The 54,802-nt window shown below is 67.3% G+C and carries 59 protein-coding genes and 1 pseudogene (2 of these 60 only partly in view); 33 read left to right on the top strand and 27 right to left on the bottom strand.

All coding sequences use genetic code 11. The features are described from left to right. The 7 genes from cydC to EV656_RS11510 all read left to right on the top strand — a co-directional run. Positions 1-244, top strand: the 3' portion of a protein-coding gene (cydC, locus tag EV656_RS11540; RefSeq protein ID WP_132604031.1) for a thiol reductant ABC exporter subunit CydC. 1,421 nt of this gene lie to the left of the window's left edge; 244 of the gene's 1,665 nt are visible here — the last part of the coding sequence; the start codon falls outside the window, past its left edge; the stop codon is at positions 242-244. Positions 245-400: 156 nt separating this feature from the next. After that, positions 401-2,005 carry a cytochrome ubiquinol oxidase subunit I gene (locus tag EV656_RS11535; protein WP_132604028.1) on the top strand — a complete coding sequence of 535 codons (1,605 nt, stop codon included), beginning with the start codon at positions 401-403 and terminating at the stop codon, positions 2,003-2,005. A 5-nt stretch (positions 2,006-2,010) separates the two neighbouring features. After that, entirely contained in the window at positions 2,011-3,162 is a 1,152-nt protein-coding gene (gene cydB, locus EV656_RS11530; RefSeq protein ID WP_132604024.1) for a cytochrome d ubiquinol oxidase subunit II, read from the top strand. 15 nt (positions 3,163-3,177) lie between these two features. Then, positions 3,178-3,294, top strand: a complete 117-nt coding sequence (gene cydX, locus EV656_RS11525) for a cytochrome bd-I oxidase subunit CydX (protein ID WP_132604021.1) — start codon at positions 3,178-3,180, stop codon at positions 3,292-3,294. 214 nt (positions 3,295-3,508) lie between these two features. After that, complete coding sequence (locus tag EV656_RS11520) at positions 3,509-4,828, top strand: NAD(P)/FAD-dependent oxidoreductase (RefSeq protein ID WP_132604018.1); 1,320 nt, start codon at positions 3,509-3,511, stop codon at positions 4,826-4,828. 23 nt (positions 4,829-4,851) lie between these two features. Then, positions 4,852-5,208, top strand: a complete 357-nt coding sequence (locus EV656_RS11515) for a DUF5368 domain-containing protein (RefSeq protein WP_132604015.1) — start codon at positions 4,852-4,854, stop codon at positions 5,206-5,208. A 24-nt stretch (positions 5,209-5,232) separates the two neighbouring features. Continuing rightward, a complete protein-coding gene (locus tag EV656_RS11510) occupies positions 5,233-6,243 on the top strand; it encodes an SLAC1 anion channel family protein (RefSeq protein ID WP_132604012.1) in 1,011 nt (336 codons plus the stop codon). Positions 6,244-6,323: 80 nt separating this feature from the next. On the opposite strand, the gene EV656_RS11505 is transcribed toward EV656_RS11510, so the two are convergent. Then, the gene (locus EV656_RS11505; protein WP_132604009.1) at positions 6,324-7,142 is read right to left on the bottom strand and encodes a sulfotransferase family protein; all 819 of its coding nucleotides are present in this window, start codon (positions 7,140-7,142) and stop codon (positions 6,324-6,326) included. Positions 7,143-7,270: 128 nt separating this feature from the next. Here EV656_RS11505 and EV656_RS11500 point away from each other — a divergent pair, with 128 nt between their 5' ends. Both EV656_RS11500 and EV656_RS11495 read left to right on the top strand, forming a co-directional pair. Beyond that, positions 7,271-8,848, top strand: a complete 1,578-nt coding sequence (locus tag EV656_RS11500; RefSeq protein ID WP_132604006.1) for a DUF5928 domain-containing protein — start codon at positions 7,271-7,273, stop codon at positions 8,846-8,848. A gap of 8 nt (positions 8,849-8,856) precedes the next feature. Continuing rightward, a complete protein-coding gene (locus EV656_RS11495; RefSeq protein WP_132604003.1) occupies positions 8,857-9,240 on the top strand; it encodes an HIT domain-containing protein in 384 nt (127 codons plus the stop codon). 16 nt (positions 9,241-9,256) lie between these two features. Here the strand turns inward: EV656_RS11495 and EV656_RS11490 are convergent, their stop codons facing one another. From EV656_RS11490 to EV656_RS11480, 3 genes are read right to left on the bottom strand one after another with little or no spacing between them, the layout of a single operon-like run. Next, positions 9,257-10,042 (bottom strand): metal ABC transporter permease, encoded by a 786-nt coding sequence (locus EV656_RS11490; RefSeq protein WP_132604000.1) that lies wholly within the window; start codon positions 10,040-10,042, stop codon positions 9,257-9,259. After that, complete coding sequence (locus EV656_RS11485) at positions 10,032-10,793, bottom strand: ATP-binding cassette domain-containing protein (RefSeq protein WP_132603997.1); 762 nt, start codon at positions 10,791-10,793, stop codon at positions 10,032-10,034. The genes EV656_RS11490 and EV656_RS11485 overlap by 11 nt, the downstream gene beginning before the upstream one ends. Continuing rightward, positions 10,790-11,278, bottom strand: coding sequence for a helix-turn-helix domain-containing protein (locus tag EV656_RS11480; protein WP_132603994.1), 489 nt, complete (start codon positions 11,276-11,278; stop codon positions 10,790-10,792). The genes EV656_RS11485 and EV656_RS11480 overlap by 4 nt, the downstream gene beginning before the upstream one ends. A gap of 79 nt (positions 11,279-11,357) precedes the next feature. Here EV656_RS11480 and EV656_RS11475 point away from each other — a divergent pair, with 79 nt between their 5' ends. After that, entirely contained in the window at positions 11,358-12,422 is a 1,065-nt protein-coding gene (locus EV656_RS11475; protein WP_132603991.1) for a zinc ABC transporter substrate-binding protein, read from the top strand. After that, a complete protein-coding gene (locus tag EV656_RS11470) occupies positions 12,419-13,180 on the top strand; it encodes a 2-dehydro-3-deoxygalactonokinase (RefSeq protein ID WP_132603988.1) in 762 nt (253 codons plus the stop codon). Before EV656_RS11475 ends, EV656_RS11470 begins: the two co-directional genes overlap by 4 nt. Before the next feature lie 16 nt (positions 13,181-13,196). Here the strand turns inward: EV656_RS11470 and bhcA are convergent, their stop codons facing one another. The 4 genes from bhcA to EV656_RS11450 all read right to left on the bottom strand — a co-directional run bounded on the left by bhcA (position 13,197) and on the right by EV656_RS11450 (position 16,788). After that, positions 13,197-14,360, bottom strand: coding sequence for an L-aspartate--glyoxylate aminotransferase BhcA (gene bhcA, locus EV656_RS11465; RefSeq protein ID WP_132603985.1), 1,164 nt, complete (start codon positions 14,358-14,360; stop codon positions 13,197-13,199). 96 nt (positions 14,361-14,456) lie between these two features. Further along, on the bottom strand, positions 14,457-15,215 hold the full coding sequence (locus EV656_RS11460) for a lysophospholipid acyltransferase family protein (RefSeq protein ID WP_132603982.1): 759 nt from the start codon (positions 15,213-15,215) through the stop codon (positions 14,457-14,459). Beyond that, a complete protein-coding gene (locus EV656_RS11455) occupies positions 15,215-16,114 on the bottom strand; it encodes a cell division protein FtsX (protein ID WP_243695703.1) in 900 nt (299 codons plus the stop codon). The genes EV656_RS11460 and EV656_RS11455 overlap by 1 nt, the downstream gene beginning before the upstream one ends. After that, positions 16,111-16,788, bottom strand: coding sequence for a cell division ATP-binding protein FtsE (locus tag EV656_RS11450; protein ID WP_132604119.1), 678 nt, complete (start codon positions 16,786-16,788; stop codon positions 16,111-16,113). Before EV656_RS11450 ends, EV656_RS11455 begins: the two co-directional genes overlap by 4 nt. A gap of 158 nt (positions 16,789-16,946) precedes the next feature. On the opposite strand from EV656_RS11450, the gene EV656_RS11445 reads away from it, so the two are divergent. After that, positions 16,947-17,708, top strand: a complete 762-nt coding sequence (locus EV656_RS11445; RefSeq protein WP_207899546.1) for a zinc-ribbon domain-containing protein — start codon at positions 16,947-16,949, stop codon at positions 17,706-17,708. 12 nt (positions 17,709-17,720) lie between these two features. Here EV656_RS11445 and EV656_RS11440 read toward each other — a convergent pair whose 3' ends face one another. The 6 genes from EV656_RS11440 to argH form a co-directional block, all read right to left on the bottom strand. After that, on the bottom strand, positions 17,721-20,303 hold the full coding sequence (locus EV656_RS11440; RefSeq protein ID WP_132603976.1) for a TIGR02302 family protein: 2,583 nt from the start codon (positions 20,301-20,303) through the stop codon (positions 17,721-17,723). A 36-nt stretch (positions 20,304-20,339) separates the two neighbouring features. After that, positions 20,340-21,608 (bottom strand): diaminopimelate decarboxylase, encoded by a 1,269-nt coding sequence (gene lysA, locus EV656_RS11435; protein ID WP_132603973.1) that lies wholly within the window; start codon positions 21,606-21,608, stop codon positions 20,340-20,342. 50 nt (positions 21,609-21,658) lie between these two features. Next, complete coding sequence (locus EV656_RS11430) at positions 21,659-22,837, bottom strand: sugar-transfer associated ATP-grasp domain-containing protein (protein WP_132603970.1); 1,179 nt, start codon at positions 22,835-22,837, stop codon at positions 21,659-21,661. 81 nt (positions 22,838-22,918) lie between these two features. Beyond that, positions 22,919-23,236, bottom strand: a complete 318-nt coding sequence (locus EV656_RS11425; protein WP_132603967.1) for a DUF2834 domain-containing protein — start codon at positions 23,234-23,236, stop codon at positions 22,919-22,921. Continuing rightward, the gene (locus EV656_RS16575; protein WP_165919000.1) at positions 23,236-23,373 is read right to left on the bottom strand and encodes a hypothetical protein; all 138 of its coding nucleotides are present in this window, start codon (positions 23,371-23,373) and stop codon (positions 23,236-23,238) included. Before EV656_RS16575 ends, EV656_RS11425 begins: the two co-directional genes overlap by 1 nt. After that, the gene (gene argH, locus EV656_RS11420; RefSeq protein WP_132603964.1) at positions 23,370-24,761 is read right to left on the bottom strand and encodes an argininosuccinate lyase; all 1,392 of its coding nucleotides are present in this window, start codon (positions 24,759-24,761) and stop codon (positions 23,370-23,372) included. Before argH ends, EV656_RS16575 begins: the two co-directional genes overlap by 4 nt. A 26-nt stretch (positions 24,762-24,787) precedes the next feature. Here argH and EV656_RS11415 point away from each other — a divergent pair, with 26 nt between their 5' ends. The 6 genes from EV656_RS11415 to yddG all read left to right on the top strand — a co-directional run bounded on the left by EV656_RS11415 (position 24,788) and on the right by yddG (position 30,015). Continuing rightward, positions 24,788-25,348, top strand: coding sequence for a TlpA family protein disulfide reductase (locus EV656_RS11415; RefSeq protein ID WP_132603961.1), 561 nt, complete (start codon positions 24,788-24,790; stop codon positions 25,346-25,348). 44 nt (positions 25,349-25,392) lie between these two features. Continuing rightward, positions 25,393-25,878, top strand: a complete 486-nt coding sequence (locus tag EV656_RS11410; protein ID WP_242469038.1) for a CIA30 family protein — start codon at positions 25,393-25,395, stop codon at positions 25,876-25,878. Between the two features lie 89 nt (positions 25,879-25,967). Then, the gene (locus EV656_RS11405) at positions 25,968-26,807 is read left to right on the top strand and encodes an EAL domain-containing protein (protein ID WP_132603955.1); all 840 of its coding nucleotides are present in this window, start codon (positions 25,968-25,970) and stop codon (positions 26,805-26,807) included. Positions 26,808-26,941: 134 nt separating this feature from the next. Beyond that, positions 26,942-28,117, top strand: coding sequence for an acetyl-CoA C-acetyltransferase (locus tag EV656_RS11400; protein WP_132603952.1), 1,176 nt, complete (start codon positions 26,942-26,944; stop codon positions 28,115-28,117). A gap of 89 nt (positions 28,118-28,206) precedes the next feature. Then, positions 28,207-28,929, top strand: coding sequence for an acetoacetyl-CoA reductase (gene phbB, locus EV656_RS11395; RefSeq protein WP_132603948.1), 723 nt, complete (start codon positions 28,207-28,209; stop codon positions 28,927-28,929). Positions 28,930-29,139: 210 nt separating this feature from the next. Then, a complete protein-coding gene (gene yddG, locus EV656_RS11390; protein ID WP_132603945.1) occupies positions 29,140-30,015 on the top strand; it encodes an aromatic amino acid exporter YddG in 876 nt (291 codons plus the stop codon). On the opposite strand, the gene EV656_RS11385 is transcribed toward yddG, so the two are convergent. The 3 genes from EV656_RS11385 to EV656_RS11375 all read right to left on the bottom strand — a co-directional run bounded on the left by EV656_RS11385 (position 30,006) and on the right by EV656_RS11375 (position 31,254). Further along, the gene (locus tag EV656_RS11385; protein WP_132604116.1) at positions 30,006-30,173 is read right to left on the bottom strand and encodes a YdcH family protein; all 168 of its coding nucleotides are present in this window, start codon (positions 30,171-30,173) and stop codon (positions 30,006-30,008) included. The genes yddG and EV656_RS11385 overlap by 10 nt on opposite strands. Before the next feature lie 104 nt (positions 30,174-30,277). Then, a complete protein-coding gene (locus EV656_RS11380) occupies positions 30,278-31,030 on the bottom strand; it encodes a tRNA1(Val) (adenine(37)-N6)-methyltransferase (protein ID WP_132603942.1) in 753 nt (250 codons plus the stop codon). 2 nt (positions 31,031-31,032) lie between these two features. Further along, entirely contained in the window at positions 31,033-31,254 is a 222-nt protein-coding gene (locus EV656_RS11375) for a putative signal transducing protein (protein WP_132603939.1), read from the bottom strand. Positions 31,255-31,309: 55 nt separating this feature from the next. Between EV656_RS11375 and EV656_RS11370 the strand changes: the two genes are divergently transcribed. The 7 genes and pseudogenes from EV656_RS11370 to EV656_RS11340 all read left to right on the top strand — a co-directional run bounded on the left by EV656_RS11370 (position 31,310) and on the right by EV656_RS11340 (position 38,387). Beyond that, positions 31,310-32,311, top strand: a complete 1,002-nt coding sequence (locus EV656_RS11370; protein ID WP_132604113.1) for a polyprenyl synthetase family protein — start codon at positions 31,310-31,312, stop codon at positions 32,309-32,311. Positions 32,312-32,637: 326 nt separating this feature from the next. After that, complete coding sequence (locus EV656_RS11365; protein ID WP_132603936.1) at positions 32,638-33,903, top strand: imelysin family protein; 1,266 nt, start codon at positions 32,638-32,640, stop codon at positions 33,901-33,903. A gap of 61 nt (positions 33,904-33,964) precedes the next feature. Further along, positions 33,965-34,189: pseudogene (locus EV656_RS11360) on the top strand ((2Fe-2S)-binding protein); the annotation flags it as partial. A gap of 17 nt (positions 34,190-34,206) precedes the next feature. Then, on the top strand, positions 34,207-34,695 hold the full coding sequence (gene bfr / locus EV656_RS11355; RefSeq protein ID WP_132603930.1) for a bacterioferritin: 489 nt from the start codon (positions 34,207-34,209) through the stop codon (positions 34,693-34,695). Positions 34,696-34,746: 51 nt separating this feature from the next. Then, positions 34,747-36,300 carry a di-heme oxidoreductase family protein gene (locus EV656_RS11350; RefSeq protein ID WP_132603927.1) on the top strand — a complete coding sequence of 518 codons (1,554 nt, stop codon included), beginning with the start codon at positions 34,747-34,749 and terminating at the stop codon, positions 36,298-36,300. Further along, a complete protein-coding gene (locus tag EV656_RS11345) occupies positions 36,297-37,298 on the top strand; it encodes an imelysin family protein (RefSeq protein WP_132603924.1) in 1,002 nt (333 codons plus the stop codon). Before EV656_RS11350 ends, EV656_RS11345 begins: the two co-directional genes overlap by 4 nt. Before the next feature lie 3 nt (positions 37,299-37,301). After that, a complete protein-coding gene (locus tag EV656_RS11340; protein ID WP_132603921.1) occupies positions 37,302-38,387 on the top strand; it encodes a DUF1513 domain-containing protein in 1,086 nt (361 codons plus the stop codon). Here EV656_RS11340 and EV656_RS11335 read toward each other — a convergent pair. Beyond that, positions 38,384-39,337, bottom strand: coding sequence for an L-threonylcarbamoyladenylate synthase (locus EV656_RS11335; protein ID WP_132603918.1), 954 nt, complete (start codon positions 39,335-39,337; stop codon positions 38,384-38,386). The genes EV656_RS11340 and EV656_RS11335 overlap by 4 nt on opposite strands. 130 nt (positions 39,338-39,467) lie before the next feature. On the opposite strand from EV656_RS11335, the gene EV656_RS11330 reads away from it, so the two are divergent. The 3 genes from EV656_RS11330 (at position 39,468) to EV656_RS11320 (ending at position 43,021) form a co-directional block, all read left to right on the top strand. Continuing rightward, positions 39,468-41,183: an acyl-CoA dehydrogenase gene (locus EV656_RS11330; RefSeq protein ID WP_132603915.1), complete on the top strand. Its 1,716-nt coding sequence runs from the start codon at positions 39,468-39,470 to the stop codon at positions 41,181-41,183. After that, complete coding sequence (locus tag EV656_RS11325) at positions 41,183-42,265, top strand: MBL fold metallo-hydrolase (RefSeq protein WP_132604110.1); 1,083 nt, start codon at positions 41,183-41,185, stop codon at positions 42,263-42,265. The genes EV656_RS11330 and EV656_RS11325 overlap by 1 nt, the downstream gene beginning before the upstream one ends. Before the next feature lie 120 nt (positions 42,266-42,385). Continuing rightward, positions 42,386-43,021: a hypothetical protein gene (locus tag EV656_RS11320; protein ID WP_132603912.1), complete on the top strand. Its 636-nt coding sequence runs from the start codon at positions 42,386-42,388 to the stop codon at positions 43,019-43,021. On the opposite strand, the gene EV656_RS11315 is transcribed toward EV656_RS11320, so the two are convergent. Then, positions 43,018-43,347, bottom strand: a complete 330-nt coding sequence (locus EV656_RS11315) for an AzlD domain-containing protein (RefSeq protein WP_132603909.1) — start codon at positions 43,345-43,347, stop codon at positions 43,018-43,020. The two genes, EV656_RS11320 and EV656_RS11315, sit on opposite strands and share 4 nt — an antisense overlap. Beyond that, entirely contained in the window at positions 43,344-44,051 is a 708-nt protein-coding gene (locus EV656_RS11310; RefSeq protein ID WP_132603906.1) for an AzlC family ABC transporter permease, read from the bottom strand. The genes EV656_RS11315 and EV656_RS11310 overlap by 4 nt, the downstream gene beginning before the upstream one ends. 79 nt (positions 44,052-44,130) lie before the next feature. Between EV656_RS11310 and mobA the strand changes: the two genes are divergently transcribed. Both mobA and EV656_RS11300 read left to right on the top strand, forming a co-directional pair. Continuing rightward, positions 44,131-44,715 carry a molybdenum cofactor guanylyltransferase MobA gene (mobA, locus tag EV656_RS11305; protein ID WP_132603903.1) on the top strand — a complete coding sequence of 195 codons (585 nt, stop codon included), beginning with the start codon at positions 44,131-44,133 and terminating at the stop codon, positions 44,713-44,715. Next, positions 44,712-45,605, top strand: a complete 894-nt coding sequence (locus tag EV656_RS11300; RefSeq protein WP_132603900.1) for a molybdopterin guanine dinucleotide synthesis — start codon at positions 44,712-44,714, stop codon at positions 45,603-45,605. The genes mobA and EV656_RS11300 overlap by 4 nt, the downstream gene beginning before the upstream one ends. Here the strand turns inward: EV656_RS11300 and EV656_RS11295 are convergent. Both EV656_RS11295 and greA read right to left on the bottom strand, forming a co-directional pair. Then, a complete protein-coding gene (locus EV656_RS11295; protein ID WP_306666781.1) occupies positions 45,568-46,587 on the bottom strand; it encodes a hypothetical protein in 1,020 nt (339 codons plus the stop codon). The two genes, EV656_RS11300 and EV656_RS11295, sit on opposite strands and share 38 nt — an antisense overlap. 25 nt (positions 46,588-46,612) lie before the next feature. After that, positions 46,613-47,083, bottom strand: a complete 471-nt coding sequence (greA, locus tag EV656_RS11290; RefSeq protein ID WP_132603897.1) for a transcription elongation factor GreA — start codon at positions 47,081-47,083, stop codon at positions 46,613-46,615. 236 nt (positions 47,084-47,319) lie between these two features. Here greA and EV656_RS11285 point away from each other — a divergent pair, with 236 nt between their 5' ends. The 3 genes from EV656_RS11285 (at position 47,320) to EV656_RS11275 (ending at position 51,620) form a co-directional block, all read left to right on the top strand. Continuing rightward, entirely contained in the window at positions 47,320-48,972 is a 1,653-nt protein-coding gene (locus EV656_RS11285) for an electron transfer flavoprotein-ubiquinone oxidoreductase (RefSeq protein WP_132603894.1), read from the top strand. Between the two features lie 103 nt (positions 48,973-49,075). Beyond that, positions 49,076-50,785: a tetratricopeptide repeat protein gene (locus EV656_RS11280; RefSeq protein ID WP_306666780.1), complete on the top strand. Its 1,710-nt coding sequence runs from the start codon at positions 49,076-49,078 to the stop codon at positions 50,783-50,785. Continuing rightward, positions 50,775-51,620 carry a 4-(cytidine 5'-diphospho)-2-C-methyl-D-erythritol kinase gene (locus EV656_RS11275; RefSeq protein ID WP_132603891.1) on the top strand — a complete coding sequence of 282 codons (846 nt, stop codon included), beginning with the start codon at positions 50,775-50,777 and terminating at the stop codon, positions 51,618-51,620. The genes EV656_RS11280 and EV656_RS11275 overlap by 11 nt, the downstream gene beginning before the upstream one ends. Here EV656_RS11275 and EV656_RS11270 read toward each other — a convergent pair. The 5 genes in view from EV656_RS11270 to EV656_RS11250 are tightly spaced (at most 55 nt apart) and all read right to left on the bottom strand, a layout consistent with a single transcriptional unit that may run on beyond the window. Next, positions 51,605-52,732 carry an FAD:protein FMN transferase gene (locus EV656_RS11270; protein ID WP_132603888.1) on the bottom strand — a complete coding sequence of 376 codons (1,128 nt, stop codon included), beginning with the start codon at positions 52,730-52,732 and terminating at the stop codon, positions 51,605-51,607. The two genes, EV656_RS11275 and EV656_RS11270, sit on opposite strands and share 16 nt — an antisense overlap. Then, positions 52,729-53,271, bottom strand: coding sequence for a SoxR reducing system RseC family protein (locus tag EV656_RS11265; protein ID WP_243695702.1), 543 nt, complete (start codon positions 53,269-53,271; stop codon positions 52,729-52,731). Before EV656_RS11265 ends, EV656_RS11270 begins: the two co-directional genes overlap by 4 nt. After that, positions 53,223-53,420, bottom strand: a complete 198-nt coding sequence (locus EV656_RS11260; protein WP_132603885.1) for a 4Fe-4S binding protein — start codon at positions 53,418-53,420, stop codon at positions 53,223-53,225. Before EV656_RS11260 ends, EV656_RS11265 begins: the two co-directional genes overlap by 49 nt. Before the next feature lie 55 nt (positions 53,421-53,475). After that, positions 53,476-53,763, bottom strand: coding sequence for a 2Fe-2S iron-sulfur cluster-binding protein (locus tag EV656_RS11255; protein WP_132603882.1), 288 nt, complete (start codon positions 53,761-53,763; stop codon positions 53,476-53,478). A gap of 24 nt (positions 53,764-53,787) precedes the next feature. Then, positions 53,788-54,802, bottom strand: the 3' portion of a protein-coding gene (locus EV656_RS11250) for an FprA family A-type flavoprotein (protein WP_481883010.1). It continues 287 nt past the right edge of the window; 1,015 of the gene's 1,302 nt are visible here — the last part of the coding sequence; its start codon lies beyond the right edge, outside the window — the gene reads right to left on this strand; the stop codon is at positions 53,788-53,790.

The raw sequence follows: 54,802 nt of genomic DNA, 5'->3' as shown, positions 1-54,802 counted from the left end.
CCCCCTGTCAGAGAATGGCGCCGGCCTGTCGGGGGGCGAACAGCGCCGCCTGGCCGTGGCCCGCGCGCTGGTGCGTCGCCCCCGCGTTCTGCTGCTGGACGAACCGACCGAAGGGCTAGATCGGCCTACCGCGCAACGTGTGCTGGCAGGGATTCGCGAGACACTGCCAAAGGCCGCCATCCTGACCGCATCCCACCGTAAGGCAGAGCAGGATTGGGCCGATCGGCTGATCCGAATGCGCTAGGATCGATTCGGCGGATTAAAATATGCATCTCGGAGATGTGATATTGATCTAGGTCAAAGTCCGCACACGAATGTATACCTAGAAAAACTCTAATATGCGCATTTTGTCGCATATCGAAGGGAAATAGTACGGTATCGGCCTTAGGAGGTCCGCCCAATGGAACTCGACGTAGTCGAGCTGTCACGGCTCCAATTTGCCATGACAGCTATGTATCACTTCCTCTTCGTGCCGCTCACGCTTGGTCTGTCGATCATCGTGGCGATCATGGAGACGGTCTATGTGATGACCAACCGCCCGATCTGGCGCCAGATGACGAAATTCTGGGCCACGCTCTTCGGCATCAACTTTGTGCTGGGGGTCGCGACGGGCATCACCATGGAATTCCAGTTCGGCATGAACTGGAGTTACTACAGCCACTATGTCGGGGACATTTTCGGCGCGCCGCTGGCCATCGAGGGCCTGATGGCCTTCTTCCTTGAGGCGACCTTCGTCGGGCTGATGTTCTTTGGCTGGGACAAGATGTCGAAGGTCACCCACGCTGTGGTGACCTGGCTGGTCGCCATTGGGTCCAACTTCTCGGCGCTGTGGATCCTGATCGCCAACGGCTGGATGCAGAACCCGGTCGGGGCCGAATTCAACCCGGTGTCCATGCGGATGGAGATGACCTCGTTCTTCGAGGTGATGTTCAACGAGGTGGCGCAGGCGAAATTCGTGCACACCGTGTCCGCCGGTTACGTGACCGCCTCGGTCTTCGTCCTCGGCGTGTCGGCCTGGTACCTGCTGAAGGGCCGCCATACCGAGCTTGCCCGCCGCTCCATCGCGGTGGCTGCCAGCTTCGGCCTGGCCTCGGCGCTGTCGGTGGTCATCCTGGGTGACGAATCCGGCTACTCGGCCACGCACACCCAAAAGATGAAACTGGCCGCGATCGAGGGCATGTGGGAAACCGAAGAGGCCCCCGCGCATTTCAACCTGATCGGCGCCCCGAACATGGAAGAGCGTGAAACCCAGTTCGCGCTGAAGATCCCTGTCGTGATGGGCCTGATCGGCACCCGCTCGCTGACCGAGGAAATGCCGGGCATCAACGACCTGGTGGACGAGGCCGAGGACCGCATCCGCGACGGCATCATCGCCTATGACGCGCTGATGGACATCCGCGCCGCCAAGGCCGACGCCACGCCGGAAATGACCGCGCGCTTTGAAGAGCATAGCGACGATCTGGGCTTTGCCTTCCTGCTGAAGCGCTATGTCGAGGATCCGCGTGACGCGACCGAGGAACAGATCGCGCAGGCCGCGTTCGACACCGTGCCGGGCGTGCCGCAGCTGTTCTGGGCGTTCCGCATCATGGTGGCGCTTGGCTTCGCCTTCGTGGCGGTGCTGGCCTACTTCTTCGTCCGGGCGTCGTTCTACAACATGCGTTTCCCGCGCTGGTCGCTGTGGATGGCCGTTATCGCCATTCCGACCCCGTGGATCGCCGCCGAAATGGGCTGGTTCGTGGCAGAGTTCGGGCGTCAGCCCTGGACGGTGGACGGTGTCCTGCCGACCGCGTTGTCCGTGTCCAACCTCAGCGTGACCCAGGTTGCCCTGACGCTTGCGGGTTTTGTCACCTTCTACTCGATCCTCTTCATCATCGAGATGAGCCTGATGGTGAAATACATCCGCAAGGGCCCGTACATGGATGTCGCCGAAACCGACGCCTGGACCCAAAAGCACAACGACCGGCTGTCCGGCCGGGGTGACAGCAGCGTCCAACCCGCGGAGTAAATGCAATGATCCTTCATGAATTCATGGATTTCGAAGTCCTGCGGGTCATCTGGTGGCTGCTGCTGGGCGTGCTGCTGATCGGCTTTGCGCTGACTGACGGCTTCGACCTTGGCGTGGGGGCGCTTCTGCCCTTCGTCGCGAAAACCGACGTTGAGCGCCGCGTGGCGATCAACACCGTGGGCCCCGTCTGGGAAGGGAACCAAGTCTGGTTCATCCTGGGCGGCGGCGCCATCTTCGCCGCTTGGCCGCCGCTTTATGCGGTCAGCTTTTCGGGCTTCTACCTTGCGATGTTCCTGATCCTGGCGGCGCTGATCCTGCGCCCGGTGGGGTTCAAGTATCGCTCCAAGCGTGAATCCGAAACCTGGCGGTCGGCCTGGGACTGGGCGCTGTTCGTCGGCGGCTTCGTGCCTGCGCTGATCTTCGGTGTGGCGGTCGGCAACGTGCTGCAGGGCGTGCCCTTCTACCTGACCGAGGATCTGATGCCGATGTACGAGGGCAACCTCTTCGGTCTGCTGAACCCCTACGCGCTGCTGGCCGGTCTGGTCTCGGTCGCGATGCTGGTGATGCACGGCGCCGCCTGGCTGGTGCTGAAGACCGAGGGCATCGTCGCCCACCGTGCCCGCATCTTCGGCACCTACGCGGCGCTTGTGACCATCGCGCTGTATGTGCTGGCGGGCCTGTGGCTGGCCGCCGGGGTCGATGCCTACGCCTTTACCGGCGAGGTGGTGACCGACGGGCACTCCAACCCGCTGCTGAGCGAGGTGGAAAAAGGCGGGTCGTGGATGGCAGCCTATGCCAGCCGTCCCTGGATCGCGATCGCGCCCATCCTGGGCATCGCGGGCGCGGCGCTGGCCTTCCTGGGCTTCAAGGCCGGGAAAGAGGGCTGGACCATGATCGCCTCGAAACTGTCGATCACGGGCATCATCTCCAGCGTGGGGCTGACCATGTTCCCGTTCATCCTGCCCTCCAGCATCGAGCCGAACTCGTCGCTGACGGTCTGGGACAGCTCGTCCTCGCACCTGACGCTGTTCGTGATGCTGGTCTCGGCGGTGATCTTCGTGCCGATCATCCTTGCCTACACCGCCTGGGTCTACAAGGTGCTGTGGGGCAAGGTGACCGCCGAGGATGTCCTCGACAACTCCGACAGCGTTTACTGAGAAAGGAGCAGCTAGATGTGGTATTTCGCCTGGATTCTCGGCCTTCCGCTCGCCGCACTCTTCGCCGTGGTGAACGCAATGTGGCTGGAAATGCACTCCGACAGCGAAGTCATGGATAACGGCGACAAGTAACGCCGTTTCCCTTCGGGCGGCCCCTTTCCGGGGGCCACCCGCCTGCGCCGGCCTGCATTGCGCGGGCCGGTTTTTTTCTGGCCCGCGGACAGCCAGGCGCGGCGCGAAAAAAGTCCTTTCACCTGAAACATGAATCTTTGACAGGCCTTCGGAATCGCGTATACACACGCATACACATGCACGCATATGAATGTTTCTCGGAGGAGACCCACGCATGAAAGACCTCGACCAACTTACCGCTTCGCGCCGGGCCTTCCTGGGGATGGCTGCGGGCAGCCTGGCGCTGGCGGGCGCTGCGGGCCCCGCGCGCGCCGAAAAGGTCAAGACCAAGGCCAACATCGTGATCCTGGGCGCCGGTGCCGCGGGCACCGCCATGGCCAACCGCCTGGTCGAACGTCTGGACGGCGCCAAGATCACCATCATCGACGCGCGCAAGCGGCACCTGTACCAGCCCGGTTTCACCCTGGTCGCCGCCGGCCTGAAATCGGCCGATTACCCGGTCAGCCGCACAACCGACTGGCTGCCGCGCGGCGTGGACCTGATCGAAGAGGGCGCCGCCGAGATCGACCCCGAGGGTAACAAGGTCGTCACCACCGGCGGCAAGACCGTCGCCTATGACTTTCTGATCCTGGCCACCGGCCTGAAACTGGACTGGGATGCCGTCGAAGGGTTCGACATGAACATGGTCGGCACCAACGGCATCGGCGCCGTCTATGCCGGCCCCGAAAAGGCCGCCGACACCTGGGCCGCGATGGATCGCTTCACCGACGAGGGCGGCAAGGCCGTCTTCTTCCGCCCGGCCACGGAAATGAAATGCGCCGGCGCGCCGCTGAAATACACCTTCCTGACCGATGACTATGCCCGCAAGAAGGGCAGCCGCGGCCGGGTGGACATCAACTACTTCGCCCATGGCGGCAGCCTGTTCTCGGTCCCGATCGTGAACGAGAAGGTCCGCATGCTGTATGACGACCGCGGGGTGAAAACCGAATACAACCACGTGATGAAGGCCATCGACCCGGGCAAGAAGATCATCACCTTCTCTACCCCCGAGGGCGATGTCGAAACCGATTACGACTTTACCAACGTCATTCCGCCGATGGTGGCGCCCGATGCGGTGCGCAACTCTCCGTTGCCGTGGCAGTCGGGCAAATGGGTGGACCAGGGCTGGGCCGAGGTTGACAAGGAAACCCTGCGCCATGTCCGCTATCGCAACGTCTTTGCCGTGGGCGACATCGCGGGCGTGCCGAAGGGCAAGACCGCCGCGTCGGTCAAGTGGCAGGTGCCGGTGGCCGAGGATCACCTTGTCGCCGATATCGAGGGCAAGCTCAGCCCCTCGACCTACAACGGCTACACCTCGTGCCCGCTGATTACCCGCGTGGGTCGGGCGATGCTGGTGGAATTTGACTACAAGAACAACCTGACGCCCTCCTTCCCCGGCGTGATCGCGCCGCTGGAAGAACTGTGGATTTCCTGGCTGATGAAGGAAGTGGCGCTGAAGGCAACCTATAACGCGATGCTGCGCGGCAAGGCGTAAGCCCGCGCGAGGAGGACCAAGACATGAAAGAACTCACTCTCGAAACTTTGATCGCTGTTTTTCAAGAGATTTTTGGCAGCGCGCTGTTCTGGGCGATGGTGGTCGTGGCCATAATGATTACTCTTGCATTCATCTTTGTTCTGATTCGCGACCGCAGCATCGAAGGACGCTATCTGGCGCGGGCCGAATTGTCGGCCCCGATTGGCGGGATCGCCGCGATCCTGTTCGTGCAATACATGACGAATTCGGGATTCTCCGACATCGGGGGGCCGATCGACCTAATCGTATTGCTGATGACCGGGGTAGCGGGGGCCGGCGGCCTGACCTTCCTGGCCTATGTGGTCCAGGCCTTCACGCGGCGGCGCGGCGAGGAACGCTAACGTCTTCAAGGAGTCTCTCAAGAGATGACCGCATCCGCAGAAAACCACGCAGGCGCAGGCGGCGAAAGCCGCCTGGCCCATTACCCGATCACCTTTTTCGCAACCGTCATGGGCATGGGCGGGCTGACCCTGGCGCTGCACGCCGGGGAAAAGGCGTTCTGGCCCGCCGCCGCCGGTGAGCCGCACACCCACCACCTGTATTCCCATGTCGCGTTCTATTTCTCGGCCGCGCTGCTGGCGGTCGTCGCCCTCGGCTATCTGCTGAAGGTTCTGTTCCACTTCAAGATGGCGGCCTGGGAATGGCACCACCCGGTGCGGCTGGCCTTCTTCCCGACGATTTCGATCTCGCTGATCCTGATGTCGATCATCACGATGAACCAGTATCCGCCGCTGGCCGAGCCGCTGTGGATCGTGGGCACCACGCTACAGGGTCTCTTGTCGCTGCTGGTCATCTCTGACTGGATCGGTCACCGTGATTTCAAACCCGGGCACCTGAACGCGGCGTGGTTCATCCCCCCGGTGGGCAACATCCTGGTCCCGATTGCCGGGGCGCAGCTGGGCTATACCGATATTTCCTGGCTGTTCTTCTCGGGCGGGCTGCTGTTCTGGGTGGTGCTGCTGGCGCTGGTGATGAACCGCCTGACCTTCCACGACCCGCTTCCGGGCCGGTTGCAGCCGACGCTGGTGATCCTCATCGCGCCGCCTGCCATCGGCTTTATCGCCTGGATGAAGATCAACGGCGAGCTGGACAATTTCGCCATGTTCCTGATCAACGCGGCCTATGTGTTCGCCCTGATCGTGGCAACGCAACTGCCCAAGATCCTGAAGCTGCCCTTTGCCCTGTCGTTCTGGGCGCTGTCCTTCCCGCTGGCCGCGCTGACCATCGCGACCTTCCTTTACGCGGGGCAGACTGGCTCCATGGTGCATACCTACCTGGGCGGTGGGCTGCTGGGCCTGTTGGTGGTCATCATCGCCTTGCTGCTGGGCCGCACGGCCGTCGCCATCGCCCGGCACGAAATCTGCCAGCCTGAATAAGCGGGCTGGGAAACGAACAAGGGGCGGTGCCGGTGGCGCCGCCCCTTTGCGTTAGACCGTAGCCCCCGTGCCGTGCCGCCCTACTCGCCCAGCTTGGCGTGCACCTCGTCCAGGTCGACCTCGCCGATGGGCATCTTGTTCCCCGGATTCTCGAAATCGTATTTGAACAGCTCGAAGTCGCGCTTGTAGATCTCATAGACTAGGTGCATCGACAGGTCGTCGAAATAGGCCTCTACCGGGTGGGCGCGTTTCGGACCGTGCCCCGAGGATTCATTGAACCGCGGCACCGCGCCCAGATCTACCGCGTGCTGCGTTTCCACCGCGTCCAGCACGCCCTGCATCCCCTCGTTGAACTTCTCGGTAAAGAAGATGTGGTCGTAGCGCCCGCCATTGACGATGAAGGTCGAGATATGCCCCGACATCGCCGACCAATGGATGTCCGGGTCCATTGGGCGGCGCCAGCGGATCGTGTCGCGGGCAAACAGCAGGAAACGCCGGAAACTGGCGATCTGGTCGAACTCCTGCTTGCCGTCCTCGCCGCCGACCTCGATGCCGTATTTCTGGATCAACAGCGGCACCAGCTTGCCCCGATAGCGGTTGCCGTTGCGCTGGATGCCGCAGATCTTGTCAAAGAAGGACGACAGGATGCGCGTGTAGGGGTTGCGCACACAGGTAAAGGCAAACGCCTCGTGCCCGCGCACCACGCGCTCAATCGGGGCGTGGCTGTCCTCGATCGCCCATTTGTGCAGGCCGGACGTGGCATCGTGGATGTCGCCGTCAAAAAATTCCCCGTGGTCCGAGAAATACATGATCTGCCCGATGGTCGAGCAGGCGCATTTCGGCACCACCCGGTAGACCATGCTTTCGCTGTCCGTCATCCATGTGCCGGGAAACCCCATGCGCACCTCCTGTCGGCGGCACCCTGCGCGCCGCGCCCTTGGGACTAGAAAACAAAACTGACATTTTTTTTCAACGGCCCTGACGATATCTGGTAAGGCCAGAGCGAGGCAAAGATAAGAATGGGCAGATGTCGAGGATTGCCTACATCCTGTTGTGCCACAAGGACCCGGACGCGATCATCCGGCAGGCCGAACGCCTGACCGCGACCGGCGATTTCATGTCGATCCATTTCGACGCCCGCGCCCCGCGCGAAGACTATGAAAAGATCCGTGCCGCGCTGGACGGCAATCCGGCCATCACCTTTGCCCGCAAGCGGATCAAGTGCGGCTGGGGGGAATGGTCCCTGGTGCAGGCCACGCTGCACGCGGTCGAGGCCGCGGTAGAGGATTTTCCCCGCGCCACCCATTTCTACATGCTGTCGGGCGACTGCATGCCGATCAAGACCGCGGAATTCGCCCATGATTTCCTGGACGCCACCGATGCCGACTATATCGAAAGCTTCGATTTCTTTGAATCGGACTGGATCAAGACGGGCCTGAAAGGCGAACGGCTGATCTATCGCCACTTCTTCAACGAGCGGAACAGCAAGTGGCTGTTCTACACCAGCTATGAGTGGCAAAAACGCTTGGGCCTGACGCGGGCGATCCCCGAAGACCTGCAAATCATGATCGGCAGCCAGTGGTGGTGCCTGCGCCGCCGCACCATAGAGCAGGTGCTGGATTTCTGCCGCGCCCGCCCCGACGTGATGCGCTTCTTCCGCACGACATGGATTCCGGACGAAACCTTTTTCCAGACGCTTGTGCGCCACCTGGTGCCGCGACAGGAAATCCGCACCCGAACGCTGACCTTCCTGATGTTCTCGGATTACGGGATGCCGGTGACGTTCTACAACGATCACTACGACCTGTTGCTGTCCCAGGACTTCCTGTTTGCGCGCAAGATCTCGCCCGAGGCGCAGGAACTGAAACGCCGGCTGGGGGCGCTGTATTCGGCCACTGGCGTATCGTTCCAGCTGTCGAACGAGGGGCGCAGCCTGTACAAGTTCCTGACCGGCCGGGGCCGGATCGGCCAGCGCTTTGCCCCCCGTTTCTGGGAAAAAGAGGCCACGCTGGGCCGCGACCGCGAGCTGATGATCGTGACCTGCAAGAAATGGCATGTCGCCAAGCGGCTGCTGCACGAGGTCCGCCAGCGCACCAACCTGCCCGCGATCGAATACCTGTTCCACGAACAAAGCACCCCGCTGCCGGACCTGGGCGGCATCCAGGCCACCCTGGAAAAGCGCACGCGCCACCGCCGGGCGCTGATGCGGATGCTGTTCGACTATTACCAGACCGACCGGCTGATCATCTGCCTGGACCCGGCCGATCTGGACCTGATGCACGATTTCTATGGCGACCGGTCGCGCACGCGCATGCTGGAAATCCAGTGCCAGTTTTCCGATGAATACCTGCTGGGCCACGCTCACCGGGTGGGGCTGGCCGGCGAACACACCCCGCCCGAGGTCGAGGCCCGCCTGCTGCCGACGATCCGCAACGACGTTATCTTTGAGAGCGACCGCATCCGCGACGCAGAGTTTCCCCATCTCTATCGCATGCGCGAAACCAACAGTCCCGAACAGAATGCCGTTCCGCTGGCGGCCTTCCTGTCGATCCCGCACGACCAGGCGCGCGAGATCGCACAAACCCCCTATCTCTTCTCCGATTGAGGATACCCATGCCCTACGCCTATGACGACCAGAACATCTTTGCCCGCATCCTGCGCGGCGAGATCCCGAACGACACCGTGCTGGAGACCGAGCATTCGCTGGCCTTCAACGACATCGCGCCCCAGGCGCCGGTGCATGTTCTGGTGATCCCCAAGGGCCCCTATGTCTGCTACGACCACTTCGCGCTGGCGGCCAGCGACGCCGAGATCGCGGATTTCACCCGCACCATCGGCCGCGTCTGCCAGATGACCGGGGTGCAGCCCGGCGATGATGGCGCAGGCTTTCGCCTGATTTCCAACGCCGGGGAAAACGGCGTGCAAGAGGTGCCGCACCTGCACGTTCACATCCTGGGCGGCCGCCCGTTGGGCCGGATGCTGCAACAGGCGGGCTAATTGCCTAAGTGCCGGTTCAGCCCTGCCGCGGCAGCAGCAGGCTGAACCCGAACAGCACGGTCGCGGCCACCACGATGGACGGCCCCGCGGGCGTGTCGAACTGCATTGATCCCCACAGCCCGCCCATCGCTGCCAGCGCACCGATGCCCGACGCCGCCAGCGCCATCCCCTCGGGCGAGCGCGCCAGGGGCCGCGCGGCGGCGGCGGGCACGATCAGCAGCGCCACGATCAGCAGCGCGCCCACGACCTGCAACGCCACCGCCACCACCAGCGCCAGCGCCAGCGTCAGCACCAGCCGCTCGCGCGCCGGGTCCAGCCCGGCGGCGGTGGCCAGGTCGTCGCTGACCGTCACCGTCAGCAGCGCATTCCAGCGCCACAGCAACAGCGCCACAACCGCCAGCGCACCGGCCCAGATCACCGCCAGTTCGCCCCGGTTCACCGCCAGGATATCCCCGAACAGATAGGCCGTCAGGTCCACCCGCACCCCGTGCAGGAAGGACACCGCCACCAGCCCGAAGGCCAGCGCGCCATGGGCCAGCACACCCAACGCTGTATCCACCGCCATGCCGCGCCCCGACAGGTGCAGCACCGCCAGCGCCATCGCCAGTGCCGTGGCCAGCGTACCGGCAAAAATCGAAATCTCGAACCCCAGGGCCAGCGCAACGCCCAGCACCGCGGCATGCGCCGTCGCCTCGCCGAAATAGGCCATGCGACGCCACACGACAAAGGCCCCCAGCGGCCCCGCCGCGACCGCGACGGCCAGCCCCGCCAGCGCCGCGCGCAGCAGGAAATCATCCAACATCGGCAGCCTCTTTTTCGGGGGCAGCATGATCGCAGGCGTCGTGGGCGTGGTCATGCTTGTGCCGGTACAGCGCCATCGTGCCATGCGTCCCCAGCCCGAACAGCGCCCGGTATTCCGGCGCGGCCGTCACGACATGCGGTTGGCCCTGGCAGCAGACATGCCCGTTCAGGCAAACCACGCGGTCAGATGCGCTCATCACAACGTGCAGGTCGTGGCTGACCATCAGGATCGCGGCGCCGGTGTCGCGGCGGACCTCGGCGATCAATTCGTAAAAGGCCGCCGTTCCGGGCTGATCCAGCCCCTGCGTCGCCTCGTCCAGGATCAGCAGGTGCGGATCCGCCAACAGCGCGCGCGCCAGCAGAACCCGCTGAAACTGCCCCCCCGACAGGCCGGTCATCTGCCGCCGTTCCAGCCCCGCCACGCCGACGCGCGCCAGCATCGCCGCGATTTCGTCACCGCGCTGCGGGACCGGCAACGACAGGAACCGCGCCACCGTCAGCGGCATCCGCGCATCCACGGCCAGTTTCTGCGGGACATAGCCGACCCGCAGCCCCGGCCGCCGCGTCACGCGGCCCGCGCTTGGCTGCACCACGCCCAGCAAGGCCCGCACCAGCGTAGATTTGCCCGACCCGTTGGGGCCGATCAGCGTGACGATCTCGCCCGGGGCAACGCTGAAATCCACATTATGCAGGGCAGGCGTCGCCCCATAGGAAACCGCCAGCCCCTCGGCCGCGATCAGCGCATCGGTCATCCGGCGGCCTCCTGGCAGGCGGGGCACAGGCCGGTGGCCTCGATGCTCATCCGGTCAATGGCAAAGCCCACCGCGCCTGCCGCCTGGTGCATAGCCTCGGCCACGGCGGTGCCCGGGGCCTCTGCCAGGGTGTGGCACCGGTCGCAGATCAGGAAGGCGGGCATATGCGGTTCGCCGGGATGCAGACAGGCGGCAAAGGCATTCAGCCGCCGGATACGATGGGCCAGCCCGTTTTCCACCAGAAAGTCCAGCGCGCGATAGGCCACCGGGGGCTGCCGGGCGAACCCGTCCTCCACCAGCCTGTCCAGCACCTCATAGGCGCCCAGGGCCTTGTGCGCCTCCAGCAGGATTTCCAGCGTGCGCCGCCGCACCGGGGTCAGGCGCAGGTTCCGCGCGCGGGCCACTTCCTCGGCCCGGGCCAGCGTCGCCGCACGGCAGGCCGCGTGGTCATGGGCGGAAAACGCAAGCGTCGTGTCCTGATCCATTACTTCGCCTCTTGACTTGTTATTACATAACATATTCATTCCCCCCTCAACAACGCAACCTCTTTCGATGGAGTGCCCGATGTCCCCCTTGCGCCCCCTTCTGCCGCTGGCCCTGATCGCCACGCCCGCCCTTGCCGAACCGCCCAGCGTCATGACCGATATTCCGCCGGTCCATGCGCTGGCAAGCTCTGTCATGGGTGACCTGGCTGCGCCGGGCATCCTGCTGGATCAGGGATCCGACCCGCACCATTTCCAACTGCGCCCCTCGCAGGCCCGCGCCCTGTCAGACGCCGATCTGGTGTTCTGGGTGGGGCCGCGCATGACCCCCTGGCTGGGCCGCGCGATCGAGGGCGTTGGCCTGCAAGGCGAAGCGATCGCCCTGATCGACCTGCCCGAAACCCACCGCCAGAATTTCGGCGAGGCCGCGGCGCACGATCACGATCACGATGACCACGACGCGGAAGAGCATGCACACGAAGACGTCGGCCATGACGACCACACGGACGAGCATGCGCACGAAGAAACCGGCCATGACGACCACGCAGACGAGCATGCGCACGAAGAAGCCGGCCATGACGATCACGCGGAACATGCCGAAGACGATCACGGCCACAGCCATTCCGGCTTGGACCCCCACGCCTGGCTGGACCCGGCAAACGCCCGCGCCTGGACCCGTGCCATCGCCGCACGGCTGAGCGCCGCCGATCCCGAAAACGCCGCCATCTATGCCGCCAACGCGGATGCCACCCTGGCCGCCATCGACGCGGCCGAGGCCGAGGTGCGCGAAATCCTTGCCCCTGTGGGCGACGCGCCGGTCATGGTGTTCCACGATGCCTATGGCTATTACGCCGCCCATTTCGGGGTGAACGTGGCCGGCAGCATTGCCCTGGGCGATGCCGCCAACCCCGGCGCGGCGCGGCTGTCGGCCCTGCGCGACCACCTGCGCGAGGATGACATCGCCTGCATCTTCCCCGAGGCGCAGCATGACCCCGCCTATGTCGCCGCCATCGTCGAGGGCACCGGCACCCGCGTCGGCGCTGCCCTTGATCCTTCGGGCAGCACGCTGGAATATGGCCCAGCGCTGTACGGCACGCTGCTGACCGGGCTGGCGCGCGACATTGCGGAGTGTGTGGGACAGGAATGACCCAAACGAACTGGATCGCCGCAGCGCCCGCCCCCACGGGCTGGGCGCTGCGGGCCATGACAACGGATGGCGGCGTGCTGCGCGAGGGGCACGCCGCCGCACTATCTGCCCAGGCCCTGGACAGCTTTGCCGGGGCATCGGTGCCCGTGGTCGCCGCCGGGGCCGGGGCTGCGCCGCGCGCCCTGCCCTGCGCACCGCTGGGCGACACCATCGCGCTGGACGATTTGGACGGCGTGGCCCGGCTGGCGGCGATCCCGCCGCTGGCCCAGCAATCCCCCGGCGCGCGCACGGCGGGCGAGGAAACCGCCATCGCCGGGTTTCTGTCGTTGAACAAAGACTTTGACGGGGTGCTGTGCCTGCCCTGCCCGGTGCAAACCCTCTGGGCGCATATCAGCGCGGAAGAGGTGGTCAGCATGCAGCCCTTTGCCACCCCGCGCCTGGCCGCCGCCCTGGGCACGGATGCGCCCCTGGCCGATTTCGACGCGGCGCTGTCCGACACGCTGTCGCGGCCCGAACGGCTGGCCGCGCATCTGGCCGACCCGGCGCGCGGCTGTCCCTGGGGCCATCTGATCGGCGCGGAACTGGCCGCCGCCCGCCCCTGGTGGCTGGGCCAGCAGGTCGCGGTGATCGGCACCGGCACGGTGGCTGCGCATTACACCCGCGCCATCGGCACGCAGGGTCTGGCACCGGTTCAGGCCGACGGCACGGCAATGCTGCTGAAAGGCCTGGCCGAGGCGAAACGGCGCGCGGGGCTGTAACCCCGCGCCCGCCGGATCAGCCCGCGCGGGTTTCCCGATACCACGCCTGCGCCGCGGCCACACCGCTGCCCGGCGTCACGTCCATGCCGAAATCGGCCATGGCCATTTCCGCCGTCGCGATGCCGGCCAGCGCCATCACATCGGTCATCATGCCCAGGTGCCCGATGCGGAACACCTTGCCCGCAACCGCGCCCAGCCCCGCGCCGAACGCCACCCCATAGGCGCTGGCCGCATGGGCCACCAGCGCGTTGCCGTCCACGCCCTCGGGCACGACAATGGCCGTCACCGTGTCGGAGTAAAGCTCGGGCGATTGCGCGCAGGGGCTCAGCCCCCAGGCAGCCACGGCACGGCGCACACCCTCGGCGATACGGTTGTGGCGCGCGGCGACCGCCGCCATCCCCTCGGCCAGCAGCATGTCGGTGGACGCGGCCAGCCCGTTGATCAGGGCCACCGGCGGCGTATAGGGGTAGATGCCCGACAGCATGTCGCGAATGTCGAAGAAACAGCGCGGCAGCCCGGCATCCTGCATCGCGGCCAGGGCCTTGGCACTCAGCCCCACGATTGCCAGGCCGGGCGGCAGCATGAACCCCTTTTGCGACCCGGACACGGCAACATCCACGCCCCAGGCCGCCATCTCGAACGGGATGGAGGCGATGGAACTGACCCCGTCCACCATCAGCAGCGCCGGGTGCCCGGCCCCGTCCAGCGCCGCGCGCACCGCCCCCACGTCAGAGGTGACGCCGGTTGCCGTTTCGTTATGGGTGACCAGCACCGCCTTGATCGCGTGGCCCGTATCGGCGGCCAGCGCCTGTGCAAAGGCATCGACCGGCACGCCGGCGCCCCAGGGCGCCTCGACCACCTGCACATCCAGCCCGTGGCGCTGGCACAGATCGATCCATTTCTGGGAAAACATGCCATGGCGGGCGGCCAGCACCTTGTCCCCGGGCGCCAGGGTGTTGGTGACTGCCGCCTCCCATCCCCCGGTGCCGGTGGCGGGGAACAGAACGACCTCGCCCCCTACGCCCATGTTCAGAACCCGCGCAACGCCCGCGCGCGCCTTGTCATAGATCGGCGGGAACGCGGCCGAGCGATGATCCATCGTCGGAATATCGCAGGCCTTGCGGATCGTCTCGGGGATATTGGTCGGGCCGGGGATGAAAACAGGGTTCTGATCGGACATGGGGCGCGCCCTCCTGGATCTGTGATCGCCAAGGGATAGCGCGGCCGCTGCCCCGTGCGCAATCTTTTTGGTAAGGAAATATATCCGGTTTCGTGCTTACACCGCGTTTTGTGCCGCCCGCGCCGCGGGCGCGTCGAACCCGGCCTCTGCCATCAGCCGGTCCGAGGCCCCCTCGACCGTCGCTTCCAGCTCTTCCATGAAGGTGTCTACCGGCTTGCCCCCGGGAATGGTGGGCAGGAATTCCAACACCGCCAGACCCGGCTTGCGATAGATGCCGGTCCGGGGCCAGAACACGCCCACATTGGTCGCCGCCGGCACGCAGTCATGGCCGAACTGGTCATACAGAACCCCGGTGCCGATCTTGTAGGGGCGCGTGGCGTCGGGGGCGACGCGGGTGCCCTGGGGGTAGATGATAAGCTGGCCGGGCGCCTGCCGCCCCTCTGCCACGCGTTTCACCATGTCCTGGATCGCCTGCCCGCGCTTGCCCCGATCCACCGGAATGCACCCGATGCGCATCGCGTACCACCCCAGGATCGGCGCCCATTTCAGCGACTTTTTCATGATGAAGCGCGGCCGCGGCACCACGCTGACCAGCATGATGATGTCAAAGAACGACTGGTGCTTGGACGCGATCAGAACCTCGCCCGAGGGCGGCGTACCCCGGATTTCGGACCGCAGCCCGATCATCCAGCGCGCCGTCCAGCGCACGTAATGGCAATAATGGTGCACCGCGTGGAACGCCCAGTCGCGCGACAGCATCGCGGGGATCGTATAGACCAGCGCAAAGATCGGCATCGCCAGGTACATCTGCCCGACGAAAAGCAGCGAGCGCAGATATTGCAGCGCGTATCGCATCAGGTAATCCCTTTCAGAACCCGGAACGCGGCAAAGCGCGTCGCCCAGAATGCCACCAGGCCCGCCAGCGGCGGCAGCGCCAGCGGCCACAGCCAGTCCAGCCCGCGAAAGCCCAACCCGGTCAGAAATCCGGTGCCGTCCCCGCCCGGCATCAGCGCGACCGCGACCATGCCCGCTGCGGTGCCCAGGGCCGCCCCCTCTAGCGCGCGGCGGGTAAAGCGGCGCACGAAGGCCCGCGCGATGAACGCATCGCGCGCGCCCACCAGGCGCAAGACCTCGATCACCTGCGCATTCGCGGCCAGCGCGGAATTGGCCGCCAGTGTGATCATCGCGCCCATCGCCGCCCCGATCAGCCCGATCGACAGCCAGCCCAGCCCCCGCAGCCGGTCGGCGGCGCGCACCAGCGGGCGGCGCCAGCGGGTGTGATCGTCCAGCACCGCGCCCGGCGCCTCGCCGGCCAGGCGCAGGCGCAACGCATCCGCATCGAACCCGGTCTGGGTTTCCGTCACCTCGACCATGCGGGGCAACGGCAGGGTTTCCACAGGCAGGTCGGGGCCGAACCACGGCTCCAGCAGGGCGCGCTGTTCGGGTTCCGTCATCGGACGGGCGGTGGCCACGCCGGGGGTGGTGCGCAACACCTCCATCACGGCGGCCAGCTGGGTGTCCATCTGTCCCGCAGGCGCCGACAGCCGCACCGTGGCGGTGCGGGCCAACGCGTCGCCCCAGCGGTCGGCCAGGTGACCCGCCGACAGCGCCAGCGCCAGCGCGAACACCGCCAGGAACGCCATCGCGGCCGCCGTGAACACCGTCAGCCGCGCGGTAAAGCCCGAGGGCGGCACCACGCTGCCCGCGCGCGGATCGCCACGCAGCAGCCGCAGGGCGTCGGCCGCGCCGCTCACAGGTCCGCCCCCGCCAGGTTTAGCTGCCGGTCCTTGATCCGCAGCACGCGGGCGGCGACCTGCGCCTTGGCCGCGCGGATCAGGTTCAGGTCATGGGTGGCGATCAGGATCGTCTTGCCCATGCGGTTCAGTTCCACCAGCAATTGCAGGATGCGCAGGGACATTTCCCAGTCGATATTGCCGGTCGGTTCATCGGCCAGGATCACGTCCGGCGCCATGATGACCGCCCGCGCCAGGGCGGCACGCTGACGCTCGCCCCCAGACAGTTCGGGCGGCAGGGCATCGGCACGCGCGCGCAAGCCGACCCAGCCCAGCAATTCGTCGATATTGTTCCGTTCGTCATCGGGATCCTGGCCAGCGGTCAGCAGGGGCAGCGCGATGTTGTCGATCACCGGCAGATGGTCCAGGAACCGGCAATCCTGGTGCACCACCCCGATCCGGCGACGGGTGCGGGCGATCTGGTCGCGATCCATCCCCCGCACATCCGCCCCGAACAGGCGCACCGCACCGGCGGTCGGCACCAGTTCGGCGTAACAAATCTTCAGAAACGTCGTCTTGCCCGCGCCCGACGGGCCGGTCAGGAAATGGAAGGCCCCCGGCGCCAAGGTCAGCGAGATGTTCGACAAAAGCTCGCCGCCGCCATAGCTGTGGGACACGTTGTCCAGTTCGATCACGCCACGCTCCGCCATCTGGGCCGGCCCCTGTAATGCCCGAGCGGGGCGCCCGTTTCAATCGAATGCGGTCGCAAAGGCTTTGAAATCCCGGCAGGGCTGTTACAACATGCGGCAATAGACGGGCCGGGATGCGGGCCCGCCAAGACCCTGCGGGGGAAATGATGCGACTGACCTGCCCGAACTGCGACGCCCAGTACGAAGTGGACGATGCCGTGATCCCGCCCGAAGGGCGCGATGTGCAGTGTTCCAACTGCGGCCAGACCTGGTTCGTCCGCGGCGCAGAACGGCCGCCACAGGCAGAAACCGCCCCCCTGCCCGATGACGATGACATGAACGCCCCCGAGCCGGAGACCGCGCAGCCAGAGCCGCAGCCCGCGCCGCAACGGCGCCAGCTGGACCCCGCCATCGCTGGCGTGCTGCGCGAAGAGGCAGAGCGCGAGCAGCGGGTGCGCGCCGCCGTCGCGCCGCCGGAACCGGACGAGAGCGGCTTTGGCCCGGAGGCAGTGACCCAGCAGGACCGCGTTGCGCGCCTGCGCGGGATGTCCCCCGACAGCGGGGAAACGGCGGCGGCGGACGGCCAGTCCGGCTCTCGCCGCGACATGCTGCCCGATATCGACGACATCAACGCCACGCTTGACCCCGCCGCCGGGCGCGAACCCGCCGCCAGCACCGCCCCCGCCCCGGAACACGAGGCCCGCAGCAAGGGGTTTCGGCGCGGTTTCGCACTGGTGCTGGTCCTGACCGCGCTGGCCATGGGCGCCTATACCTATGCCCCGGCCATTGGCCGCCTGCATCCCGCTCTGGGCGACGCGATGGATGGCTATGCCGGGATGATCGACGGGTGGCGCATCTGGGCGAACACCACGATCCCGCAGGTCCTGCAGGGCCTGACCGACAAGCTGAACGCTATCAGCGGCTAGGCGGGGCGGACCTCAGAACCTGTCCAGCAGGCGGCGCAGATAGTCCAGCTCCAGGTCCGGGCGGTCCTGCTCGCCAGAGCGGCGGCGGATTTCGTCCAGCAGGTCGCGCGCCCGGCGGTAGACATCTTCGCCCTGCAACAGCTGATCGTCGGTTCCCAGACGGCCGACATTGCCCCGCTCGCGGCCCAGCGGATCGCGGCGCTCGCCACCGCCCTCTGCCCGGCCCATCGATTGGCCCTGCTGGCGCTGCTGCTGGTTCTGGGCCAATGCCTCGCCCAGGTTGCGCAGGCCCTCGCGCAGGGCCTCCATCGCCTCGGCCTGATCGTCCAGCGCGCCCGCCAGGTCGTTCTCGCGCAGGGATTGCTCGGCCTCGTCCATGGCGCGCCCGGCGCGGTCCAGCGCCTCGCGCGCGGCCTGGCCCTCGGGCGCGGCGCCCAATCCCGGCAGGCCCTCTTGCTGGCGCTCCAGTTCGCGGCGCAGGGCGCGCTGACGGTCGGCCAGATCCCGGCCCAGATCGCCGGGGCGCCCACCTGCGCCGGGCTGTTGCCCTTCGCCCTGTCCCTGGCCCTGCTGCTGCCCGAACTGCTGGCCCTGACCTTCGCCCTGCTGGCCTTGCTGGCCCTGCCCCTGTTGGCCCTGTTCGCCCTGCTGGCCGGGGTTGAACTGGTCCTGCAATCCGCGAAAGGCCTCGTCGCTCAGGCCCTGCTGGTCGCGCAGCGTTTCGGCCAGACCCTCCATCGCCTGCTGGCCGGGGCTTGGCTCGCCACCTTGGCCCTGCGTGACCTGCATATTTTCCATCATCTGTTGCAGCATCTGCAGCAATTGCTGCGCCTCGGCCATCCGGCCCTCTTCCATCAGCTGCTGCAGCCGGTCCATCATCTGCTGCAACTGGTCGCCGGTGATTTCCTGCATCTCGCCGTTCTGCGCCTGCTGCTGGCCGTCCTGGTTCTGCTGCTGGGCCAGTTGGCGCATATAGTCCTGCATCGCCTCGCGCAATTCCTGCATCAACTCGGCGATTTCCTCTTGCGTGGCGCCGTTGCGCATCGCCTCGGACAGGCGTTCCTGCGCCCGGCGCAGGCGCTCGGCGGCGTTGGACAGGTCGCCCTCTTCGATCAGCAGGGCGATATCCCACAGCGCCTGGGCGATTTCCTCTTGGGTTTCGACGGTCAGGCCGTCGGCGATCCCGGCCTCAAGCCGCCGGATCGCGACACGCAGTTGCAGATAGGCGCCCTCATCCCGGAACAGGTCGTCCGGCTGAAAGCTGACCGCGCGCAGCAGGCGGGCCACGCGCGCGCCATTGTCACGGGTCCACAGCAGATCGCGCCGCTGTTCGGCGATGGCGCGGGCCAGCGGGTCAAAGAAACGCCGCCCGGGCAAGACCATCTTTTCCGGGGGGCTGCGCCCGGTCTGGCCCATCGCATCCTCTGCCTGCAACACCATCTGAACGGGCAGCCCGGCCCAGGGGTGTTGCGACAGGTTTTCCACCAGCGATTCGGTAAAGGCGCGCCGGTCGCCAGTGATCGTCATCGGCAGGTCCAGCACCAGCGGGTCACGCGGTTCGGGCGCGGCGGTCCGACCGTGGCGGCGATCCACCGCGTCCAGATCCAGCGTGATCGTGGCGCGCCCGCCCACCACGCCGTAATCATCCCGCGCGGCAAAGGGTTGGGACATGGTGCCATCGGCCTCGACCTTCAGGGGGCCGTCCAGCGCGACCTTGGGCGCGGCGTCAGGGGTCAGCACCACCTGCCAACTGCGCCCGCCGGCGCCATCGATGGCCAATTCGCCCGGCCGCACCACGTCAAAGCCCTGCGCCATGGCGGCGGCCCCGTCCGCCGGCGCGGCGCCCCCCTGCCCGGACACCGTTTCGCGCAAACTCAGCGCGCCGACCTGCCCGTAAAGGCGCAGGGTGACGCGGCTGCCCTCGGGCACGCGCAGGGTGGGGCCGGAAATATCGTTCAGGTAAAGCGTGGGCTTGGCGGTATAGGCGGGCGGTTCCACCCAGCCCTCCCAGGCCGGGCCGGCGGCCAGCGCACCCCCGCCCGGCCCGGCGATGTCGGCCACGCTGGAAACGCGCCAGACGGAACCGAAAACCACCGCCACCAGAAACGCTGTCAGCGCGACATGGCGCAGCGCAAAGGGGTCGCGGTCGGATACCCGCAGATCGGGCTGCACCGGGCGGGCCTGGCGGGCCTGGGCGGCCATGCGCGCCAGATGCGCGCGCCAAACGGCCTGCGACGCCGCGTCGCCCGCGCCGATGGCCTGACTGTCGGACAGCGCGGCGATGGGGCGGCCCGGCAGGGTCCGGTCCAGCCTGTCCAGCGCCGCGGCCCGGCTGGGCCAGCGAAAGGCGCGAACGCCCAACGCCAGAAACACCAGCGCCAGAATCCCAAGACCTGATGCCAACGCCCAGAACGCGGCCCGCGACAGGGTATCATTCAGGCCCAGGAACAGCACCGCCACCACCGCCAGCCCCAGGCTGGCCAGCGGCCAGAAGGCCCGCGACAGGCGTTCGGCGACCATGCCCGCGCGGGTCAGGCGCAGGGGCCAGCGCAGCGCCTTCAGCGCGGCTTCGGGCGTTGGGGTGGTGTCGGTCATGCTCCCTTCCCGTTGGCCGGGCGGCGGAACAGCCGCCTACAGCCATTCAGGAATGGTATCGCGGTTCAGGATATCGTCAAAGGATGGCCGCCCCCGGATGACGGCGACGTGATCGCCGCTGACCAGAACCTCGGGGATCAGGGGGCGCGTGTTGTATTCGGATGCCATGACCGCGCCATAGGCCCCGGCCGAGCGGAAAGCGACCAGATCGCCCTCTGCCAGCGGGGGCATCGGGCGCGCCTTGGCAAAGGTGTCGCCGGTTTCGCAGACCGGGCCGACAATGTCGTAAGGGCCCTCTACCGTATCCGGGGTGGGTTCGACCACCGGCACGATGTCATGATGGGCGGAATACATCGCCGGGCGGACCAGGTCGTTCATGGCCGCATCGACGATCAGAAAGGTCCGCCCCTCGCCCTCTTTCACATAGATGACCCGGGTCACCAGGATACCCGCGTTGCCTGCGATCAGGCGGCCCGGCTCGATCTCTATCTCGCAATCCAGATCGCCCAGCACCCGCTGGATCATGTGGCCGTATTCCACCGGCAGCGGCGGACGGCTGTTCGAGCGCCCCTCATAGGGGATGCCCAGCCCGCCGCCCAGATCCAGCCGACGGATGTCATGCCCGTCGGCACGCAGCATACGGCACAGGTCGCCCACCTTGGTATAGGCGGCCTCGAACGGTTCCAGCGATGTCAGCTGGCTGCCGATATGCACGTCGATGCCCACCACATCGAGGCCCGGCAGGGCGGCGGCATGGGCATAAACCTCGCGCGCGCGGGCAATCGGGATGCCGAACTTGTTTTCCGATTTGCCGGTGGCGATCTTTTCGTGGGTCTGCGCGTCCACGTCGGGGTTCACCCGCACGGCGATCGGGGCCACAACGCCCAGCGACAGCGCCACCTCGTTCAGCGCGGCCATTTCCGGTTCGGATTCGACGTTGAACTGGCGGATGCCGCCCTGCAACGCCAGGCGCATTTCCTCGCGCGTCTTGCCGACGCCGGAAAACACCACCCGTTCCCCGGGAATGCCCGCGGCGATGGCCCGGCGGTATTCGCCCCCCGACACCACGTCCACGCCCGCCCCCAGATCGCCCATCAGCTTCAGCACGGCCAGGTTGGAATTGGCCTTGACCGCGTAGCAGACCAGATGATCGGTGCCGGCCAGCGCCTCGTCGAACAGACGGAAATGGCGGGTCAGCGTTGCAACGGAATAGCAGTAGAACGGCGTTCCCACCTCTGCCGCGATCTCGGGCAGAGGCACATCCTCGGCATGGAGGATTCCGTCACGGTACAGGAAATGGTCCATGCCGAGGCTGTTAGCAGATGCCGGGCGCGTTGCAACGGGAAAGCGGTGGCTCAGTATTTTTCCCTGGCCAGGCGGTTCAACTCGTCGGTCACACGCTCGTTGCGGGCGATCACCCGATCAAACACCGCCTGCATGTCCGGCGACAGGATCCCGCGCCCGGTGGACAGCTGGTAGAATTCGTGCCCCGGGTTGGCGTTGGTCTCGATAACGATGCCGCCCTCGGGCCCCACCGCGATGTCCCAGCCCAGCATCCCGTTGACCGGGAAGATGGCATGCGCATCCAGCGCCGCGGCGACAACCTTGTCCCAGTTGGGGATGCGAAAGCCCTTCAGCGGCAGGCCGGTGGCGGGATGGGTGTCCAGCCATTGCGTCTCCAGCCCCTTGCCGGTGCGGCAGGCCTGAACCTCGCCGGTGGCAGCGTCCAGCCGGCACAGCATGTTGCCCGCCTGCCAGTAATTGTCGGACATGGAGGTGGGCGCGGGGATCTTCCACAGGGCATACAGCACCCGCGGCGTGTCCTCTTCGATCACGGTGACCAGGCGCACGGTGCCCACGCTGTCGCCGGCAAAGCGGGCGATATCGGGATGCTGCACCACGCGGGACTGGAACATGTAGCCCTCGGGAAAGTCGGTGATGATCTCTTCGGCCAAGGCGCGAAGGGCGACGGTCTTTCCATTGGCCAGGCGCAGGCGCTGGCCTGCCTCGTCCAGCCCCTCGATCCCCACGGTGCCCAGGGCGCGCGAGCCGCGCACCGGCTTGCCGAACAGCGGATAGCGCGCCTGATCGCGCAGGAAGCGTTCGATGTCCTCGACGCTGCGCAGGCAGGGCATCGTGCCCATGCGGCGATCCACCGCGACGACGGCCTGGGTTTCGGTGGTCGCCAGACCCAGTTGCCGCAGCAGGCCGGTGAACACCACCTTGTCGCGCAGGAAGCCGCGCATCTGAGTCAGCCGGGGCGGCGCCAGTTTGAGATTCAGCTTGAAGCTGCCGTCCATCCCGACAAAGGCGCGTTTCTGTTCCTTGGACAGCGACGGATCGTAAAGCTGGAATTCGAAATACTCGTGCTCGGTCATGTGGCACGGGGCGCGCTTCATCATCATGATCTCGCGCATCATCTTGAACGGGCTGACCCCGCTCTGCTTGGCCGCCTGGGCCACCAATCCGCTGACATTGCCCCCCTTTGCCGATTCTTTCTCGACCAGGGCGGTGTCCATGCTGATATCTGCCATCGAAATATTCCCTCGGCTGGGCTTTCCATTGTTTCCCAACCTTGAACAGAAATGCGGCAGGTTTTGGGCGCGATCCGGCCCTCAGCGTGCCGGGCGCGTGCGCAGGAACAGGTACAGCGGCAGCCCGCAGGACAGCCCGATGCCAAAGGTCGCCGGAATCGCCAGCAGCGCCAGCCAGTTCTTGCGCACCCAGGTTTCGGCAACGATCCAGATCGTCAGGGTGATCGCCGCGATGGTCAGATCCCAGGTCAGGCCGGTGGCGCTGTCGTTGACGTACCACGCGTCGATCATGCCGCCGAAATCCCACTCGTTCGCGGCCAGCCAAGACACGAAGTAATACATCGGGTGAATGGCGCCCCAGATGGCCAGGCCCAGGTAGATCCGGCGCAGCATCGACATCAGCGTTGTCCCCCCTCTATCCCGAATTCGGCGGTACCGGTGATGGTCAGGCCGCTTTCGGGCCGTTCCGGCACCCCGTCCACACCGCACGCGGCGAGGATCAGAACGGCGCCAAGGACCAGGGGCAGCGATTTCATGCCAGCGTTTCCCTCCAGCGGGCGATCTGTGCGCGCACCTGTTCGGGCGCGGTGCCACCATAGCTTAGCCGACTGGCGACCGAGTTGTGCACCCCCAATACGTCGAAAACGTCCGCGCGGATTTCCGAATGCACCGATTGCATGTCCTCAAGCGACAGTTCGGGCAGGTCGCAGCCCTTCTGTTCGGCCAGGGCCACCAGCGCGCCGGTGACGTGGTGCGCCTGACGGAACGGCATGCCCAGCACCCGCACCAGCCAGTCGGCCAGATCGGTCGCGGTGGAAAACCCGCTGGCGGCAGCAGCCTCCAGCGCGGGGCGGTTGGCGGTCATGTCTTTGACCATGCCCTCCATCGCGGCGAGGGCCAGCATCAGGTTGTCGGCGGCGTCAAAGACCTGTTCCTTGTCCTCTTGCGTGTCCTTGGCATAGGCCAGCGGCAGCCCCTTCATCACCATCATCAGCGCGACATTGGCCCCGAAGATCCGCCCGATCTTGGCGCGGATCAGCTCCGCGGCATCGGGGTTCTTTTTCTGCGGCATGATGGACGACCCGGTAGAGAAGCGATCCGACAGCGTCACGAACCGGAACTGGGCCGAGGACCAGATTACCAATTCCTCGGCAAAGCGCGACAGGTGCATCGCGCAGATCGAGGCACAGGACAGGAATTCCAGCGCGAAGTCCCGGTCGCTGACCGCATCCAGCGAATTGGCCGCCGGCCGGTCAAAGCCCAGCGCCGCCGCCGTCGCGTCCCGATCGATCGGGAAGGACGTGCCCGCCAGCGCCGCCGCGCCGAGGGGGCATTCGTTCATCCGTGCCCGCGCGTCCGCAAACCGCGACATGTCGCGGCCGAACATTTCCACATAGGCCATCATGTGATGCCCCCAGGTCACCGGCTGGGCGGTTTGCAGATGGGTGAATCCGGGCATTACCCAGTCCGCGCCCTGTTCGGCCTGGTCCAGCAACACCGCGATCAGCGCCTGTAGCCCCTGAACGGCCGCATCGATCTGGTCGCGCACCCACAGCTTGAAATCGGTCGCCACCTGGTCGTTGCGCGAACGTGCGGTGTGCAGCCGCCCGGCGGGCTCGCCGATCACCTCTTTCAGTCGGGCCTCCACGTTCATGTGGATGTCTTCCAGCGCGGTGGAAAACGCGAACGACCCGCTTTCGATCTCTGACAAGACCGTGAGCAGCCCTTCCCGGATCGCCTGCGCATCCGTATCGCTAATGATACCCTGCGCGGCCAGCATGGCGGCGTGGGCGCGGGACCCGGCGATGTCCTGTGCGGCGAGCCGCTTGTCGAACCCGATCGAGGCGTTTATCGCCTCCATGATCGCATCGGGGCCGGCGGCGAAACGCCCGCCCCACATCGCATTGGCTTGGTCCTTGGTCATTTGGTCTGGCCCCTTGGAGGGATAATATGCGTCTTGTCCGGTCGATCGTCCTCTACACGGCCCTGTGCCTGGGTGCAAATGCGGCCCTTGCCGCCGATACCGCCACGCTGGAATCCCTGCGCGAGGGCGGGATGAAGAAGCTGGTCTTTCACGACCAGCCCCGCGACGTGCCCGACGCCGTGCTGAGCGCCCCCGAAGGCGCGCAGGCCAGCCTGGCGGATTACCGCGGCAAATGGGTGGTTCTGAATTTCTGGGCGCCGTGGTGCCCGCCCTGCCGGGCCGAAATGCCCTCGCTGGACCGCTTACAGGCGGAAATGGGCAGCGACGGGTTCGCCGTGGTCACCGTGTCCACCGGGCCGGGCAGCCGCGCCAAGGATCGCCGACTGTTCCAGGAACTGGGCATCACCGCCCTGCCCCGACTGCGCGACGAAGGGTCGATGCTGGCCCGCCAGATGGGGGTGATGGGCCTGCCCGTCACCGTAATCCTGGACCCAGAGGGCCGCGAAGTCGCGCGCATGCTGGGCGATGCCGAATGGGACAGCGACAGCGCCAAGGCCATCGTCGCCGCGCTGACGGGGGGGGCATGAGGGCGCCCGCCGCGTTGCTGGCGCTGTGCCTTGCAGGACAAGCCATGGCAGATACCGTTCTTGACCCCGTCACCGCAGATACCGCGCGGGCCTGGACCTTCCTCAGCGACCGGGTGATGGGCGGCGTGTCGCAGGGCGTGTCGGCCTATGCGCAAGACGGCAACACCGGCTATCTGCGCCTCAGCGGCGAGGTCAGCACCGAAAACCGGGGCGGCTTCATCCAGATGCGGCGCGAAATTTCCCTGCCAGCCGACGCACAGGGGCTGGTGCTGCGGGTGCGCGGCAACGGACAGCGCTATTACGTCCACCTGCGCACATCGGGCATCAAGATGCCCTGGCAGTTCTACCAGGCCCCGTTCGACACCACGGATAACTGGCAAGAGGTGCGCATACCCTTTTCCGCCTTTCGGCCCTCGGGCGGGTTCCAGCGCGCGGACCTGCGCCCCGGCACCGTGCGCAGCATCGGCATCGCCGCCTATGGCCGCGATCATCGGGCCGAGGTCGCACTGGCCGAAATCGGGGCCTACTGAACGGCCCGGCCCAATCGGCACAATTTTAGCGTTCACTCGCCCTTAACCCGACACTGGCCTTCTGCCCCGGTAGCGAGCGGAGGAGGGCCATGCCCAAGGACCGGAAAGACCCCGAAGTCATCAGCGACCCCGCCGAGGACAGCCCCCTGTCCGCGGCCATAACACAGCGTGACCGCGATACGCTGAACATGGTGGCCCGCGCCCTGCGCGAACGCGAGGTGGCGCTGGCATTCCAACCCGTTGTGCAGGCCGTGCCCCAGGGGCAGGTCGCCTTTTACGAGGGGTTGATTCGCGTACTGGACCCGTCCGGCCGGGTGATCCCGGCGCGCGATTTCATCCCCACCGTCGAAACCACCGAAATGGGGCGGCAACTGGATTGCCTCGCCCTGGAAATGGGCCTGATCGCCCTGGCAGAGGCGCCCGATCTGCGACTGTCGATCAACATGTCGGCCCGCTCCATCGGCTATCCGCGCTGGACCGCGACACTGAACGCGGGGCTGGCGAACAACCCGCGCCTGGCCGAACGGCTGATCCTGGAAATTACCGAAAGCTCTGCCATCGTGATGCCCGATCTCGTCTCGGTCTTCATGCGCGACCTGCAAGCGCGCGGCATCGCCTTTGCGCTGGACGATTTCGGCGCCGGTTACACCGCCTTCCGCTACCTGCGCGAATTCTACTTCGACCTGATAAAGATCGACGGCCAGTTCATCCGCGGCATCGCCGAAACCCCGGACAACCAGGTGCTGACCGCGGCGCTGATCTCAATCGCCCGGCATTTCGACATGTTCACCGTGGCCGAGAATGTGGAAAACGCCAGCGACGCGGCCTGGCTGTCCGCCGCCGGGATCGACTGCATGCAGGGCTATGCCTTTGGCGCGCCATCGCTGGTACCGCCCTGGCGCGAAGGGGACGACAAGCGCCTGGCCTGACCCGATCATGCCGCGCTGCGGCAGATCGCGCGCGCCTTTCGCAACAACGCGCTGCCCCCGCGCGATAGGGGTGCATTTCTGCGGCTGCATCCCTATAGTGCGGCGCGAACGAACCCGGGGAGAAGGACTGACCCATGACCAATGTCGTTATCGTTTCGGCCGCGCGCACGCCCGTCGGCAGCTTCAACGGCGCGTTTTCGACCGTGCCCGCCCACGAGCTGGGCCGCGTCATGCTGGAGGCGCTGGTCGCCCGCGCCGGCATCGACAAATCGGAGGTGTCGGAAACGATCCTCGGCCAGGTGCTGACCGCCGGTCAGGGCCAGAACCCGGCCCGCCAGGCCCATATCAACGCCGGCCTGCCCATCGAATCGGCCGCCTGGTCGATCAACCAGGTCTGCGGCTCGGGCCTGCGCTCGGTCGCGCTGGCCGCCCAGCACATCCAGCTGGGCGATGCGGCCATCGTCGCCGCGGGCGGCCAGGAAAACATGACCCTGTCCCCCCACGTCGCGCACCTGCGCGCGGGGCACAAGATGGGCGACATGAAGTTCATCGACTCGATGATCAAGGACGGGCTGTGGGACGCTTTCAACGGCTACCACATGGGCCAAACCGCCGAGAACGTGGCCAACCAGTGGCAGATCAGCCGCGAACAGCAGGACGAATTCGCCCTGGCCAGCCAGAACAAGGCCGAGGCCGCCCAGAAGGACGGCCGCTTCAAGGACGAGATCGTCCCGGTCACCGTCACCCACCGCAAGGGCGAAACCATCGTCGAGGATGACGAATACATCCGCCACGGCGCCACGATCGAAAGCATGCAGAAACTGCGCCCCGCCTTCACCAAAGAGGGCAGCGTGACCGCCGGCAACGCGTCGGGCATCAACGACGGCGCCGCCGGTGTGCTGGTGATGTCCGCCGAAGAGGCCGAGAAGCGCGGCCTGGAACCGCTGGCGCGAATCGCCTCTTACGCGACCGCCGGGCTGGACCCGTCGATCATGGGCACCGGCCCGATCCCGGCCAGCCGCAAGGCCCTGGAAAAGGCCGGCTGGAAAGCCGAGGATCTGGACCTGGTCGAGGCCAACGAAGCCTTCGCCGCCCAGGCCTGCGCCGTGAACAAGGACATGGGCTGGAACCCCGAGGTCGTGAACGTGAACGGCGGCGCCATCGCCATCGGCCACCCGATCGGCGCCTCGGGCGCGCGCATCCTGAACACCCTGCTGTTCGAGATGAAACGCCGCGACGCGAAAAAGGGCCTGGCGACGCTGTGCATCGGCGGCGGCATGGGCGTGGCCATGTGCCTGGAACGCCCGTAATTGCCCAGAGGGCGCGCAATATTGTTGCGCGCCCGATTCAATTCTCGTAACAGCGTTACCAACACGCAATTTTGTTACCCGGAGGAATCATGGCAAGAGTTGCACTCGTCACCGGCGGCAGCCGCGGCATCGGCGCGGCCATTTCGAAAGCGCTGAAAGAGGCCGGCTACGACGTGGCCGCCACCTATGCCGGCAACGATGAAAAGGCCGCAGCCTTCACCGCGGAAACCGGCATCAAGACCTACAAGTGGAACGTGGGCGACTACGACCAGTCCAAGGCCGGCATCGCCCAGGTAGAGGCCGACTTGGGCCCCATCGACGTGGTGGTCGCCAATGCCGGCATCACCCGCGACGCGCCCTTCCACAAGATGACCCCGGAACAGTGGCAAGAGGTCATCGACACCAACCTGACCGGCGTCTTCAACACCGTGCACCCGGTCTGGCCCGGCATGCGCGAGCGTGGCTTTGGCCGGATCATCGTGATCAGCTCGATCAATGGTCAGAAGGGCCAGTTCGGCCAGGTCAACTATGCCGCCACCAAGGCCGGCGACCTGGGCATCGTGAAATCCTTGGCCCAGGAAGGCGCCAAGAAGGGCATCACCGCCAACGCGATCTGCCCCGGCTATATCGCCACGGAAATGGTCATGGCCGTGCCGGAAAAGGTGCGTGAATCGATCGTTGCCCAGATCCCGACCGGCCGCTTGGGCGAGCCCGAGGAAATCGCGCGCTGCGTGGTCTTCCTGGCCGCTGACGACGCCGCGTTCATCAACGGCTCGACGATCTCGGCCAACGGCGCCCAGTTCTTCGTCTGAGCGCATCCGATCCGACCCCAAGGGCGGCCCCTGCGGCCGCCCTTTTTGTGCCCGCGTGCCGCGGGCGCGCTGCGCGCTTGGGTATTTTGACCAAGAAGAAGGGGAAAGGCGCGCCCTTGTCCTTCTTCTTGGCGAAAATACCCATGGCGGAACCGTTCCACGGGAAAAACGCTCTGGGCAGGGCGCCGCGCGTGGCGTATGGCCTGCGCCATGCCCCGCCCCCGCGCCACAGCCATCGGATTTTCCGCCGTCCTGCTTTGGGCGCTGCTCGCCCTCTTTACCGTGGGCTCTGCCCCCGTGCCGCCGCTGCAACTGAATGCCATCTGTTTCGCCATCGGCGGGGCGATCGGGATTGTCTGGGTCATCGCCACCGGCGAGGCGCGGCTGCTGCGCGCGGTGCCGCTGCGGGTCTATGCCTTTGGCACGGTGGGGCTGTTCGGCTATCACGCGCTGTATTTCTCTGCCCTGCGCCTGGCCCCCGCGGCTGAGGCAGGGTTGATCGCCTATCTGTGGCCCCTGCTGATCGTTCTGCTTTCCGGCCTGTTGCCCGGCGAACGGTTGCGCGCGGGTCATGTTCTGGGCGCGCTTCTGGGCTTTACCGGGGCGGCGCTGATCGTGGCGCGTGGCGCGACCGGGTTCGACGGCGCGGCCCTGCCCGGCTATGGGCTGGCGGCGCTATGCGCGCTGACATGGTCCAGCTACTCGGTGCTGTCGCGGCGATTGGGCAGCGTTCCCACGGCCAGCGTTGCGGTGTTCTGCCTGGCCAGCGCCGCGCTGTCGCTGCCGCTGCACCTGGCGTTGGAACAGACCGCGTGGCCCACGACACCGTTGGCCTGGGCCAGCATGGTGGCCCTGGGGCTGGGGCCGGTCGGGCTGGCGTTTTACGTCTGGGATATCGGGGTAAAGCGCGGGGATATCCAGGTTTTGGGGACGGCCAGCTATGCCGCGCCGCTGCTATCCACGCTGATCCTGGTGGGCGTGGGTATTGCCGCACCCACGCCGATGCTGCTGGCCGCCGCGGTGCTGATTACCGGCGGGGCGGCGCTGGCCGCGCGGGCCAGCGCGGGTGCCAGATCTCAGGCCTGAGACAGCCGTTCGATCTGTTCCTTGATCCGAAGCTTCTGTTTCTTGAGTTCAGCGATCTGAAGGCGATCAGTCGCGGGCATGCGCTGTGCCGCTTCGACCTTTTCCGAAAGAACCTCGTGTTTCCGGCGGAGTTCCTGCAGGTGCGAACCCAGATTCATGGCCAAAGCTCCTCTCTTGATGTCATCCAACGTTTACAGTGCAGCACGAATTCCGAGTCGTGTCACGGTCTTGAATTCGACGAATTCGCGCTTATCGCCCGCCTTCATGCTGGCCAGGGCAGCGCGGCGCCCTGCCGCAGCACCGCCGTCAGGGCGGGGGTGTAGCTGTCGCCGTCGCGTTCGTGCCGCTCGCCCGCATGCAGAACCAGCGGCGCGTGCAGGCGAAAGGCCCCGCGCCCGCCCTTGCGCGCGCGCAGCAGCACCAGCTTGGCCGTTCGGCCCGCGCGCGGGGACAGTGGAAGGATCTCCGCGCTGCCCAGGCGGCGATCCAGCGCGGTCAGCAGGTCTGGCAACCGCTCGGCCCGTTGGATCAGGGTCAGCCAGCCGCCAGGGGTCAGCCGCCGGGCGGCGGCGTCGATCCAGGCGGCCAGCGGCGTTGCCTCGCCCTGTGCGGCCTCGCGCACGGGGTCGGGCGCCGCAGACCCGCGGTCGCGTTGGAAATAGGGTGGGTTCGCGCAAACGTGATCGTAGATGCGCGCGCGCAGGGCGGGCGGCGGCGCGGACAGATCGGCGGTCAGAACCTCCAGCGCGATGCCGTTGGCCGCCGCATTCCGCCGGGCCAGCGCGGCATAGCTGTCCTGCAACTCTACCCCGGTCTGCACCAGCCCGGCCACCCGCGCGCCCAGGCACAGGCTGGCCACACCCGCCCCGCAGCCCAGTTCCAGAACGCTTTGCCCTGGCCGCGCGGGCACGGCCGCGGCCAGCAAAACCGCATCCATACCAGACCGATAGCCGCGCGCGGGCTGTTCGATCCGCAACCGCCCCCCCAGGAAGGCATCGCAACGCGTCTGGGACATGGCTAACGGCCCTCGCTGACCTCGATCCCGTTGTCGCGCAGAACGGCGCGGGCGCGGAACAGATCGCGGTCCGCCACCATGATCCGGCGCGGCAAAACGCCTATCGATCCTTCCAGCACGCTCATGTGGACATCCATGGGAAAGCAGTCTATCTCCTCCCCCTGAAGAAGCGCCGAGACAAAGGCGATGAGCGTCGGGTCGTTGGTGCGGATGAGTTCTTTCATGACCGCGACTTAAGGGCAGATGCCGCCCGATGTCGAGCAACCTGACGAGGCCGTGATGGGCTTGGACGAGGCGATCCGTAAACCGCATGAGCGCCTGAGCGCGTGTCTCGCCGCAGAGATGGCCGAGGTAGACAAGCTGATCCGCACGCGGATGACCTCGGAATACGCCCCCCGCATCGATGAGGTCGCGGCCCACCTGGTGGGCGCCGGCGGCAAGCGGCTGCGCCCGCTGCTGACCATCGCGGCGGCGCGGATGTGCGGCTATGACGGACCGTATCACGTCTATTTGGCCGCAACGGTGGAATTCATCCATACCGCCACCCTGCTGCATGACGACGTGGTGGACGAAAGCGGCCAGCGCCGGGGCCGGCCCACGGCGAACCGGCTGTGGGACAACAAGTCCAGCGTTCTGGTCGGCGATTACCTGTTCGCGCGGTCCTTCCAGTTGATGGTGGCGCCCGGCAACCTGCAGGTTCTGGACATCCTGTCGAACGCCGCCGCAGTGATCGCCGAGGGCGAGGTGCTGCAACTGACCGCCGCGCGCGACCTGTCCACGACCGAAGACATCTACCTGAAGGTGGTGCGCGGCAAGACCGCCGCCCTGTTCGCCGCCGCGACCGAGGTTGGCGGCGTGATCGCCGGCATGCCCGAGGAACAGCAGCGCGCGCTGCACACCTATGGCGACGCGCTTGGGGTCAGCTTCCAGATCGTGGACGATCTGCTGGATGTCAGCGGCGACACGGCCAAGACCGGCAAGAATATCGGCGACGATTTCCGCGAACGGAAACTGACCCTGCCGATCATCAAGACCGTGGCCAAGGCCGAGGGCGAAGAGCGTGCCTTCTGGGCCCGCACGATCGAAAAGGGCGACCAGCGCGAGGGTGATCTGGAATACGCCCTGGACCTGATGGCCCGGCACGGCGCGATCGACGACACGCGGGACGAGGCGCTGGCCTGGGCGAACCGCGCGAAAGAGGCGCTGACCCACCTGCCCGAACACGAAATCCGCGACATGCTGCACGATCTGGCCGATTACGTGGTCGCGCGGATCAGCTGATCGCGCATTCACCGCCCGTCATTGCGTCTGCGGGTACCGCTGCTGCGGCGCCCTCGCACCCGGCACCGCCGATCCGCTGATCGCCGGGCCAGTGTGCCAACCGCCTGATTCCCCTTTTGAACAGCCCCCGGCGCGCGCGTTTCGCCGCGCCCTTGCCCGGTTTTGCGCCATGGCGACACGATGCGGGCAGGGGTGGGCTGGATTGGGCTACAATTAAACCAAATAAAACAATCAGGCTTTACATCTCCTACTAATTCAGTCAGCTTTCTGCTGCGGGCGACCTTTGGGAACGGGTCAGACCGCCGATTGACCGAATGGGAGACGATATGAAACGCGCACCGATTCTTGCCGTGCTGGCAGCCCTGCCGATGGGCGCCACACCGGCCATGGCCGCCGACAGGGCCGCCGTTCTGGACACCTATGCCGATATCGCGCAGGCGGGCTATGCCGACAGCCTGATCGCCGCCAAGCGGTTGCAGGCCGCCATCGAAACGCTGGTGGAAACCCCCTCGGCCCAGGCGCTGAGCGACGCGCGCGCCGCCTGGATCGCCGCGCGCGTGCCCTATCAACAGACAGAGGTCTTCCGCTTCGGCAATGCCATCGTCGATGACTGGGAAGGCAAGGTGAACGCCTGGCCGCTGGACGAAGGGCTGATCGACTATGTCGCGCCGGGCACCGGCGGGGCGACGGATGAAAACCCGCTGGGCGGGCTGAACGTGATCGCCAATACGCAATTCACCCTGTCGGGTCAGGATATCGACGCCACCGACATCACCCCTGCCCTGCTGGCCGAAACCCTGCACGAGGCCGACGCGATCGAGGCCAATGTCGCCACCGGCTATCACGCGATCGAGTTTCTACTGTGGGGGCAGGATCTGAACGGCACCGATGCGGGTGCGGGAAACCGCCCCTGGACAGACTATGCCAACGGCGACGCCTGCACCAACGCGCCCTGCGACCGGCGCGCGGACTACCTGACCGCCGCAGCCGACCTGCTGGTGTCCGACCTGGAATGGATGGCCGCGCAATGGGCCGAGGGCGGCGCCGCGCGGACCGCCGTGATGACGGATGAAACCACCGGGCTGACCGCGATCCTGACCGGCATGGGCAGCCTGTCCTATGGCGAACAGGCCGGCGAGCGGATGAAGCTGGGCCTGATGCTGAACGACCCCGAGGAAGAGCATGACTGCTTTTCCGACAACACCCATAACAGCCACTATTATGATGGGTTGGGCATCAGAAACGTCTACCTGGGCGAATACACCCGCATCGACGGCAGCCTGGTCAGCGGCCCCTCGCTGTCCGACCTGACCGCCGAAACCGCGCCGGACCTGGACGCACGCCTGCGCGCCGATCTGGATGCCAGCATGACCGCCCTTGCCGGGATCAAGGCGGCGGCCGAGGGCGGGTTTGCCTATGACATGATGCTGGCGCGCGGCAACGACGCGGGCGAACGGCTGATCATGGGCGCGGTGGATGCGCTGGTGACCCAGACCCGGTCCATCGAACGGGTGGTTGCGGCCCTGGGCCTGGACGGTATCGCGGTCGAAGGATCGGACAGTCTGGACGACCCCGACGCCGTTTTCCAATAGCGCAAATGTTGGGCAGGGGGCGTGTCCGGCGCCGCCTGCCCCTTGAGGAAAGAGCGCCAAGATGATCGTCTGTCACTGCATGTCCATCACAGATGCCGATATCCAGCGTGCCATGGAATGGATGCGCGCCGCCGACCCCGAGACGATCATCACCCCGGGCAAGATCTTTCGCGCCCTGGGCAAATCCTCCGATTGTGGGGGATGCCTGCCGCTCTTTGTCGACACGATGCGGAAAAGCGACAGTCTCGAGGTCCCCATGCAATTGCGCGGCCTGCGCCACGCGACAACAAAGGAAAGAGACGAATGAAAGGCGATACCGGAGTCATCGAATACCTCAACAAGGCGCTGCGCAGCGAACTGACCGCAGTCAGCCAGTATTGGCTGCACTACCGCCTGCAAGAGGATTGGGGCTATGGCCACCTGGCCGATGTCTCGCGCAAGGAAAGCATCGAAGAGATGAACCACGCCGACAAGTTGATCGAGCGGATCATCTTCCTGGAGGGGCACCCCAACCTGCAAAAGCTGGACCCGCTGCGCATCGGCCAGACCCTCAAGGAAACGCTGGAATGCGACCTGGCCGCCGAGCATGAGGCGCGCACCCTGTATATCGAGGCGCGCAATCACTGCGACAAGGTTGGCGATTTCGTGTCCAAGGACCTGTTCGAGGATCTGATTGCCGACGAAGAGGGGCATATCGACTTCCTCGAAACGCAGCTGGAACTGTACGGCTCCCTTGGTGCCGAACGCTATGGCCAGCTGAACGCCAAACCGGCCAGCGAGGCCGAGGACTGACCCCAAAGGGGGCCGCGGCCGCGCGGCCCCACCAACCCACCGGAGCCCTTGATGACCCGACGCCTGTCGTGCGGCCTGGCCGCTCTTGCGCTGGCCTGGCCCACCGTCACCCAGGCCGACCCGCTGGGCGAACCGCACCTGCCGCTGATCCCCCGCACCGGGGCAGAGGCCGCCCGCATCGCCCGTGTGACCGCGCCCACCACCGATTTCACCGCGCCCGAACCCTTTGAAAGCCGGCCCGCCGGGGCCGCGACCGTGCGGGCGCGCCGCACCCCGGATGCGTTTTCGCAGGTGTCCGGCAACGTCCCGTTCGAGCGGGAGTTGATGTTCAAGGTGGGTAACGGGCTGTTCAAGAAGGTCTGGGTGTCGGCCCCGGCCTCCACCCAGGCGTCCGACGGGCTGGGGCCGCTGTATAACGCACGCTCCTGCCAGCGCTGCCACCTCAAGGATGGGCGCGGCCACCCGCCCGAGGGGGCAGAGGACAGCGCCGTGTCGATGTTCCTGCGCATTTCTGTCCCCGCCGGGCCGCAGGACGCGATGACCGAGATCGAGGAATTCCTGGCCGCCAAGGACGGCCCGGGCGCCCCGCGCACCCGGCCCGATCCGGTCTATGGCGGGCAGATCCAGGATTTCGCGATCCCCGGCCACGCCGCCGAGGCGCGGTTTTCGGTGAGCTACGAGGAATTCGAGGTGCCGCTGTCAGGGGGCGAAACCGTGTCCATGCGCCGCCCCACCTATACCGCCGCCGATCCCGGCTATGGCCCGCTGCACCCCGACGCCATGCTCAGCCCCCGCGTGGCACCGCAGATGATCGGCCTGGGCCTGCTAGAGGCGATCCCAGAGGCCGATATCCTGGCCTGGGAAGATCCCGATGATGCCGATGGCGACGGGATTTCCGGCCGGGCGCAGATCGTCTGGTCGGTGGAATACGGCCAACCCATGCTGGGCCGTTTCGGGCTGAAGGCCGGGGCGCCCACGGTCAAGGAACAATCGGCCAGCGCCTTTGCCGGCGATATCGGCATTTCCAATCCGCTGTTCCCCGCGGGCTGGGGCGAATGCAGCGCCGCACAAACCGACTGCCGCGCCGCGCCCGACGGCAATTCCGCCCGCGACGACGGGTTCGAGATCTCGGGCGAAAGCCTGGATCTGGTCACCTTCTATTCGCGCAATCTGGCCGTACCGACCCGCCGCGATCTGGACGACCCGGACGTGCTGCGCGGCAAGCAGGCGTTCTACGAGGCGCAATGCACCGCCTGCCACCGCCCGAAATTCGTCACCCACCGGCTGGACGGCCAGCCCGAGCAGAGCTTTCAACTGATCTGGCCCTATACCGACATGCTGTTGCACGACATGGGGCCGGGCCTGGCCGATAACCGCCCCGAGGGGCGCGCCAATGGCCGCGAATGGCGCACGGCGCCGCTGTGGGGGATCGGCATGACCGAAACCGTCAGCGGGCATACCTACTATCTGCATGACGGGCGCGCCCGCTCGTTGATGGAGGCCATCCTGTGGCACGGGGGCGAGGCCGAGGCCGCCAAACAGCGCGTGGTCGAAATGCCCAAGGCCGACCGCGACGCGCTGATCCGGTTCCTGGAGTCGCTATGAAACAGATCCTGCTTGCCATCGGCATCGTGATTGCCCTGCTGCTGCCGCCCCGCGCCCATGCGGATGTGGGGGCGGTGATCGACGGGCATATCCTGCCCGGCCACGCCGGTTTTGCCGCCGCGACGGGCGATCTGGCGACCGCCGCCGCGCGCGATTGCACCCCGGATGCGCTGCGCCCTACCTATCAGGCGGCTTTTGACGCCTGGATGGGGGTCAGCCACCTGCGCCTTGGCCCGGTCGAGGAAGAGGGCCGCGCACTGGCCATTGCCTTTTGGCCCGATACACGCGGGCTGGTGCCGCGCACGCTGGGCCGTTTGATTGCCGCCCAAGACCCCGTGGTGACCGATCCCGCAGGCTTTGCCGAGGTGTCGGTTGCGGGCCGAGGGCTGTTCGCGCTGGAGCGGCTGTTGTTCGACCCCGACTTCGCAGGCTACGGGCCGGGTGATTACACCTGCGCCCTGACCCGCGCCATCGCCACCGATCTGGCGCGCATGGCAGCCCGGATCGATACGGAATGGCGCGACGGGTTCGCCGACACCCTGCGCAACGCAGGCGCACCGGGCAACCCGGTCTATCACGGCGAAAAAGAGGGGGCGCAGGCGCTGTTCACCGCGCTGGTCACGGGGCTGGAATTCACCGCCGACCAGCGGCTGGACCGCCCCCTGGGCACGTTCGACCGCCCCCGCCCCAACAGGGCAGAGGCCCGCCGCGCGGGCCGCCCCCTGCGCAACATCACCCTGTCGCTGACCGCCCTGCGCGACCTTGCCATGCACCTGGCCAACGATGACGCCCCGCAGACGGCAGCGGCCTTTGACCGGGCACTGGAAACGGCGGCCGCGCTGGACGACCCGCTGCTGGCGGGCGTGGCCGACCCGCAGGGGCGGCTGCGGGTTGAAATCCTGCAACAGCATGTGCGCGCCGCCCGCGACGCGGCCCGGGCCGAAATCGGCCCGCGGCTGGGCGTCAGCGCCGGGTTCAACGCGCTGGATGGGGACTGAGCCATGACCACACGACGCGGATTTCTGGCCAGCCTTTTGGCCGCGGGCAGCCTGCCGGCGCTAAGCTGGGCCGACGCGGGCAGCCCCGCCTACCTAGCCGCGGCAGGCGAACCCGGCGGCGGCTTTGCCCTGTTCGGGCTGGGCGCGGACGGGCGCGACCTGTTCCGTATCCCGCTGCCCGCCCGCGGCCACGCCGCCGCCGCGCACCCCACCCGGCCAGAAGCCGTGGCCTTTGCCCGGCGGCCCGGCACCTATGCACTGGTGATCGACTGCGTGACCGGCGACGTGCAGACCCGGCTGAACGCGCCCGAAGGCCACCATTTCTACGGCCACGGCTGTTTCGTGCACGGCGGCGCGGTGCTGGTCACCCCCGAAAACAGATTCCAGACAGGCGAGGGCCGCCTGGGCCTGTGGGCCCGCGACGAAGGTTACGCGCGCATCGGCGACATTCCATCCGGCGGCATGGGGCCCCATGACGCGCAACGCCTGCCCGGCGGCGATGTGATGGCGATTGCCAATGGCGGCATCCGCACCCACCCCGCCCATGGCCGGGACAAGCTGAACATCGACACGATGCGCCCGAACCTGGCCTATGTGCACCCCACCCAAGGCGTGCTGGAGGTCGTGGAACTGGACCCCGATCTGCACAAGAATTCGATCCGGCACCTGTCCCTGCGCGGCGACGGCACGGTGGCCTTTGCGATGCAGTGGCAGGGCGATGTGGCCGATCCGGTGCCGCTGCTGGGCCTGCACAGGCAGGGACAAGGCGCGCCGGTGCTGGCACAGGCGCCCCTGGCCGAACAGATGGCGATGCAGGGCTATGCCGGATCGGTATCCTTTTCCGGCGACGGGTCAGAGGTGGCGATCACCTCGCCCCGCGGGGGGCGGGTGCACCGCTTTGCCCCGGACGGGGCGTTCATCGGCGCGGTGCGGCGGGGCGATGTCTGCGGACTGGCCCCTGCGCCGGGCGGCTATCTGGCCAGCGACGGCATGGGCGCGCTGGTTCGCGTCACACGCGACGCCGCCCGCCCGCTGGCCGTGGCCGAACGCGCCTGGGACAACCACCTGGTGCGGCTGGGATCGGCCTAGCCGCGCGGTGCGGCGGCCCGGCGCAGGCGATCGTTGATCGCCCGGCCCAACCCGTGATCGGGGACGGGCGCCACGGCGATCACCTGCCCCGGTGCCGCCTGCACATCCAGCGCGCGCAGGGCGTGAAACAGGTTCGCCGCGGCCTCGACCAAATCGCCGGTGGGCGACAGGTTCAGCGCCGCCCCGGCACAATCGGGGCCAAAGCCCAGCCAGATCGCGCCCTCGGGCGGGGTCGCGGCGTCCAGCACCACACGCGCGCCCGGCGCATAGTGCGATGACAACTGCCCCGGCGCATTGGGCTTGGCGGTATTGCCGCCCGTTCCCAACCGCTCACCCAAACACGCCTCGATCGCCTCGACCGGCAGGCCGCCGGGGCGCAGCAGCACGGGGGCGGGGTCGAACCCGACGATCGTGGATTCCACCCCCACCGGGCAGGCCCCGCCATCGACCACAGCGGCAATCGCATCGCCCAGCCCGTCGATCACATGGGCGGCCCGCGTCGGGCTGACCGCACCCGAGGGGTTGGCCGAGGGCGCGGCCACCGGCCCGCCGAATTCGCCCAACAGCCCGCGCGCCACCGGGTGATCGGGCACGCGCAGCGCAACCGTGTCCAGCCCGGCGGTGACCAGCGGTGAAATGCCCGCGCCGGGGCGCAGCGGCAGCACCAGCGTCAGCGCCCCCGGCCAGAACGTATCGGCCAGCCGTTCGGCGGCCACCGAAAACCGCGCGATGCGGCGGGCGCTGTCCATGTCGGGCAGGTGCACGATCAACGGGTTGAAACGCGGCCGCCCCTTGGCCTGGAAAATCGCCGCCACCGCGCGGTCGTCGGTGGCATCCGCACCCAGCCCGTAAACCGTTTCCGTCGGGAAGGCGACCAGCCCCCCGCCCCGCAGATGCGCGGCGGCGCGGGCCAGCCCGGGCGGGTCGGGCGTCAGGATCTCTGCGGGCATGCGCGGCTCCGGTGACGTTGCGTTTTGCCTTGATGGGGCGTGGCTCTCGGCTAGGCTCATTCCCAGTACGACCCCGGACACATATCGCTGCGCCGCACGGGGAACAAGCGGCGCGCGGAGGGAGGACAGCATGCCATATCGCGCGCCCGTGGACGACATCCGCTTTATCCTGACCCATGTCGTAGGGTTCGACCAACTGTCCCAAACCGACCGCTTTGCCGAGGCCACGCCGGACACCACCGCCCAGATCCTGACAGAGGCCGGCAAGCTGTGCGAAGAGGTGCTGTCGCCCCTGCAACGGTCTGGCGACACCCACCCCGCGCGGCTGGAAAATGGCGTGGTGCACACCTCGCCCGGTTTTGCCGAAGGGTATCGCGCGATTGCCGAGGGCGGCTGGACAGCGATTTCCGCCCCGCCCGATCACGGCGGCATGGGCCTGCCGCAAACCCTAGGCATGGCGGTGAACGAGATGCTCAGCGGCGCCTGCCTGTCGCTGCAACTGTGCCCGCTCTTGACCTTTGGCGCGATCGAGGCGCTGACCCACCACGCCAGCGCGGATTTGCAGGCGCTGTACCTGCCCCGGCTGATTTCCGGCGAATGGTCGGGCACGATGAACCTGACCGAACCGCAGGCCGGCAGCGATGTGGGCGCCCTGCGCACCACCGCGCAGCCGAACGGGGATGGCACCTACGCGATCAAGGGGCAAAAGATCTATATCAGCTGGGGTGACGGCGATTTCCTGGACAACGTCGTTCATCTGGTGCTGGCCCGCCTGCCCGACGCGCCGGCGGGGACCAAGGGCATCAGCCTGTTCCTGGTGCCGCGCAACATCCCCGACGAAAACGGCGCGCCCGGCGCGCGCAACGGGGTCCGCGTGGTCAGCCTGGAACACAAGATGGGCCTGCATGGCAGCCCGACCGCGGTGATGGAATATGACGGCGCCACCGGCTGGATGATCGGCGCGCCGAACAAGGGCATGGCCGCGATGTTCACCATGATGAACAATGCCCGCCTGGGGGTGGGCATGCAGGGCATCGGCGTGGCCCAGGCCGCGCTGACCCATGCGCTGGCCCATGCCCGCGACCGCGTGCAGGGCAAGACGCCGGTGCAGGGCGGCAGCGGCGCCATCATAGACCACGCCGATGTACGCCGAATGCTGGCCACCATGCGGGCAGAGGTGTTCGCCGCCCGCGCCATCGCCCTGTCCTGTGCGGTCTCCATCGACATGCAGGCCGCGACGGGGGCGGCGGACTGGGCGGCGCGCGCGGCCTTCCTGACGCCGATCGCCAAGGCCTATGGCACCGATACCGGAATAGAGGTCGCCCAGACCGCGATGCAGGTTCAGGGCGGCATGGGCTATATCGAGGAAACCGGCGCCGCCCAGTTCCTGCGCGACGTGCGGGTCACCGCGATCTACGAGGGCACCAACGGCATCCAGGCGATGGACCTGGCGGGCCGCAAGCTGATGGACGGCGGAGAGGCCGCCTGGCGCCTGCTGGCCGAGGTCGAGCAGACCGCCGAACAGGCCCGCCCCCTGCTGCCGGATCTGGCCGAGCGGGTGTGGGACGCCGCCGAATCCCTGCGCGAAACCACCGAATGGATGCTGACGCAGGACATGACCCAGCGGTTTGCCGGGGCGGTGCCCTTCTTGCGGGGCTGGGCGCGGGTGCTGGGCGGGCAGGCGCACCTGGCCGCCGCCCTGGCCGAGGGCGGCACCGGGCCGCGCACGGCCCTGGCGCGGGTGTTCGTTGATCGGCTGCTGCCCGAACATGCCGCGGCACTGGCGCAGGCGCGGGCGGGGGCGGATGCGCTTTATGCCCTGTCAGACGACGATTTCGCCGCATGATGGACGGCAGCCGCGGCCCGATCCGCTATCCCTTTGACACGGCGCCCGACCCCGATGGCGCAGTCGAGATTGCCCCCGGCGTGCTGTGGCTGCGCCTGCCCCTGCCCATGGCGCTGGACCATGTCAACGTTTACGCGCTGGACGACGGGGACGGCTGGACGCTGGTCGATACCGGCATTTCCTCGCGCCGCAGCCGGGCGATCTGGGCCACGCTGCTGGCGGGGCCCCTGGGCGGGCGGCCCGTGAACCGCGTGATCGTCACCCACCACCACCCCGATCATGTGGGCCTGGCCGGCTGGTTCCAGTCCGAACACGGGGCAGAGCTGTGGACCAGCCGCACTGCCTGGCTGTTCGCGCGAATGCTGCAACTGGACGAACAGGATCGCCCGGCGCCGGAAACCCTGGCCCATTATCGCGGGGCGGGCATGGATCCTGCGCTGTTGGAACGGCGGGCCAGTGAACGGCCCTTCAACTTTGCCGATACGGTGGCGCCGATGCCGCTGGGGTTCCGCAACCTGGCCGAGGGCGACGTGATCCGCGCGGGCGGGCGCGACTGGGACGTGCGGCTGGGCGACGGTCACGCGCCCGACCACGTCACGCTGTGGAGCAGGGACGACACCCTGGTCATCGGCGGCGATCAGTTGCTGCCCTCGATTTCGCCCAACCTGGGCGTCTACGCGACCGAACCGCTGAACGACCCCGTCGCCGCCTGGATCGACAGTTGCACCCGGCTGGCCGCCCATGCGCGCCAAGATCACCTGGTTCTGCCGGGCCACAAGCTGCCCTTTACCGGGCTGCCGACGCGCCTGCAGCAGATGATCGATAACCATCACGGCGCGCTGGACCGCCTGCGCGCCCATCTGGCCCAGCCCCGCACCGCCTGCGAATGTTTCCTGCCGCTGTTCAAGCGCGAGATCGCAGAGGGCGAATACGGCCTGGCCCTGGTCGAGGCCGTGGGCCACGTCAATCACCTGTTCCTGACCGGGCAGGCACGGCGCTGGCGGCGGGCCGATGGGGCATGGCTGTACCAGATGGCCGACAATGACCGCGAGATCCGTGACAGACCCGCCGCGATGCACTAGCTTTCGCGGGAACGGAACCGGGACGGATGCGCGCGGCGGCCGTCGGGGGGCGGCAATCCCTCGGGGCAGGTGCGTGGTGCCGGCGCCACCTGACACCGATAGCTGCCCGAGACCTTTCACATGCGCCGTTTCCTGATCGCCCTAGCCCTGCCCCTGATCCTTGCCGCCTGCACCGCCGAGCCCGTCTGGGCCCCGGACGAGGCCGTCGCCCGCGCGGTTTATCGCAGCCCCGAGCCGCCCTCGATCACGCTGTTCACGATGGTCAACAACAGGTCCAACGCGGGCGCGCATTCCGCGCTGATGGTCAATGCCAGCCAACGGGTCATCTTCGACCCGGCGGGCAGCTGGTGGCACCGCACAGCACCGGAACGCAACGACGTGCATTACGGGATCACGCCGCTGATGCTGGATTTCTTCATCGATTACCACGCGCGCGAAACCTACCACGTCGTGATGCAGACCGTAGAGGTCAGCCCCGAGACCGCCGAACGCGCCCTGCGCCTGATCGAGCAGAACGGCGCCGTGCCCAAGGCGATGTGCGGTCAGTCCATCAGTTCGGTCCTGCGCCAGGTGCCGGGTTTCGAGAGCATTCCGCGAAGCTTCGGCCCCAAGGTGATCATGCGCGGCTTTGGCCAGATCCCGGGGGTCAAGACGCGCAAGATCTATGACGACGACCCCGACGACCACAAGACGATGCTGGGGCAGGATACGCTACCGGCGCCGCGCCTTGAGGCACAGCCCGCCACTGCGGGCTAACCCAGCAGGTACAGCATCGCGTACAGCGTGACCGCCCCGGCCCCGATCGCGGCCAGAACGTTGCGCGTCAGGTATCCCAGCAGAACCGTCGCCGCCGCGGCCAGCACCCGCGGCAGGTCGAAATCGCCCCCCGTGGCCTGGGGCCAGACCACCATGGGCGCGACCAGCGCAGGCAGCACCGCAACGGGCGTATAGCGCAGGTGGCGCAGCACCCAGTCGGGCATCTTGCGGTTGCCGATCATCCCAAGGAACGAAAACCGCAGCAGAAAGGTGCCGACACCCAGGGCCGCGATGATCGCCCAGATTTCCAGCGTGCTCTGGCTCATGCGCGCCGCCCCAGCCACAGTTCAACCTGCGCGCCCACGACCATCGCACCCACCGCCGCGACCAGCAGGCCGGTATTGTAGGGCATGAAGGCCAGCGCCAGCCCCAGCACCACCGACACGCCTGCCGCCGCGACATGGGCCGCGGTGCGCAACGCGGGCGCGACCATCGCCAGAAAGGTGATCGGCACCGCGAAATCCAGCGCAAATTCGGGCGGGATTTCCTGCCCCACCAGCGCGCCGACCAGCGTCATCACATACCACATCGGGCAGATCGGGGTGATAACGCCAAAAAGATAGGCCAACCGCTCGGCCAGGGTCATGTCCGGCCGCGCCTCGAACCGGGCGTGGCCCACGGCATAGGTCTGGTCCACCAGGAAATAGGCCACCAGCGCGCGTTTCCACACCGGCGCGTCCCCGACATAGGGCGTCAGCGAGGCCGAATACATTGCCATGCGCAGGTTCACCGCCAGCGCCGTGGCCAGCACGATCAGCGTCGGCGCGTTGTCCGACATCATCTGCACGGCGGTAAATTGCGCCGCCCCCGCGATGACCAGCACCGAAAAGCCCATGACCTGCGCCAGGTTCAGGCCGGCCTCGGTGCCCACGACACCGAACAGCACCGCAAAGGGCACGATCACCAGCAGGAAGGGTGCGCCGTGACGGACGCCGGTCCAATAGGCGGATTTGACGGTAGAGGCGGGCATGCTGGGCCTTTAGGCTGGGGTTGGTCCGGGGGTACGCCCTGGACCCCGGGGATGCAAACGGGAAATCGGAGGGGCGCGCGTGACGGTTTTCGGTCTGGTTCTGGCAGGCGGCGAGGGGCGGCGCATGGGCGGCACGGACAAGGCGCTGATCCGGCTGGGCGGCCAGACGCTGGCGGCCCGCCTGGCCGGGCGGCTGGGGCCGCAGGTGGCCGCGCTGGCCATCGCTGCAAACGGCGATCCGGCGCGGCTGGCCGGGCTGGGCCTGCCCGTTCTGGCCGATCCGCCGCCCGGCGGACAGGGACCGCTGGCCGGTATCCTGGCCGGGCTGGACTGGGCGGCGGACGGCGGGGCGGATTGGCTGGCAACCGTGGCGGTCGACACCCCCTTTGCCCCGCTGGACATGGTGGACCGGCTGTGGATGGCCGATGCGCCGCTGGCCCTGGCCGAAAGCGGCAGGCGGCTGCACCCCACCGCCGGGCTGTGGCCGGTCGCGTTGCGCGATCCCCTGCGCACGGCCTTGTCCGGGGGGCTGCGCCGCCCCGCACTGTTCGCGGCAGATCACGGCGCGGTGCGGGTACGCTTTGACGGGGTGCCGGACCCGTTCTTCAACATCAACACGCCCGCCGATCTGGCCACGGCGCGGGCCATCCTGGCCGGGGCATGAGGGGGTTCGACACCATCGTCATGGCGGACTGGTCCGCGCGCTCGGCCCCCTCGCCCAGGCGGCCGGTGGCCGATGCCATCTGGATCGCCGTGGCAGCGCAGGGGCAGGAAACCGTCACCTATTACCGCACCCGCGCCAGGGCCGAGGCGCAGTTGACCGCCCTGCTGGCAGAGGGCCGCGCAACGGGGCGGCGGGTGCTGCTGGGGCTGGATTTCGCCTTTGGCTATCCGGCGGGCTTTGCCGCCGCGCTGACGGGAACGGGCCGCGCACAGGCGGTCTGGGCATGGCTGGCCGCGCATCTGCATGACGGGCCGGACAACGCCAACACCCGTTTCGCGGTGGCCGACGCGATCAACGCACGCTTTCCCGGCGTGGGGCCGTTCTGGGGGTGCCCGCCGGGGCTGTCCCTGCCCCACCTGCCCGCACGGGGGCGCCTGCGCCAGGGCCACGGCATGACCGAGCGGCGCCTGGCAGAGCAGGCCGTGCCACGCGCCCATCCCGTATGGAAGCTGTTCACCACGGGCGCGGTCGGCAGCCAGGTTCTGGTGGGCCTGCCGATGCTGCACCGGCTGGCCGAACGGTTTGGCACCGATCTGGCAATCTGGCCCTTCGATCGGCCCGACGCGCCGTTGGTGGCGGCGGAAATCTACCCCGCGCTGATCGACCCGATGCTGCCCATGGCCCCCGACGCCATCCGCGACGCCGCGCAAGTGCGCCTGATGGCCCGCGCGATGGGCCGACTACAGGCGGCGGGAATGCTGGACCGGGCATTCACCACACCCGACGACACCCGCATAACCGAGGAAGGCTGGATCCTGGGCGCAAGCTGCAGCCAGGAACTGCGCGCGCTGCTTAGCCGAACATCCCCGTCACCCGGCCCAACAGCATGAAGGCCCGCGCGGTGCGGGTGTCGGCCAGATCGGACAGATCCTGATCGGTGGCGACCGGCTCGAACTCTGTCAGGACGCGGTCGAACTGGCGCAGGAAGTGATGCGCCGCGTCGCGAAAGATGGGATCCTGCTTCATCCGCCCCGCCGTCAGCGCCAGCGAAGAGCGGTCGCGCACCCCCCCAAGCGCGGCGATGACCGGGCCACGCTCGCCCCCGGCGAAACGGCGCCAGATCTCGGGGCGGGCGCGGTCGGGGGTCAGGTCGTCCATGTAGATGCCGTCCTGGCTGAGCAGGGTCAGCACGTCCTGGGCCGCGCGCACCAGCTTGCCGGTGGTGCGATCCTCCAGCGCGCGGCGCAGCGCGCGGAACCCTTCGCGGTCCTCGGCGGTTTCGGGGAAATTCAGCGCGCGCAGGAACTCGGCGGGTTCCAGTGGCGGGTGCAGATCCTGCGGCGTGTCCAGCGCCAGCGTGGGCTGATCGGCGTCCGCGGCCGGGGTGGGCGGCGCCTGCGGTGCGGGCATGGGCGCGGGGCCCTCGGGCTGCAACCCGGCGGCGTTGGCAATGGCCTGCTCGGTGCGCCGCTGGGCCTCGGCCAGCTCTTCCAGCCGCTTTTCGACGGTGGGGCGCACAGCCATCCCAGCACCTTGCTGCTGCTGGATGTAGGTCTGGCGCATCGCGTCGATGGCCGCCTGCAGGCGGGCCGATTCCTCGCGCATGATTCGGGCGCTCTTGGCGGCAGAGGCCGCCACCCAGATCAGCGCCACCGGCATCACCAGGGCCAACAGCACCAGGATAAAGCTGAGCGGATCAAGCCCCAGTTCCAGCCGTCCGCTGCGGGCATAGGCAAAGAAAATCCCCGCCAGCGCCAGCCAAATCAGGCTGAGCGCCAGCGCGACGATATCCGTCGTGCCGATCCCGTCCGGCCCCCGCATGGAGGGCAGGCCGCCGATCTTGAGCGGGGTGTGCCGTTCGTCCTGGGGCATCGTTGCGCATCCGCTGCTTGCTGCCTCAGATATACTGGATTTTCAGCACCTCGTAACCGCGTTCGCCACCGGGTGTGCGCACTTCGATGCTGTCGCCCTCTTCCTTGCCGATCAGGGCGCGGGCCAGGGGCGACTTGATGTTCAGCAGCCCCTTTTCGATATCGGCCTCGGCCTCGCCCACGATCTGATAGGTCTTTTCCTCGTCGGTATCCTCGTCCACCAGGGTCACGGTGGCGCCGAACTTGATCGGGCCGGACAGATTGGCGGGGTCGATCACCTCGGCCAGGGACAGCAGGCCCTCCAGCTCCTTGATGCGGCCCTCGATGAAGCTCTGCTTTTCGCGGGCGGCGTGGTATTCGGCGTTTTCCGACAGGTCGCCATGCTCGCGCGCCTCGGCGATCGACTTGATCACCGCGGGCCGCTCGACGGACTTGAGCTGCTTCAATTCCTCATCAAGCGCGGCATGGCCCGCGCGGGTCATCGGTATCTTTTCCATATCTCGCAGTCTTTCGGGGAAGCTCGTTCCAGTGACCCAAGCAAATTCGCCGCCCCTTTGCAAGCGGGCGCAACGGGGGAAACCGCCGGTCCGCGCCGTGAATTCCGTTGCCCAATGCCGCCCTGCAGCGAAATGATGTTGCGTCGCAATTGAATTGGGGGGCGCGCTGCGATAACGGTTTGCGAAGCATATTGCCGGACCGCCCGCGCATGGCGCCGGCCCAGAGGGGTAAGCACATGGCCGAGATCGAACGGGAATCTATGGACTACGACGTCGTGATCGTGGGGGCGGGGCCTGCGGGCCTGTCCGCGGCGATCCGGCTGAAGGAACTGGATGCCGATCTGGATGTCGTCGTGCTGGAAAAGGGGTCAGAGGTCGGCGCGCATATCCTGTCGGGCGCGGTGCTGGACCCGATCGGGCTGGACGCGCTGTTCCCCGACTGGAAAGAGCGCGGCGCCCCGGTCACCGTCCCGGTGAAAGAGGATAATTTCTACTTCCTGGGCGAACAGGGAAAGGTCCGCTTTCCCAACTGGCTGACGCCCCCGCTGATGAACAATCACGGCAAGTATATCGTGTCGATGGGCAATGTCTGCCGCTGGCTGGCCGAACAGGCAGAGGGGCTGGGCGTGGAAATCTTTCCCGGCATGGCCTGTTCGGAACTGGTCTGGGGCGACGACGGGTCGGTCAAGGGCGTGATCGCCGGTGAATTCGGCCGGAACGCCGATGGCACGCCGGGGCCGAATTACGAACCCGGCATGGAATTGCGTGGCAAGTATGTCTTCCTGGCCGAGGGCGTGCGCGGGCACCTGTCGAAACAGGTCATGGCGAAATTCGACCTGTCCGAGGGGCGCGATCCGCAGAAATTCGGCATCGGCATGAAAGAAGTCTGGGAAATCGACCCGGCCAAACACCGCGAGGGCACCGTTACCCACACGATGGGCTGGCCGCTGAACGGCAATGGCGGCGGCGGGTCGTTCATCTACCACGCCGAGAACAACCAGATCTTTATCGGGTTCGTGGTGCACCTGAACTACGAAAACCCGCACCTGTACCCCTACATGGAATTCCAGCGGTTCAAGCATCACCCCATCGTCGCCGAGCTGCTGGAGGGCGGCAAGCGCGTGGCCTATGGCGCGCGGGCAATTTCCGAGGGCGGTTATCAGTCGATCCCGCAGGTGGCGTTCCCGGGGGGCGTTCTGCTGGGCTGCTCGGCCGGGCTGGTGAACGTGCCGCGGATCAAGGGCAACCACAACGCCATGATGTCGGGGATCGAGGCCGCCAAGGCCGCGGTCGAGGCAATCAAGGCCGGCCGCGCCGGCGACGTGCTGGCGGAATACGACACCGCCCTGCATTCGGGCGAGATCGCCAAGGATCTGAAACGCGTGCGCAACGTCAAACCGCTATGGTCCCATTACGGCGCCACGCTGGCCACCGCGCTTGGGGGCTTTGACATGTGGGTGGCCAACCTGACCGGCTGGAACCCGCTGGGCACGCTGCACCACGAAAAGACGGACGCCGCCCATACCGGCAGGGCCAGGGATTACCCGAAGATCGACTACCCGAAACCGGACGGCAAGCTCAGCTTCGACCGGCTGACCAACGTCGCGTTTTCCTTTACCAACCATGAGGAAAGCCAGCCCTGCCACCTGCGGCTGACCGACCCGGACGTGCCGGTCAAGGTGAACCTGCCCGACTATGCCGAACCCGCGCAGCGCTATTGCCCCGCCGGTGTTTATGAGGTGGTCGAGGAAGCGGGCCAGGACCCGAAATTCGTCATCAACTTCCAGAACTGCGTGCATTGCAAGACCTGCGATATCAAGGATCCCAGCCAGAACATCACCTGGGTGGCGCCGCAGGGGGGTGACGGGCCGAACTACCCCAATATGTAACATCCGCGCGATAGCGCGGGCATTTGCAGGGCGGGGTGGGCCGCGTGGATTGCCTTGCCCGTCCGGCCGCTCTACCTTGCTGGAAAATCAAGGGAGTGTTGCATTGGCCGCCATCATTTCGCGCCTGACCGCAGGCGCCGCCATGGGTCTGACCCTTGCCCTGACCGCGATCCCGGCCGGGGCGCAAGAGGGTCTGTCAGGCGCCTACCTGGCGGCGCGCCATGCCAGCCTGAACAGCGACTATCGCGCGGCCGCCACCTATTATGACCGGGCGCTGGCGCTGGAACCGGCCAATCCCAGGCTGCTGGACAACGCGCTGATGGCCCATGTCGGACTGGGCGAGATCGACCAGGCCGTTCCCATCGCCCGGCGTCTGGAAAGCACCGGCGCACAAAGCCAGATCGCCAACCTGGTTCTGCTGGCCGACCTGATGAAACGCGCCGATTTCGACGCGGCGCTGGCCGACCTGCACGCCGGGCGCGGCGCGGGGCCGTTGATGAACGGGCTGATCGCGGCCTGGGCGCAATTCGGCCAGGGCCGCATGTCCGAGGCGCTGGAACGGTTCGATACCGCGGCCCAGGGGGCCGGGCTGCGTGCCTTTGGCCTGTATCACAAGGCGCTGGCCCGGGCCGCCGTCGGCGATTTCGAGGGGGCCGACGGCATCTTCTCGGGCGAGGTAGGCGGCCCCTTGCGCGCGACCCGGCGCGGCGCGCTGGCCCATGTGCAGGTGCTTAGCCAACTGGAACGCAACGCCGACGCGCTGGAATTGCTGGACACCCTGTTCAGCCCCGAGGCCGACCCCGAGATCACCGGCCTGCGGACGCAACTGTCGGACGGCGAAACGGTGCCGTTCGACCTGATCACCAACGCCACCCAGGGCGCGGCCGAGGTCTTTTTCACCGTGGCAAGCGCGCTGAACGGCGATGCGGCGGACGGCTATACGCTGGTTCATACCCGGCTGGCCGAATTCCTGGACCCCGACGAAGGCGATTACAAGCTGCTCTCGGCCGAGCTGCTGGAGGCGCAGGAACAATATGCACTGGCAATCGAAACCTATGCCAGCGTGGCGCCTGAAAGCCCCACCTTCCTGACCGCCGAACTGGGCCGCGCCCGGACCCTGCGCCGCACCGGCGATATCGACGGCGCGGTCGCCGTGCTGGGCGACCTGGCGGACAGCTATCCAAAGGTGGCGACGGTGCACATGACGCTGGGCGATATCCTGCGCGGCGAGGAACGCTATGCAGAGGCGCTGCCGGCCTATGACCGCGCGATCGCCCAGTTCGATGCCCCGCGCACGAACCAGTGGGTCGCCTATTTCGCCCGGGGCATCTGCCATGAACGGCTGGACCAGTGGGATCGCGCCGAACCCGATTTCCGCCAGGCGCTGGAACTGGAACCCGGCCAGCCGCAAGTGCTGAATTACCTCGGCTATTCCTTCGTCGAGATGGAAACCAACCTGGACGAGGCGCTGGACATGATCCAGCAAGCGGTCGAGGCGCGCCCGCGCGACGGCTATATCGTGGACAGCCTGGGCTGGGTCTATTACCGGCTGGGCCGCTACGCCGAGGCGGTGGAACCCATGGAACGCGCCGCCGCCCTGATGCCCGTGGACCCGATCATCAACGACCATCTGGGCGATGTCTACTGGGCCGTGGGCCGCCGGCTGGAGGCCGAGTTCCAATGGCGCCGCGCCCTGTCCTTCGAACCCGAGGAAGAGGACGCAACCCGCATCCGCCGCAAGCTGGAGGTCGGGCTGGACAAGGTTCTGCAAGAGGAAGGGGCCCCGCCCCTGGTGCCGGCCAATGACGGTTGAGGCCTTTGCCCCCGCGAAAATCAACCTAACCCTGCATGTCACCGGCCAGCGGGCCGATGGCTATCACCTGCTGGACAGCCTGGTGATCTTTGCCGATGCGGGGGACCGGCTGACGCTGGCCCCCTCTGACGGGCTGTCGCTGACTGTCACCGGCCCCCGCGCGGCGGGCGTGCCGACCGACGGGCGCAACCTGGTGCTGAAGGCCGCCGATCTGTTCCCGGACGGGCAAGGGGCCGCAATCACCCTGGACAAACACTTGCCCGCAGCCGCCGGGATCGGCGGCGGATCGTCGGATGCCGCCGCCGCGCTGCGCGGGCTGTCGGAACTGTGGAACCGGCCCCTGCCCGATGCGCAGGCGGTGCTGTCGCTGGGCGCGGATGTCCCCGTCTGCCTGGCCCCGCGCGCCGTGCGCATGCGCGGCGTCGGCGAAGAGATCCTGGACGGCCCCCGCCTGCCCGACCGGATGGGCCTGCTGCTGGTCAACCCCGGGCTAGAGGTGTCCACCCCCGCCGTGTTCAAGGCGCTGGAACGCAAGGACAACCCGCCCCTGCCGCACCCGCCCGGCTGGTCCAGCGCGGGCGCGATGGCGCATTGGCTGGCCGAACAGCGCAACGACCTGGAACCGCCCGCCCGCCGCCTGGCCCCGGAAATCCGCCAGGTGCTGGACGCCATCGCCGCGACCGAGGGCTGCCTGTTGTCGCGCATGTCTGGGTCGGGGGCGACCTGTTTCGGAATTTACGAAACCCGCGCCCAGGCCGAGGCCGCCGCGCGCATCATCGCCCCCGCCGCCCCGCATTGGTGGGTGCAGGCCGCCAGCCCCTACAGCGCCGCCTGACGCCCCACGCCCGGCCCCGCACAGGCCAGGGCCGGTTGTGCCTGCGGCAACGGGACGATCTGCAAAGGCGCGGGCAGCTCTGCCCCCACGGGGGCCAGCCGCGCCGCCATGTCCGGCGTGGCCAGCAGCGCGCCGCTTTCGGTAATCATCAGCACGGCGGACACCCCCATCGCCGCGGCGACGCGGGGCCAGTCGCGCGGGCCGGCCACGCTCAGCGCGGTGGCGGCGGCATCGGCGCGCGCGCCATCGGTATCCAGCACCGACACCGACACGATCTGACGCACCGGATAGCCCGTGCGCGGATCGAGGATATGGGCAAAGCGCTCGCCCTCATGCTCAAAATAGCGTTCGTAATTGCCCGAGGTATACAGCACCTCGCCGGGTGCCAGCGACACCGCCGCGACCGCCCCCCAGACAAAGGGATCGCGGATCGCCACGCGCCAGGGCCGGTCGCCATGGGCGCCCATCACGTTCACGTCGCCGCCCGCATTCAGCACCGCGTTGGCGATGCCCCGCGCGCGCAGGTCGGCGGCAACCATGTCCAGCGCCGCGCCCTTGGCGAACCCGCCCAGGTCCAGATGCACCGCCGGGTTCGTGGATCGCACGGTTTGCCCGTCCAGCCGCAGGTCGGTCATCCGGGGCCGCGCAGCCAGCAGCGCGGCAATTTCGGCCCGCTCCGGCGGCGCGCCGGTGGGCGGCATGTCAGCGTGAAAGCCCCACAGCCCGACCAGCCGCCCGATCGCGGGGTCGAACAGCCCGCCGCTGGCGCAGGACAAATCCCGGCCACGGCGCAGAACGGCAGCCAGACGGTCATCCACGCGCAGCGCCCGGCCCTGCACGATGGCAGCGTTCAGCGCGCCCAGCGTGCCGCCCGGTTGCCAAGCGTGCCAGTCGCGGTGCAACTCCTGCAACAATTGCCCGGCGGCGGCGGTGGCGGCGCGGGCGGTTTCGGGCGCCTCACCACGGATTTCGATTTCAACCAGGGTGCCGAAAACATACAGGGTTTCGCGGTGCACCTGCGCCTGGCGCATGTGTTGGGCGGTCACCAGCAGCAGAATCGCGACCAGCGCCGACAGCCCGGCGCCCACCTGCCGCCGGCGCGTGCGGGTCATGGCGCGCCCCGATCAGGGGCTGGAATGACCTCTTCGATCCGCATGGCGGCGGCCAGTCGTCCGCGCCGATCCGCCCGGCGGGCGGGCAGCAGCGACAGCAGCAGCACCGGCAGGCACAGCGCCGCGACCATCAGATCAGGCAACCCAAGCGCCGCGAACAGCCCGGCGGCCAGCACCAGGGCTGCGGGCGGCAGCAGATAGGCCAGCCCCGCCGCGCCCAGGAACGCCCCGCCCGGCATCGACACGACGACATGATCGCCGGGCCGCACGCTGGCGGGGCCAGGCAGGTCGATCCGCACCGGCCCGCCCCCCGTCAATTCGGCCAAGGCCCCGGTGCCACAGCCCGCACGGGCCGCGCAATGGGCGCAGCCCGACAGGCGGTCGGCCTCTAGCTGGACGCGCCCGTCCGCGACCCCCGCCACCCTGAGCGTCTGGCGCAGGGCACGCGGATCGCCGGGACCGTCCGCCGCGGGGCAGGCCGCCCCCGGCATCAGTCGGCCGGGGTGATGCAGCCGTCTTCCATGCAGGCGGTCAGGCATTGCGGCATGTCATGGTCCGGCTCGCACTCGTTACACTTGTCCGCCTGGATCATGTAGACGCCCTTGTGCGGGATGATCGCCCCGGTGGGGCAGACAGATTCGCAGTCGCCGCAGGCGGTGCAAAGCATGCTGTCGATCTTCATGGCCATGGGATGGTCCTTTCTTCAGGGTTTCGAAATCTTGACGCGGGCAGCGGGCGCCCGCTCAACCCGGCTTGACCTTGACCGTTCCGCGCAACACTTGCGCCTGGCAGGCCAGCCGGTCGTTGCGACCGGCAAGGTTGTCTTTCAATACGCGGGTTTCCAGCGCAGAGGGCTCTGACAGGTTATCGCCGCCCTCCATGATCCGGGTGATGCAGGTGCCGCATTCGCCCTCGCGGCAGCCATAGGTGATCCCCGAGCCGATCTTTTCGGAAATATCGATGATCCGCGTGCCCTCGGGCACGTTCACCGTCAGCGCGACATCCGCGAAACTCAGTTTTGCCGTGGCCATGGGGCCTCCTTCATTCTTGGGTCTTCAGCTTCCCAGCAATTCGCTCATGTCGATTTCCCGTGCCACCGCGCGCCCGGCCAGGTGCGCGGCCAGCCTGCGGCCGAAATCGCGGCACTCTTCCAACTCGTCCTCGGTGGGGTGCATCTTGATGCGCAGCCCCTTTTCGGGAACGCGCATCTTCAGGCCCTGCATGCGCGATTCCACCATGCCCACCGCCTCGCCCGTCCAGCCGTAGGATCCAAAGGCCGCCCCCAGCTTGCCCTTTGTGTCGATATCCACCAGGCTGGACAGCAGATCCCAGACCGTGCGCACCGCATCCCCGTTGATCGTCGGCGTGCCAAAGATCAGGCCGTCGGCCTCTTCGATCAGGTCGATGAAGGGGGTGACATCGCCGCCCTCCAGGTCGAACAGCGATACGCGGACATCGTCGCTTTCGGTGGCGCCCTCGTAAACCGCGCCGGCCATCTGCGCCGTGGCGCCATAGGCCGAAACGTAAAAGATCAGCAGCGTCTTTTCATCGCCGGTCTCGCTGGCCAGCCGCTTGGTGATCAGGCGGCGATACTGTGCGATGTAATCCCGCGGATGGGCGCGCAGCACCGGCCCGTGGCCCGGCGCGATCATGTCGATTTCCAGCGGCTCGATCAGGTCCAGCGCCTGCGCGACATAGCCTTTGAACGGGCGCATGATGTGGTCGAAATAGTAGTCGAAGGCAAAACGGAAATCGCCGACCCTGTCGTTGAACAGCCGCCCGTCGCAATAGTGGCACCCCAGCAGATCGCAGGTGAACAGCAGGTTCTGTTCCTCCAGCCAGGTGCATTGGGTGTCGGGCCAGTGCACATAAGGCGTGGTCAGAAAGCGCAGCGTCTTGTCGCCCAGCGAAACGGTATCGCCGGTTTCGACGGTGGTGACGCTGTAGCTGTCGAAATCGTCCTTCAGCAGGGCCCGCAGAACCTGCAAACCGCGGGGCGAGACATAGATATTCACATGCGGCGCACGGCGCAGGAATTCCGGCACCGCGCCGGTATGGTCCAGCTCCAGA

This window comes from Rhodovulum adriaticum (assembly GCF_004345735.1).
GTDB lineage: Bacteria > Pseudomonadota > Alphaproteobacteria > Rhodobacterales > Rhodobacteraceae > Rhodovulum > Rhodovulum adriaticum.
This window is presented reverse-complemented; position numbering and strand designations above follow the sequence as displayed.

Coding starts and splice junctions, on each gene's coding strand:
- EV656_RS11510 (WP_132604012.1), top strand. CDS start 5,233: ATGACCGCATCCGCAGAAAACCACGCAGGCGCAGGCGGCGAAAGCCGC.
- cydB (WP_132604024.1), top strand. CDS start 2,011: ATGATCCTTCATGAATTCATGGATTTCGAAGTCCTGCGGGTCATCTGG.
- lysA (WP_132603973.1), bottom strand. CDS start 21,608: ATGGACCATTTCCTGTACCGTGACGGAATCCTCCATGCCGAGGATGTG.
- EV656_RS11350 (WP_132603927.1), top strand. CDS start 34,747: ATGACCCGACGCCTGTCGTGCGGCCTGGCCGCTCTTGCGCTGGCCTGG.
- EV656_RS11410 (WP_242469038.1), top strand. CDS start 25,393: ATGGCAGATACCGTTCTTGACCCCGTCACCGCAGATACCGCGCGGGCC.
- EV656_RS11275 (WP_132603891.1), top strand. CDS start 50,775: ATGACGGTTGAGGCCTTTGCCCCCGCGAAAATCAACCTAACCCTGCAT.
- EV656_RS11265 (WP_243695702.1), bottom strand. CDS start 53,271: ATGCCTGACCGCCTGCATGGAAGACGGCTGCATCACCCCGGCCGACTG.
- EV656_RS11260 (WP_132603885.1), bottom strand. CDS start 53,420: ATGGCCATGAAGATCGACAGCATGCTTTGCACCGCCTGCGGCGACTGC.
- EV656_RS11520 (WP_132604018.1), top strand. CDS start 3,509: ATGAAAGACCTCGACCAACTTACCGCTTCGCGCCGGGCCTTCCTGGGG.
- EV656_RS11315 (WP_132603909.1), bottom strand. CDS start 43,347: ATGAGCCAGAGCACGCTGGAAATCTGGGCGATCATCGCGGCCCTGGGT.
- EV656_RS16575 (WP_165919000.1), bottom strand. CDS start 23,373: ATGAAATCGCTGCCCCTGGTCCTTGGCGCCGTTCTGATCCTCGCCGCG.
- EV656_RS11445 (WP_207899546.1), top strand. CDS start 16,947: ATGATGCGACTGACCTGCCCGAACTGCGACGCCCAGTACGAAGTGGAC.
- EV656_RS11270 (WP_132603888.1), bottom strand. CDS start 52,732: ATGACCCGCACGCGCCGGCGGCAGGTGGGCGCCGGGCTGTCGGCGCTG.
- EV656_RS11505 (WP_132604009.1), bottom strand. CDS start 7,142: ATGGGGTTTCCCGGCACATGGATGACGGACAGCGAAAGCATGGTCTAC.
- EV656_RS11255 (WP_132603882.1), bottom strand. CDS start 53,763: ATGGCCACGGCAAAACTGAGTTTCGCGGATGTCGCGCTGACGGTGAAC.
- EV656_RS11425 (WP_132603967.1), bottom strand. CDS start 23,236: ATGTCGATGCTGCGCCGGATCTACCTGGGCCTGGCCATCTGGGGCGCC.
- bhcA (WP_132603985.1), bottom strand. CDS start 14,360: ATGTCCGATCAGAACCCTGTTTTCATCCCCGGCCCGACCAATATCCCC.
- EV656_RS11310 (WP_132603906.1), bottom strand. CDS start 44,051: ATGCCCGCCTCTACCGTCAAATCCGCCTATTGGACCGGCGTCCGTCAC.
- EV656_RS11340 (WP_132603921.1), top strand. CDS start 37,302: ATGACCACACGACGCGGATTTCTGGCCAGCCTTTTGGCCGCGGGCAGC.
- EV656_RS11330 (WP_132603915.1), top strand. CDS start 39,468: ATGCCATATCGCGCGCCCGTGGACGACATCCGCTTTATCCTGACCCAT.
- EV656_RS11365 (WP_132603936.1), top strand. CDS start 32,638: ATGAAACGCGCACCGATTCTTGCCGTGCTGGCAGCCCTGCCGATGGGC.
- EV656_RS11370 (WP_132604113.1), top strand. CDS start 31,310: ATGGGCTTGGACGAGGCGATCCGTAAACCGCATGAGCGCCTGAGCGCG.
- EV656_RS11320 (WP_132603912.1), top strand. CDS start 42,386: ATGCGCCGTTTCCTGATCGCCCTAGCCCTGCCCCTGATCCTTGCCGCC.
- EV656_RS11470 (WP_132603988.1), top strand. CDS start 12,419: ATGACCCAAACGAACTGGATCGCCGCAGCGCCCGCCCCCACGGGCTGG.
- EV656_RS11490 (WP_132604000.1), bottom strand. CDS start 10,042: ATGTTGGATGATTTCCTGCTGCGCGCGGCGCTGGCGGGGCTGGCCGTC.
- bfr (WP_132603930.1), top strand. CDS start 34,207: ATGAAAGGCGATACCGGAGTCATCGAATACCTCAACAAGGCGCTGCGC.
- EV656_RS11475 (WP_132603991.1), top strand. CDS start 11,358: ATGTCCCCCTTGCGCCCCCTTCTGCCGCTGGCCCTGATCGCCACGCCC.
- EV656_RS11485 (WP_132603997.1), bottom strand. CDS start 10,793: ATGACCGATGCGCTGATCGCGGCCGAGGGGCTGGCGGTTTCCTATGGG.
- EV656_RS11535 (WP_132604028.1), top strand. CDS start 401: ATGGAACTCGACGTAGTCGAGCTGTCACGGCTCCAATTTGCCATGACA.
- EV656_RS11325 (WP_132604110.1), top strand. CDS start 41,183: ATGGACGGCAGCCGCGGCCCGATCCGCTATCCCTTTGACACGGCGCCC.
- EV656_RS11500 (WP_132604006.1), top strand. CDS start 7,271: ATGTCGAGGATTGCCTACATCCTGTTGTGCCACAAGGACCCGGACGCG.
- EV656_RS11335 (WP_132603918.1), bottom strand. CDS start 39,337: ATGCCCGCAGAGATCCTGACGCCCGACCCGCCCGGGCTGGCCCGCGCC.
- greA (WP_132603897.1), bottom strand. CDS start 47,083: ATGGAAAAGATACCGATGACCCGCGCGGGCCATGCCGCGCTTGATGAG.
- EV656_RS11400 (WP_132603952.1), top strand. CDS start 26,942: ATGACCAATGTCGTTATCGTTTCGGCCGCGCGCACGCCCGTCGGCAGC.
- EV656_RS11345 (WP_132603924.1), top strand. CDS start 36,297: ATGAAACAGATCCTGCTTGCCATCGGCATCGTGATTGCCCTGCTGCTG.
- yddG (WP_132603945.1), top strand. CDS start 29,140: ATGCCCCGCCCCCGCGCCACAGCCATCGGATTTTCCGCCGTCCTGCTT.
- EV656_RS11440 (WP_132603976.1), bottom strand. CDS start 20,303: ATGACCGACACCACCCCAACGCCCGAAGCCGCGCTGAAGGCGCTGCGC.
- EV656_RS11375 (WP_132603939.1), bottom strand. CDS start 31,254: ATGAAAGAACTCATCCGCACCAACGACCCGACGCTCATCGCCTTTGTC.
- EV656_RS11515 (WP_132604015.1), top strand. CDS start 4,852: ATGAAAGAACTCACTCTCGAAACTTTGATCGCTGTTTTTCAAGAGATT.
- EV656_RS11405 (WP_132603955.1), top strand. CDS start 25,968: ATGCCCAAGGACCGGAAAGACCCCGAAGTCATCAGCGACCCCGCCGAG.
- EV656_RS11380 (WP_132603942.1), bottom strand. CDS start 31,030: ATGTCCCAGACGCGTTGCGATGCCTTCCTGGGGGGGCGGTTGCGGATC.
- EV656_RS11495 (WP_132604003.1), top strand. CDS start 8,857: ATGCCCTACGCCTATGACGACCAGAACATCTTTGCCCGCATCCTGCGC.
- argH (WP_132603964.1), bottom strand. CDS start 24,761: ATGACCAAGGACCAAGCCAATGCGATGTGGGGCGGGCGTTTCGCCGCC.
- EV656_RS11430 (WP_132603970.1), bottom strand. CDS start 22,837: ATGGCAGATATCAGCATGGACACCGCCCTGGTCGAGAAAGAATCGGCA.
- phbB (WP_132603948.1), top strand. CDS start 28,207: ATGGCAAGAGTTGCACTCGTCACCGGCGGCAGCCGCGGCATCGGCGCG.
- EV656_RS11415 (WP_132603961.1), top strand. CDS start 24,788: ATGCGTCTTGTCCGGTCGATCGTCCTCTACACGGCCCTGTGCCTGGGT.
- EV656_RS11460 (WP_132603982.1), bottom strand. CDS start 15,215: ATGCGATACGCGCTGCAATATCTGCGCTCGCTGCTTTTCGTCGGGCAG.
- EV656_RS11480 (WP_132603994.1), bottom strand. CDS start 11,278: ATGGATCAGGACACGACGCTTGCGTTTTCCGCCCATGACCACGCGGCC.
- cydX (WP_132604021.1), top strand. CDS start 3,178: ATGTGGTATTTCGCCTGGATTCTCGGCCTTCCGCTCGCCGCACTCTTC.
- EV656_RS11295 (WP_306666781.1), bottom strand. CDS start 46,587: ATGCCCCAGGACGAACGGCACACCCCGCTCAAGATCGGCGGCCTGCCC.
- EV656_RS11285 (WP_132603894.1), top strand. CDS start 47,320: ATGGCCGAGATCGAACGGGAATCTATGGACTACGACGTCGTGATCGTG.
- EV656_RS11300 (WP_132603900.1), top strand. CDS start 44,712: ATGAGGGGGTTCGACACCATCGTCATGGCGGACTGGTCCGCGCGCTCG.
- EV656_RS11385 (WP_132604116.1), bottom strand. CDS start 30,173: ATGAATCTGGGTTCGCACCTGCAGGAACTCCGCCGGAAACACGAGGTT.